Genomic DNA, 56,052 nt, shown 5'->3' on the forward strand with positions numbered 1-56,052 from the left:
CCAGCTTGGGCTGCTCGCCCGGCACGTAAGGCACCAGGTCCTTGACGAAGGGGCTCCAGAATCGACTCATGTTCAGTTCCCCTTCTGTTGGGTGCGGATGCGGTATTCAGCGCTTCGGGCGTGCGCGGTCAGCGATTCGCCACGGGCCAGCACGGAGGCAGTCTGGCCCAGTTCGGACGCGCCTTGCTCGGAGCAGAAGATGATCGACGACCGCTTCTGGAAGTCGTACACACCCAACGGCGACGAGAAGCGTGCAGTGCCGGAGGTTGGCAACACGTGGTTGGGGCCAGCGCAGTAATCACCCAGTGCCTCGCTGGTGTGGCGGCCCATGAAGATCGCCCCGGCGTGGCGAATGTGCGGCAGCCAGGTCTGCGGGTCGGCAACCGACAGCTCCAGGTGCTCGGGGGCAATGCGGTTGGCCACGTCCATGGCCTGCTGCATGTCTTTTACCTGGATCAGTGCACCACGGCCGTTGACCGACTTCTGGATGATTTGCGCACGCTCCATGGTCGGCAGCAGCTTGTCGATACTGGCAGCGACACGGTCGAGGAAGGCGGCATCCGGGCTGACCAGAATGGCCTGTGCGTCTTCGTCGTGTTCAGCCTGGGAGAACAGGTCCATGGCGATCCAGTCCGGGTCGGTTTGGCCATCGCATACCACCAGGATTTCCGAAGGCCCGGCGATCATGTCGATGCCCACCTGGCCAAATACATGGCGCTTGGCAGTGGCGACGTAGATGTTGCCCGGGCCGACGATCTTGTCGACCTGTGGCACGCTTTCGGTGCCATAGGCCAGTGCCGCGACCGCCTGGGCGCCACCGACGGTGAATACGCGGTCGACACCGGCGATGCAGGCAGCGGCCAGCACCAGCTCGTTGACCTCACCACGCGGGGTCGGCACCACCATCACCACTTCGGCCACGCCGGCCACCTTGGCCGGGATGGCGTTCATCAGCACCGACGACGGGTACGAGGCCTTGCCGCCGGGCACATACAGGCCGGCCCGATCCAGCGGGGTAACCTTCTGCCCCAGTACGGTGCCGTCGGCTTCGGTGTACTGCCAGGAATCCTGCTTCTGCCGCTCATGGTAGATGCGCACACGGTCGGCGGCCTTCTCCAGGGCCTGGCGCTGTACGGGGGTGATGCGGGTCAGCGCCAGCTCCAGGCGCTCGCGATTGAGGATCAGGTCATCGATCGATGTGGCCTCAACACCATCGAAACGCTGGGTGAACTCTACCAGCGCCGCGTCGCCACGCTCGCGCACGGCCTTGATGATGTCCAGCACGCGCTGGTTGACCGCGTCATCGGACACACTTTCCCAGCTCAGCAGATGATCCAGATGTCGAGCGAAATCCGGATCAGCAGCGTTGAGACGGGCAATTGCAGTGGACACGGTCATGGCGAGGGCCTCGATGATTAGCGAATGCTCAGGCGCCCTAGGCTACCAGTCCATCCGCGCGGGCACCCGAGAAAAGTGGCTATGACGCGGATAGATGGGCGCGGCAACAACGGCCGCGCGCAATCGGTAGGGAATTAACCGCGGTGTCGCGATTCGACCGCCGCGCGCAGCGTGTCGATAAGGCTCTGGATGCGGGCGTGCTGCATCTTCATGGAAGCCTTGTTGACCACCAGGCGCGAGCTGATCGTGGCGATCATTTCCTGGGGTTCCAGGCCATTGGCCCGCAGGGTGTTGCCGGTGTCTACCACGTCGATGATCTTGTCGGCGAGGTTGATCAGCGGTGCCAGCTCCATCGAGCCGTACAGCTTGATGATGTCGACCTGGCGGCCCTGTTCGGCGTAGTAACGCTTGGCGACGTTGACGAACTTGGTGGCCACGCGCAGGCGGCCCTTGGGCTCAGGGGCGCCGACCACGCCTGCGGTCATCAGTTTGCAGCGGGCAATCTGCAGGTCCAGTGGCTCGTACAGGCCCTGGCCGCCGTACTCCATCAGCACGTCCTTGCCGGCCACACCCAGGTCGGCAGCACCATGCTCGACATAGGTCGGCACGTCGGTAGCACGCACGATCAGCAGGCGTACGTCGTCCTGCGTGGTAGGGATGATCAGTTTGCGGCTCTTGTCCGGGTTCTCGGTCGGCACGATGCCGGCCTCGGCCAGCAACGGCAAGGTATCGTCGAGAATACGGCCTTTGGAAAGCGCGATGGTCAACATTGGAACGTCGGTCCTTAAGCGGCTACTGCTGGCCAGGTCATGGACCTGGCCGCTTTCAATTCGAATGGTGCGTCCTTGCACCAGAGGGCGATCAGCCCGGTACGCGGCGGATTTTCGCGCCGAGCATCTGCAGTTTTTCTTCGATGCACTCGTAGCCACGGTCAATGTGGTAGATGCGGTCGATCAGCGTGTCACCTTCGGCCACCAGCGCCGAGAGCACCAGGCTGGCCGAAGCGCGCAGGTCGGTGGCCATGACCGGGGCGCCTTTGAGGGCCGGTACACCGGTGACGATCGCGGTGTTGCCTTCGACCTGGATCTGCGCACCCATGCGGTGCATTTCGTACACGTGCATGAAGCGGTTTTCGAAGATGGTTTCGATGACGGCACCGGTGCCTTCGGCAATGGCGTTCAGCGAGATGAACTGCGCCTGCATGTCGGTCGGGAAGGCCGGGTACGGTGCAGTACGCAGGTTCACGGCTTTCGGCCGCTTGCCCTGCATGTCGAGCTCGATCCAGTCTTCACCGGTGGTGATCTCGGCGCCGGCTTCCTTGAGCTTTTCCAGCACGGCTTCAAGGATGGTCGGGTCGGTATCCTTGACCTTGACGCGGCCACCGGTCACGGCAGCGGCAACCAGGTAGGTACCGGTCTCGATCCGGTCCGGCATCACGCGGTAGCTGGCCGACGCCAGGCGCTCGACGCCATCGATGGTGATGGTGTCGGTACCGGCACCTTGCACCTTGCCGCCCATGGCGTTGATGAAGTTGGCCAGGTCGACCACCTCCGGCTCACGCGCAGCGTTCTGCAGCACGCTGCGGCCTTTGGCCAGCGCTGCGGCCATCATGATGTTTTCGGTACCGGTCACGCTGACGGTGTCGAAGAAGAAATGCGCACCGCGCAGGCCGCCCTCAGGCGCCTTGGCCTTGATGTAGCCGGCTTCGACCTCGATCTTCGCACCCATGGCCTCCAGGCCACGGATGTGCAGGTCGACCGGGCGCGAACCAATCGCGCAACCGCCAGGCAGCGCCACCTCGGCCTCGCCGAAGCGGGCGACCATCGGCCCCAGCACCAGGATCGAGGCGCGCATGGTCTTGACCAGCTCGTAAGGCGCGACCAGGGTCTTGATGGTGCGCGGGTCGATTTCCACCGCCAGCTTTTCGTCGATCACAGGCTCAATGCCCATGCGGCCGAACAGCTCGATCATGGTGGTGATGTCGTGCAGGTGCGGCAGGTTGCCTACGGTGACCGGGCCATCGGCCAGCAGGGTCGCCGCCAGAATCGGCAGGGCTGCGTTCTTCGCGCCCGAAATACGGATCTCGCCGTCAAGGCGAGCGCCGCCAGTAATAATCAGTTTGTCCATTGGAATCTCGCCGCCAAGTTGGCTCAGGTGCGCTCAGCCCAGGCTGCGCTGCTGAAAAATTTCATGGTTACCGCATGGATGCTGCCATTGGCGATCCACGGATTCAGATGAGCATAGATAGCCTGCTGGCGTTTGACTGGGCTCAGGCCAGCCAACTCGTCGCTGATCACGTTCAACTGGAAGTTGCAGCCTTCGCCTTCAACTTCGACCCGGGAACCCGGCAATTTCTCTTCAAGGAAGCTTTTAACTTCTACGGCCTGCATGCTCAACCTCAATCGGCGCCCGATGCGCACGGGTCGGCCATCATACAAAAAAGCCCCTCGCCTGCGAAGCCCAACGAAGGCTTCGCTGACCGAGGGGCCGTCATCCGTGCCGGGCCATCAGGTCGCCAGCACTTGATCGAGGTCGTAGACCTCGGCAATTTCCCGCATGTCGTCGGGCATGCCCCGCACCCGGCAGGCCTTGCCGGCTGCCTGGGCATCGCGCATGAACGACAGCAGCAACGACAGGCCGACACTGGTGGAGCGCAGCACGCCCGAGCAATCGAGCACCAACTGCGCATCCCGGCTGGCAGTGATCAGCGCCTTGCCTTGCTTGCGCAACTGCGGCCCACTGCGATAGTCCAGCACGCCGGACAGGCTCAGCACGCCCGGCTCAGCCATGCTTACCGCGGCCTCACTCATTTCACCGCCTTTTCTGGCGAGTTGTCGGCGGCCTGCTTGGCCTTGGCCACTTCGCCGGCCCAGCCGTCGATGGTCTTGTCCAGGTTGTTGCCGTTGCGCTGCATGGCGTCGGCGAACTGGTCACGGAACAGCTTGCCGATGTTGATGCCGTTGACGATGACGTTACGCACCTTCCACTCGCCACCCAGGTTTTCCAGGGTGTACTGCACCGGGTACACGGCGCCATTGTTACCGGTGACCTTCATACCGACCGAAGCGCGCTTGCCATCATCGGCCTTGGCCGGGTCGACGACGATGCCCTGGTTGTTGTACTCCAGCAACGCATTGCCGTAGAACTGGAACAGGCTGCGCTTGAAGTTTTCCTGGAAGCGCTGCATCTGCTCGGGGGTGGCCTTGCGCGAGTACTTGACGGTCATGATGCTGCGGGAGATACCGTCGGCATCGACCACCGGCGCGAGAATCCGGTCAAGGGTGTCGTAGAACGCTTGAGGGTTGGCCTTGTACTGCTCTTTGTTGGCCTTGAGTTCACCCAGCAGCTGCGTGGTGGTGCTTTGAACCACGTCATGCGGGGACTGCGCGGCCAAGGTCATCAGGGGGAAAGCCGCCAGCAACACCAGCAGGCCACGTCGCAAGATCGAAATCATGGAAACTCCTCAATTAGCCGGTTGCGCTTCTTTCGGTTCCTTGCCAACGGAGTTGAGCAGGAACTTGCCTATCAGGTCTTCCAGCACCAGGGCAGACTGGGTGTCGTGAATGGTCGAGCCATCCTTGAGCACGTCTTCCTCACCGCCCACGCTGATACCGATGTACTTCTCGCCAAGCAGACCGGCGGTCAAAATCGAGGCAGTGGAGTCGGTCGGCAGGTTGTCCACCGACTTGTCCAGCTGCAGGGTCACCCGACCGGTGTAGGAATCCCGGTCCAGATCGATGGCGGTGACCTTGCCGATGGTCACGCCCGCCATGGTCACCTTGGCTCTGACCGTCAAACCGGCGATATTGTCGAAATAGGCATAAACTTTATAGGTATCGCTGCTCGGGCTGGCCGACAGCCCGCTGACACGCAGGGCCAGCAGCAGCAGCGCCAGGATCCCGGCCAGCAGGAACAGGCCGACACCGATTTCCAGGGTGCGGTTTTGCATCAGAAATCTCCAAACATCAAGGCGGTCAGAATAAAGTCCAGACCCAGCACTGCCAACGAGGCATAGACCACGGTCTTGGTGGTTGCACGGCTGATCCCTTCTGAAGTGGGCTCACAGTCGTACCCCTGGAATACGGCGATCCAGGTCGCGACGAATGCGAACACTAGGCTCTTGATCAACCCGTTGAGCACGTCGTCGGTGAACGAAACACTGTTCTGCATGTTGGCCCAGAACGAGCCCTCGTATACGCCCAGCCAGTCCACGGCGACCCACGAGCCCCCCCAGATACCGACCACACTGAAGATCAGCGCCAGCAGCGGCAACGAGATGAAACCGGCCCACAAGCGTGGCGCCACGATGTACTTGAGCGGGTCGACGCCGATCATCTCCAGGCTGGACAACTGCTCGGTGGACTTCATGTTGCCGATTTCGGCAGTCAGTGCAGAACCGGCACGGCCTGCGAACAGCAAAGCCGTGACCACCGGCCCAAGCTCGCGCAACAGGGTCAGGGCCACCATCTGGCCCACGGCCTGCTCGGAGCCATACTTGGTGAGGATGCTGTAGCCCTGCAGTGCCAGCACCATGCCGATGAACACCCCGGACACGACGACGATCGCCAGCGACAGCACGCCGACCGAGTACAGTTGCCTGGTCAGCAGCTGGAAGCCACCGCCAATGCCGCCGCGCCCGACCAGGGCATGGAACAGGAACAGGCAGGAACGCCCGAGTACCGCCACCACATCGATGGCCGAGCGGCCCAGCAGCCGGACACGTTCGAGTAATGATTTTCTGCGCATCAACGCGCCCCCAGCAGATCGGCGCTGTAGTCAGGCGCAGGGAAATGGAACGGCACCGGGCCATCCGGGTCGCCCTTCATGAACTGGCGGATCCGCGGGTTGTCCGAGCCCATCAGCTCATCGGGGGTACCCTGCCCCAGCACCTGGCCATCGCCCACCACATAGATGTAGTCGGCGATGCTGGCGGTCTCTGCGAGGTCATGGGACACCACGATGCTGGTAATGCCCAAGGCATCGTTGAGCAGGCGGATCAAGCGCACCAGCACCCCCATGGCAATAGGGTCCTGCCCGACGAACGGCTCGTCGTACATGAGGATCTGCGGGTCCAGGGCGATCGCCCGGGCCAGCGCCACACGACGCTTCATGCCACCGGACAGCTCATCGGGCATCAGGTCGATGGCCCCACGAAGCCCCACGGCCTGCAGTTTCATCAAGACGATGTCACGAATCATGTCGTCGGCAAGCTGGGTATGCACGCGCAGCGGAAACGCGACGTTCTCGAACACATCGAGGTCGGTGAACAGCGCGCCGCTCTGAAACAGCACGCCCATCTGCTTGCGGGCGTCGAACAGGTCGCTGCGCGACAGCGTCGGCAGGTTCTGCCCGGCGACCCATACCTCACCACTGGCGGGGCGCAGCTGCGCGCCCATCAGGCGAAGCAACGTGGTCTTGCCGCAACCCGATGGCCCCATGATGCCGGTGACCTTGCCGCGCGGGATGCGAATGTCGACGTTGCTGAAAATGCTACGCGAACCGCGCTTGAAGGTAACACCCTTCAATTCCACCGCGTAGGCGCTATCCACACTCATCTAGACTCCTTGCTGATGCAGCCTCGTCCTTATGGACGCCAACTTCCATGCGGAAGGCACACGCGCCCTTGGCAGGCCGAATAGCGGCGAACTATAGCACCGCTGCGCACGCGCCCCCAAGGCCATGCACGCCCCGTTCAGCTCTGAGACAGGGTTTGGCGACCGTTGCAAGGCAAATGGAAAAGGTGAGGGTTTCTTGGATTGCGGCTATAATCGCCGCCTTTTCATCAGGCAGTGCTTAATTGACATGAGCCAATCCAGCGAGCTGATTCAATCCGCACAGCGCACCGTGCGCCTGGAACTCGAGGCCGTCGAGGGCCTGCTGGCGCGCATCGACAAGCATTTCGTCAAAGCCTGCGAACTGATCCTGGCCAGCCAGGGCCGCGTCGTGGTGCTCGGCATGGGCAAGTCGGGGCATATCGGCAACAAGATTGCCGCTACCCTCGCCAGCACCGGCACCCCCGCGTTTTTCGTGCACCCGGCTGAAGCCAGCCATGGCGACATGGGCATGATCACCGGCAACGATATCATCCTGGCGCTGTCCAACTCAGGCAGCACGGCCGAGATCGTCACGCTGCTGCCGCTGATCAAGCGCCTGGGCATCACGCTCATCAGCCTTACCGGCAACCCGGATTCCACCCTGGCCCAGGCAGCAGAGGTGAACCTCGATGCCCGGGTCGCACAGGAGGCCTGCCCGCTGAACCTTGCCCCTACCTCATCGACCACTGCGGCACTGGTGCTGGGTGACGCGTTGGCCATTGCCCTGCTCGAAGCGCGCGGGTTCACTGCCGAAGACTTCGCCTTCTCACACCCTGGCGGCGCCCTGGGGCGGCGGCTGTTGCTGAAGGTCGAGCATGTGATGCACAGCGGTGACCAGTTGCCCAAGGTGCTGCGCGGCACGCTACTCAAGGATGCCCTGCTGGAGATGTCGCACAAAGGGCTGGGCATGACCGCAGTGCTCGAGGCTGACGGCAAGCTGGCCGGGATCTTCACCGATGGCGACCTGCGCCGCAGCCTGGATCGCAATATCGACGTGCATACCACCTTGATCGACCAGGTCATGACCGTACATGGCAAAACTGCCCGGGCCGAAATGCTCGCCGCCGAGGCCCTTAAAATCATGGAAGACCACAAGATCAACGCACTGGTGGTCGTCGATCCGGACGACCGGCCGACAGGTGCCCTGAACATGCACGACCTGTTGCGTGCAGGAGTTATGTGATGAGCCAGAATCTCATGCAACGTGGCCAGGCCATCAAGCTGGCCGTGTTCGATGTCGACGGCGTGCTGACCGATGGCCGCCTGTACTTTCTCGAAGACGGCAGCGAATTCAAGACCTTCAACACCCTCGACGGCCAGGGCATCAAGATGCTAATGGCGTCGGGCGTGGCCACGGCCATCATCAGCGGGCGCAAGACCCCGGTGGTCGAGCGCCGTGCTGCGAACCTGGGTATCGCGCACCTGTTTCAGGGCCGCGAAGACAAATTGGTGGTACTTGACGGCCTGCTGGGCGAACTCGGCCTAAGCTATGAACAGGTCGCCTACCTCGGCGACGACCTGCCCGACCTGCCGGTGATTCGCCGCGTTGGCCTGGGCATGGCAGTGGCCAACGCTGCGCCCTTCGTTCGCCAGCATGCCCACGGCGTGACCCAGGCACGCGGCGGCGAAGGCGCTGCCCGCGAGTTCTGCGAACTGATCATGCAGGCCCAGGGCACCCTGGACGCTGCCAACGCCAACTACTTGTAAGGCCGCCCATGTTCAGCAAGAAAGTCCGCAATATTGCGCTGCTGGCAGTGATAGCTGCCGTGCTCGCTGCCATTGGCTACTGGAATGTCAGCCCTGAAAGCTTCCTCGACCAGCCTGTGGCCCAGGTCGATGAAAGCGCCATCGACTACTATGCGATCAACGCCCATAGTGTGCAGTTCTTGCCGGACGGCAAATTGCAGTACGAAATGACCGCCGACAAGGTCGAGCACGTCAAGGCGACTGAAGTTACCTTGGTGACCACGCCTGACCTGCGCCTTTACCGCGGCACCGAATACCCGTGGCATGTTCAGAGCGAGCGCGCCGAGGTCAGCCCGGACGGCAACGAGGTCGAACTGATCAACCAGGTCCGTGTTGCCCGCACCGACGAAAAACAGCGCGACACCATCATCACCAGCTCACGCATGACCGTATTCCCGCAGAAGCAATATGCGCAGACCGAGCAAGCCGTTAGAATCGACGGCGCCGGTGGCACAACCACGGGCAAGGGCATGAAAGCGTATTTGAAAGAAGGCAAGATGGACTTGCTCTCTAACGTAAGAGGACAGTATGAGGCTCGTTAAAACCCTCCCCCTTTTGCTCAGCCTGAGCGCAGCACTGGGAAGCGCGAGCGCCTTCGCCCTGCCGAATGACCGTGACCAGCCTATCCGCATCCAGGCCGACAACGCGCATCTGGACGACAAGCAGGGTGTCGCGACGTACACCGGTGACGTGATCATCACTCAAGGCTCGATGATGATCAAAGGCAATACCGTGACCATGACGCGCGCCGCCAACGGCGACATCGACGTGGTGACTTCGGTTGGCAACCTGGCCTACTTCGAGCAGCAGCAGAGCGCCGCCAAGCCCGACAAGATGAAGGGCTGGGCAGTGACCATCCAGTACCAGGCGCAAAAAGACACCGTGATCCTTACCGACCGCGCCAAGGTCGAGAACGAGGGCAACACCACCGAGGGCGAGAAGATCGTCTACAACACCAAGTCGCAGGTGGCTACCGCCGGCCGTGGCGGTAACGTGACCCAGCCACGTCAGCGCATCGACATGGTGATCCAGCCCAAGAAGAAGGCCGAGTAAATGGCAACCCTAAAAGCCCAGCACCTGGCCAAAAGCTACAAGGGGCGCCAGGTCGTACGTGATGTCAGCCTGTCGATCGACAGCGGCCAGATCGTCGGATTGCTCGGCCCGAACGGTGCCGGCAAGACCACCTGCTTCTACATGATCGTCGGCCTGGTCCAGGCCGAGCAGGGTCGTGTCCTGATCGACAACCTCGATGTCAGCCACCAGCCCATGCACGGCCGTGCGCGCGCCGGCATCGGCTACCTGCCGCAGGAAGCCTCGATCTTCCGCAAGCTTTCGGTGGCAGACAACATCATGGCCATCCTCGAAACCCGCAAGGACCTCGACCGCGATGGCCGGCGCAAGGAGCTGGAAAGCCTGCTGCAGGAGTTCCACATCAGCCACATCCGCGACAACCTCGGCATGAGCCTGTCCGGTGGCGAACGCCGCCGTGTCGAGATCGCCCGCGCCCTGGCGACCGCGCCCAAGTTCATCCTGCTGGACGAACCCTTCGCCGGCGTTGACCCGATCTCGGTCGGCGACATCAAGCAGATCATCCACCACCTCAAGGCCAAGGGTATCGGTGTGCTGATCACGGACCACAACGTGCGCGAAACCCTGGATATCTGCGAGACCGCCTACATCGTCAACGATGGCCGGCTGATCGCCGAAGGCGACGCCGAAACCATCCTGGCCAACGAACTGGTCAAAGAGGTTTACCTGGGCCACGAGTTCCGGCTCTGACCCACTCCTGCCTGGGGTACTGCAACCTGCCCTGCACTCAGGGTTAAAATTGTTACGTACTCTAGGCAAACGCTACAATTTAAGGCATAAAACTTGCTTGATCTGGCGCCCCGGCGCCCTCGTGTAGTGGATGGCGCATGCGCGCCGGCGAACAAGGTATTAAGCCCCAGCCATGAAACCATCGCTCGTCCTAAAAATGGGCCAGCAACTGACGATGACACCGCAGTTGCAACAGGCCATCCGCCTGCTCCAGCTCTCCACCCTGGACCTCCAACAGGAAATTCAGGAAGCGCTGGAGTCGAACCCGATGCTCGAACGTCAGGAAGACGGCGACGACTTCGACAACAGCGACCCGATGGCCGACAACGCCGAGAACAAGCCGGCCACCGAAGTTCAGGACAACAGCTTCCAGGAAAGCACGGTCAGTGCCGACAACCTCGAAGACGGTGAATGGAGCGAGCGCATCCCCAACGAGCTGCCGGTCGACACCGCCTGGGAAGACATCTACCAGACCAGCGCCAGCAGCCTGCCGAGCAACGATGACGACGAGTGGGACTTCACCACGCGGACATCGGCCGGCGAAAGCCTGCAAAGCCACCTGCTGTGGCAACTGAACCTGGCGCCGATGTCGGATACCGACCGCCTGATCGCCGTGACCCTGATCGACAGCATCAACGGCCAGGGCTACCTGGAAGACACCCTCGAAGAAATCTGCGCTGGCTTCGACCCGGAGCTGGATATCGAGCTGGACGAAGTCGAAGCGGTGCTGCACCGCATTCAGCAGTTCGAACCGGCAGGCGTCGCGGCACGCACCCTTGGCGAGTGCCTGTTGCTGCAACTGCGCCAACTGCCTGCCAGCACGCCGTGGCTGAACGAGGCGAAACGCCTGGTCAGCGATTTCATCGATTTGCTCGGCAGCCGCGACTACAGCCAGCTCATGCGGCGCATGAAAATCAAGGAAGACGAACTGCGTCAGGTGATCGAACTGGTGCAAAGCCTCAACCCGCGCCCGGGTTCGCAGATCGAGTCCAGCGAGCCCGAGTACGTGGTACCGGACGTGATCGTGCGCAAGGACAGCGACCGCTGGCTGGTGGAGCTGAACCAGGAGGCCATCCCGCGCCTGCGCGTGAACGCGCAATACGCCGGCTTCGTGCGCCGCGCCGATACCAGTGCCGACAACACCTTCATGCGCAACCAGCTTCAGGAGGCGCGCTGGTTCATCAAGAGCCTGCAAAGCCGCAACGAGACCCTGATGAAAGTCGCCACGCAGATCGTCGAGCACCAGCGCGGCTTCCTCGATCATGGCGACGAAGCGATGAAACCGCTGGTGCTGCATGACATTGCCGAAGCGGTGGGCATGCACGAGTCGACCATTTCCCGGGTGACCACGCAGAAATACATGCACACGCCCCGCGGCATCTACGAACTGAAATACTTTTTCTCCAGCCACGTCAGCACCTCCGAAGGCGGAGAATGCTCGTCTACAGCGATCCGCGCGATCATCAAGAAACTGGTTGCAGCGGAAAATCAGAAAAAGCCATTGAGTGACAGCAAGATCGCTGGTTTACTGGAGGCACAAGGCATCCAGGTGGCCCGCCGCACCGTCGCCAAGTACCGCGAGTCTCTCGGCATCGCACCGTCGAGTGAGCGCAAGCGACTGATGTAGCCCCTGAGCTCTGCCATAGCGTTTGCGGGGCAGGTGCAAGACCTGCCTCTTTATGCACGGGCAACAAAGGAGAAGCTGTATGCAAGTCAATATCAGTGGACAGCATGTAGAAGTCACCCAGCCACTGCGCGATTACGTGCTCGAAAAGCTCGCCCGCGTGGAAAGTCACTTCGACAAGATCACCAACGTGCAGGTCATCATGAAGGTCGAGAAACTGCAGCAGAAGGTCGAGGCGACCCTGCAGATTCCCGGCGGCGAAGTGGTAGCAAACGCCGAACACGAAGATATGTATGCAGCGATCGACGCCTTGGCCGACAAGCTCGACCGCCAACTGAAAAAACACAAGGAAAAACAGCAAAGCCTGCTGCAAGGTGCAGCTGCCCGCTGATCCCCCTCATCCATGATCCGACTTGAAACCATCCTGACCCCCGGCCGTTCCCTCGTGAACGTGCCGGGCGGCAGTAAGAAGCGCGCCCTGGAAAAGGTCGCCACCATCATCGCCGAACAAGTGCCGGAACTGGAGATGCAAGTTGTCTTCGAAAAGCTGGTCGCCCGGGAAAAACTCGGTTCAACCGGTTTCGGCAATGGCATCGCCATTCCGCACTGCCGGCTTGAAGGCTGCTCCGCGCCAGTCAGCGCCCTGCTGCACCTGGAAGCACCCATCGATTACGATGCCATCGATGGCGCGCCGGTAGACTTGCTGTTCGTCCTGCTGGTCCCTGAAGCCGCCACCGATGCCCACCTGGAACTGCTGCGCCAGATCGCCAGCATGCTCGACCGCAAGGACGTGCGTGATCGCCTGCGTTCGGCCCCCAGCAACGAGGCCTTGTACCAGGTTGTCCTGGACGTACAGAACGAGCACTGAACATGCGCCTGATCATCGTCAGCGGCCGGTCCGGCTCCGGCAAGAGCACCGCCCTCGATGTCCTGGAAGACAACGGTTTCTATTGCATTGACAACCTGCCCGCCGGGCTGCTGCCGCAGCTCGCGGAAAATGCACTGATCAACACCGAACTGCTGCAGCCGAAAGTGGCAGTGTCGATCGACGCCCGCAACCTGCCCAGCCACCTGTCGCGCTTCCCCGAGCTGCTAGCCGACGCCCGTGCCCGCCACATCCAGTGCGATGTGCTGTACCTGGATGCCGATGAAGATACCTTGCTCAAGCGGTTTTCAGAAACCCGCCGCCGCCACCCGCTGACCAACGCCGACCGCTCGCTGGCAGAGGCCATCCGCGTGGAGAGCGAGCTGCTGGGGCCGATTGCCGACCTGGCCGACCTGAAGATCGACACCACCAGCCTGAACCTCTACCAGTTGCGTGACACCATCAAGTTGCGCCTGCTCAACAAGCCCGAGCCTGGTACCGCATTCCTGGTCGAGTCATTCGGCTTCAAACGCGGCATGCCGGTCGATGCCGATTTGGTGTTCGACGTACGCTGCCTGCCCAACCCCTACTGGAAGCCCGAATTGCGTGAGCACTCCGGCCTGGAACAGCCAGTGATCGACTACCTGGCCGCGCAGCCGGACGTCGAAGACATGTTCAACGATATTTCCAGCTACCTGCTCAAGTGGCTCCCCCGCTTCGCAGCCAGTAACCGTGCCTACGTGACCATTGCCATTGGCTGCACCGGCGGCCACCATCGTTCGGTGTACATCACCGAACGTCTCGGCCAGTTGCTGCAACAGTCCCTGAAAAACGTCCAGGTCCGCCACCGCGACCTCTAGCCCAAGGATCCGCCCCACGATGCCCGCCCGCGAAATCACCATCATCAACAAGCTGGGCCTGCATGCCCGGGCGGCAGCGAAGTTCGTCGGCGTGGCCGGCCGCTTTCCCTGCCAGGTGCGGGTCGGCCGCGCGCCGGACAAGCTGGTAGACGGCAAAAGCATCATGGCCGTGATGATGCTGGCGGCTGGCAAGGGCACCCAAGTGCACCTGCATACCCAGGGTGAGCAGGAAAACGATGCCATGGACGCGCTGGTCGAGTTGATCAACAACTACTTCGACGAAGGCGAATAAGCTTCCCGCTGCAACTTGAGTGTTCAGCGCATGTGAAATCGAGCGCCGCCCGCGCAGCGCTCGATTTAACATGTGCAAAAATGTCTAGGTGAACAGCCAGGCAACACCGCGCGCCGCCAGCAGCGCGGTACCCGCCAGCAACAGCAAGGCCCCCAGCGCCTGGCGAAACAGGCGCACACTACTGACCGACATGATCTGCGAGCGCATACCGCTCCGACTCACTTCAGGGCGTCGAGATAACGGCGTTGGACTTGCGCCCAGTCGATGACGTTGTAGAAGGCACCAATGTATTCCGGCCGCCGGTTCTGGTATTTCAGGTAATACGCATGCTCCCACACGTCCAACCCGAGAATGGGCGTATTGCCATGCATCAGCGGGCTGTCCTGGTTGCCGCTGCTTTCCACGACCAGTTTTTTTTCCGGCGTTACACTGAGCCAGGCCCAGCCGCTGCCGAAGCGGGTCAGGGCGGCCTTGGTGAAGGCCTCCTTGAAGGCGTCGAAACCGCCCAGTTGCGTGGTGATGGCTAGTGCCAGCTCGCCCGTGGGCTCACCGCCGCCCTGCGGCGACATCACGGTCCAGAACAGGCTGTGGTTGGCGTGACCGCCACCGTGGTTGGTCACGGCGCCACGCAGCTGCGCCGGCAAGCGCGCAACCGCAGCAACCAGTTTTTCGACCGGCCACTCAGCCCACTCGGTGCCTTCGACGGCGGCATTCAGGCCGTTGACGTAGGTCTGATGGTGCCTGGTGTGGTGGATCTCCATGGTCTGCGCGTCGATGTGCGGCTCCAGCGCGTCGTAGGCGTAAGGCAAAGCAGGCAAGGTATGGGACATGTCAGTGAATTCCATAGGCTTGTAGGCATGTTCGAACAGGCGGTTGGCGGCTCCCGTGGTGCGGGTCCAGTGCGGCACGGTTGCCTTCTGAACGGTGACGCAGGGTCATATGCCGCCAGCGGTGAGTTTTTCCGGGTCTAGCAGCGTTTCCAGCTGGTCCCGCGACAGGTCGGTGTGCTCCAGGGCTACATCAATGATCGGGCGGCCTTGCTGGTAAGCGGTCTTGGCAATTTCAGCAGCCTTCAGGTAGCCGATGATCGGGTTCAGTGCAGTGACCAGGATCGGGTTGCGCGCCAGCGCCTCCTTCAGCTTGCCCTCGTTGACCTTGAAGCTGGCAATGGCTTTGTCGGCCAGCAGGCGGCTGACGTTGGCCATCAACTCGATGCTCTCCAGCAGGTTGCGTGCGATCAGCGGCAACATCACGTTCAGTTCGAAGTTGCCCGACTGCCCAGCCACGGCGATGGTGGTGTCGTTGCCGATGACCTGGGCGGCGACCATGGCCGTAGCCTCCGGGATCACCGGGTTGACCTTGCCTGGCATGATCGAAGAGCCTGGCTGCAGACCTTGCAGTTCGATTTCCCCAAGGCCGGCCAGAGGGCCCGAGTTCATCCAGCGCAGGTCGTTGGCAATCTTCATCAGTGCCACAGCTGTGGTCTTGAGCTGGCCGGACAGGGCTACGGCGGTATCCTGCGAACCGATCAAGGCAAACAGGTTGTGCCCCGGCGTGAACTGGACCTGGGTCAGGCCGCTGAGCTGGCGCGCGAAAGCGGCAGCGAACTGCGGGTGGGCATTGATGCCGGTGCCCACTGCGGTGCCGCCCTGGGCCAGCGCCTGCAGGCTTGGCAGGGTGGCTTCGAGGTGCGCCTTGGCCCCCTCGATCTGCGCTGCCCAACCGTCCAGCACCTGGCTCAGGCGCACGGGCATCGCATCCATCAGGTGGGTACGGCCGGTTTTCACGTACTGATGCACCTGCCTGGACTTGGCCTCGATCACCTTCACCAGGTGCGCCAGGGCAGGCAACAGCTGCTCATGTACGGCGAGGGCAGCGCTGACGTGAATGGTGGTGGGAATGATGTCATTGCTGCTCTGGCCGCAATTGACGTGGTCGTTGGCATTGACCGGCTCGCCGAGCACACGGCTGGCCAGGGTGGCGATCACCTCGTTCGCGTTCATGTTCGAGCTGGTGCCCGAGCCTGTCTGAAACACGTCGACCGGGAAGTGCTGGATGTAGTCTTGCGCCAGCAATTGTTCCACCGCCTTGACGATGGCCTGCCCCTGGGCGGCGGACAGCTGCTCCAGCTCTACGTTGGCCTTGGCCGCAGCCGCTTTGGCCAGCAGCAAGGCACGGATGAACTGTGCCGGCATGCGCTGGCCGCTGATCGGGAAGTTGTCGACCGCGCGCTGGGTCTGGGCGCCGTACAGGGCTTGGGCCGGCACCTGCAATTCACCCATGCTGTCGCGCTCGATACGGGTATCACTCATCATCAAATCCTTGCATCAGTTCATCGGGAGAAATCGACGGCAGCAGGCTGCAATTGGCCAACTGCATGGCGTAGGGCTGCCAACGCTGGTTCTGGGCCTGGCGGTCGAGGTTGCGCAGGTCCAGCAACGGCCGCCAGGCCTGGTCCAGGCACAGGCAGCGCCAGGGCAACATGCGGTCGCAGGCGGTGTCGAGCAGCAGGCGGAAGGAGGTCAACGCCACCGTCCATGGCGAGGTTTCGGTACAGCACACCAAGTAACGGCCTTCGGCCAGGTAGTGCTCGATCAGGCGCGGCTCGTCAGGTTCGAGCGCGCAGCGGATCCGGCGGCTGAGCCAGCGCCAGTTTTCCAGGTAGGGCAGTTCGCGGAGGACGGAATTCATGAACATCATCGCCGAGTTACTGGATAATGATATTCATTATTAATTGATAAATAGAATCACTTCAAGGGGAGCTGATGAAAGAAGAAACCCGGCGCGAGGGCCGGGTCTTGTATTCCACTGAAATTCTTTATTGCCTGTACCGGCCTCTTCGCGGGCTTGCCCGCTCCCACAGGGGATTGCATAGGCTTCAAGCTGTGGGAGCGGGCGAGCCCGCGAATGGGCCGGTACAGGCAATGAATCAGCTACCTGCCACAGTCATCCGCTCGATCAGCACCGACCCAGTGTGGATATTGCTGCGTGTTTCAAGATCGCTACCAATCGCGACAATCTGCTGGAACATATCCTTCATGTTGCCGGCAATCGTCACTTCCTGCACCGCATGCTGGATTTCACCATTCTCGACCCAGAAACCCGCTGCGCCTCGGGAGTAATCACCCGTCACCATGTTCAGGCCATGGCCCATCAGCTCGGTCACCAACAGCCCACGCCCCATACGCCGGATCAGGGCAGCCTGGTCCTCGACGCCGTGGCTGACGAACAGGTTGTGTACACCCCCCGCGTTGGCCGTGCTGGGCAAGCCCAGCTTGCGCCCCGAATAGGTACCCAGCAGATACGACACCAGCTCGCCTTTGTCGACGAACGGTTTGGCGTAGGTCGCCAGGCCGTCGGCGTCGAACGCTGCACTGGCCAGCGCGCGCGGAATGTGCGGGCGCTCGTCGAGGGTCAGCCAGGACGGGAACAGGCGCTGGCCGATGCTGCCTTCGAGGAACGACGACTTGCGGTACAGATTGCCGCCAGAGATCGCCGACAGGAAGCTGCCGAACAACCCCCCTGCCAGTTCTGCCGAAAACAGCACCGGCACTTCGCAGGTTGGCACCGGCCGCGCGCCGAGGCGGCTGGCGGCCCGCTGCGCGGCACGCACGCCAATGCTGCGCGGGTCGGCCAGCAGGTCGCCCTGGCGGTTGACGTCATACCAGTAATCGCGCTGCATCTGCCCGTCGCCTTCAGCGATCATCACGCAGCTCAGGCTGTGCCGGGTCGAGGCGTAAGCACCGATGAAACCGTGGCTGTTGCCATACACGCGGCAGCCCTGGTGGGTGTTGAGGGTGGTGCCATCGGCATTGAGGATGCGCGGGTCGGCATCGAACGCCGCCGCTTCGCACGCCAGCGCCATCTCGATGGCCTTCTCGGGCTCGAGAGCCCAGTCGTGATACAGGTCCAAGTCCGGAATTTCCCGGGCCATCAACGCTGCGTCCGCCAGGCCCGAACAATCGTCCTCGGAGGTGTGCCTGGCAATGGCCAGCGCTGCCGCGACGGTTTCCCGGATCGCCTCCGCGCCACTGGCCGAGGTACTGGCCGAGCCTTTGCGCTGGCCAACATAGAGGGTGATGCCAAAGCCCTGGTCGCGGTTGAATTCAACCGTTTCGACCTCGCGCTGACGTACCGTGGTGGACAGGCCCTGCTCCAGCGACACGGCCACTTCGCAGGCACTGGCCCCTTGGCGGCGCGCTTCGGCGATGATCGCCTCGACCTGCTCTTGCAATGCTGGCAGGTCTTTCGGACCTACGCTCTGGACTGCACTCATGGTTCTCTCCACTCAAATTCTGCGTTCGGCGAGGGTCATTCTACGACCGGGCCGGACAAGCGGCCCCCGACTGGTTATCATGGCGGCGATTTCTAGCGGACTGCCACCATGGTTGATTCAAACGACGACGCCTTCGACGGCGAAAAAAGCAAAACCCAGATCAAGCGCGAGCTGCATGCGCTGGTCGAACTCGGCGAGCGCCTGACTACGCTCAAGGCCGATACCCTGGCCCGCCTGCCGTTGACCGACGAGCTGCGCAAGGCCCTGGCCGAGGCCAGCAAGCACACTGCTCATGGTGCGCGTAAACGCCACATGTCGTTCGTCGGCAAGCTGATGCGCGTGCAGGACCTGGATGCCATCCATGCCCTGCTCGAGCAGATGGACAGCTCCACTCGCCAGTACAACGAACGCTTCCACGGCCTGGAGCGCTGGCGCGACCGGCTGATCGACGGTAACGACGAAGACCTTGAACGCTTCGTCAACGAATACCCCGACACCGATCGCCAGCAACTGCGTTCGCTGGTGCGCCATGCCCAGCACGAGAAGGCGCGGAACAAACCGCCGGCCGCCGCGCGCAAGGTGTTCAAGTACATCCGCGACCTCGACGAGTTGCAGCGCGGGTTGCGCTGACAGGCTGAGGCCCTGCGGGAGCGGGCGTGCCCGCGAAGCAGGCGACGCGGTGCCCGGCACCGGCTTCGCCGGTGCTGGCGGACAAGCCCGCTCCCACAACGGCCCCAAAGGCCATCACGCGCCGGTACCGCCCACGGTGATCGCATCCAGCTTCAGGGTCGGCTGCCCAACCCCGACCGGCACCGATTGCCCGTCCTTGCCGCACGTCCCTACCCCGCTGTCCAGCGCCAGGTCGTTGCCGACCATCGACACCCGGCTCATCGCCTCCGGACCATTGCCAATCAAGGTCGCGCCCTTCACCGGTGCGGTAATCTTGCCGTCTTCGATCAGGTAGGCCTCGCTGGTCGAAAACACGAACTTGCCGCTGGTGATGTCCACCTGGCCACCCCCGAGGTTGGCGCAGTAGATGCCCTTCTTCACCGAGGCGATAATTTCCTGCGGGTCGCTTTCGCCGGCACGCATGTAGGTGTTGGTCATGCGTGGCATCGGCAGGTGAGCGTAGGATTCGCGGCGACCATTGCCGGTCACTGCCATGCCCATCAGCCGCGCGTTCAGCTTGTCCTGCATGTAGCCCTTGAGCACACCGTTCTCGATCAGGGTGGTGCACTCGGTCGGCGTACCTTCGTCATCCACGCTCAGCGAACCGCGGCGGCCTTCCAGGGTGCCGTCATCGACGATGGTGCACAGGCTCGACGCCACTTTCTCGCCAATCCGGCCACTGAACGCCGAACTGCCCTTGCGGTTGAAGTCACCTTCCAGGCCGTGGCCGACCGCCTCGTGCAGCAGCACGCCCGACCATCCCGAGCCCAGCACCACTGGCAAGGTGCCGGCCGGCGCCGGGATCGCTTCGAGGTTCACCAGCGCCTGGCGCAGCGCCTCACGGGCATAGCCCATGACCCGCTCTTCGGTGAAGAAACGGTAGTCGGTACGCCCGCCACCACCCTGCCCGCCGCGTTCGCGACGACCGTTCTGCTCAACGATGACGCTTACATTGAAACGCACCAGCGGCCGCACATCTGCAGCCAGGCTGCCGTCCGCTGCAGCGATGAGGATGCGCTCCCAGACCCCGGCCATGCTCACGCTGACCTGCTGGATACGTGGGTCAAGCGCGCGGGTCGCGGCATCGACACGCTTGAGCAATTCGACCTTTTCGGCACGGCTGAGCACATCGAGCGGGTTGTCTGCCGCATACAGGGCGGTCACTGATGGGCTGTGGAAGGCCTGCACGGTGCCGTTCTGCCCGGCGCGGGAAATCGAACGGGCGGCGCGCGCGGCCGACGTCAGCGCTTCAAGGTTGATGGCATTGCTGTAGGCGAAGCCGGTCTTTTCACCGGACTGGGCACGCACGCCCACGCCCTGGTCGAGGTTGAAGCTGCCCTCTTTGACGATGCCGTCTTCCAGCGCCCAGGTTTCCGAAATCTGGCCCTGGAAATACAGGTCGGCAGCGTCGATGCCGGGGCCGGCCAATTCACCGAGCACGCTTTGCAGGCTGTCCAGGGTCAAGCCGCCTGGGGCCAGGAGCTGCTCACTGACGGTGGATAACATCTGGCTCATAGTCACTCCGAGGTGGGCGCAGGCCGCAATGCGTCCTGCGAAAAAAAGCGCCGGTGGGCTACCACCGGCATGCGCGCCCGGATGGACGCCTGTTCTTCAATGTCGCGCTCGGCAAGCAATACCGCTTCGCCTTGCGCCTGTTGTGCCACGATCCGCCCCCAAGGGTCGACGATCGCCGCATGGCCGTGGGTGTCCCGTGGGCCTGGGTGGGTGCCGCCCTGCGCTGCCGCCAACAGGTAGCACTGGTTTTCGATGGCCCGGGCGCGTACCAGCACCTCCCAGTGTGCGGCGCCGGTCACCGCAGTGAAGGCCGCCGGAGCGCTGATCAGTTCCGCGCCCGCGGCACGCAACGCGCCATATAACTCAGGGAAGCGCAAGTCGTAACATACGCTCAAACCCAGCCGCCCGACCGGCGTGTCCGCCACCACCACGTGTGCGCCATGGGCAAAATCATCCGATTCACGGTAGCGGCCGCGGTTATCGGCAACATCCACGTCGAACAAGTGCAGCTTGTCATAGCGCGCAGCCACTTCACCGTGCTCATCGATCAGCAGCGAGCAGGCGTGCGCCTTTGCGTCGGGTTGGCCGACCGGCGGCAAGGGCAAGGTACCGGCGACTATCCATAACCTGAGGTCGCGGGCGGTACGTTTCAACCATGGCAGGATAGGCCCGCTCCCCAAGGCCTCGGCTCGGCCGATGGCAGCGGCGTCCTTGCGGCCCATGGCAGCGAAGTTTTCCGGCAGCACCGCCAGCCGCGCACCACCCTGTGCAGCCTGCTCCAGCAAGGCACCGGCACGCTGCAGGTTGGCCAGCACATCGTCCTGGCTGACCATCTGGATCACCGCTGCCTTCATGGGCACTCCTGACACTATTTCTCGAAGGGTTTCACAAAGGTGATTCTAGGCTCTTTCCACGGTCCTTCGACACGGTAATGCACGCTGGCAAAACGCGATACACGGTCACCGATCAGCCGGTCGACCAGGAACAACGCCCCGCCCACGGCTGGCGCCCCCACGATCAACGCGGCCAGCGGCAGGTTGTTGGTCACCGGTAGGCTCACCTGCAGGTTGGCATTGACCTGGTCACGTACCAGGTCCAACGTGCCTTCCAGCTCGAAGCTGCTCGACGGGCCGGTCATGGTGATGGGTTCGCGGGTCACGTACACGCCATTGCTGGCCGCCAGCAGGCCTTTGACCCGGTCATAGGCCAGGCCTTTGTCGAACAGGTCGGAGAAGTCCAGCCGCAGGCGGCGACCAATCGAATTGAAGTTGAGCAGGCCAAAGACCCGCAACGCCTGGGCACTGCCGTCGACCTCGACGAACTGGCCGGATCGCAACGCCGCGTCCATGCTGCCCGAGAAGCGCGTCAGGCTGACGGCTGCCGGCGAGCCTGGCCAACGGCCGTCCACGTCCAGGCGGAAGTCGCGGCTGGTGACGGTGGGTGCAAAGCCCCAGGCCTTGAGCACGTCGCCCAGGTTCTTGCCTTGCAGGCGGCCTTTGTACCAGCTGCTGGTCTTGCCCGTTTCACCCTCCCAGCCACCGCCACCGCCAATGCTCAGGCCCTTGAAGTCAAGAGCGATATCACTGGCGGTAACCCCACGTGCGGTGGGCCGCAGCTTGATCGAGGCGCTGCCGAACAGGTCGTCACCGCGGTACAGCTTGTCGATGCTCAGGTCCAGCGCCGGGACTTTGCGTGGGTCGAAGGTGGCAAGCGGGTCCGGCCCATCTTCGGCGCGCTCCTGGGCTTGTTTTTCAGCAGCGCTGGGCGCTGGCAGCCGCAGCGTCTGCAGGCGCACGACCATCGGGGCACCCTTGGCATCCGGCACGCGGGCATTGCCGATGACTTCCTGGCTGTCGAGGCGCAGGTCCCAGGCGGGACCGCCTCGGCTCAACCGCACCAGGGCCTGGTTCAGCTCGGTGCCAAACGCCTTGAGCTGGCCAATGCTCAGGTCCACACTTTGCAGAATCTGCCGCGCACTGCCACTTGGGTCGTCTCCGCCCAGCCGTGAGGCCTGCTCTTGCCAAGGGGCCAGGTCCAGCGCGTCCAGGCGCCCACGCACGCGCAAGCCCTGCGCAGCGGGCAATTGGGCGTCGCCGGTGCCCAGCAACAACTCGCCGCGGCCTTGGCCAAGCTTGTCGGCCGGCGCGGCGTAGGCAGCACGCGCAAGGTCACCGTAGCCGGCGTCGAAACGCCGCTCCGGGCCCTGTAGCGTCATACTGAAACGGCTGTCGCGGGTTTCCGCCGCCGCCTTGCCGAATGGTGCTGGCAAGTCGACCGTCAGCCCCTTGAGGCTGGAATTGACGCTCAAACGATTGTCCCGGCTGCCCAGGCTCAGTTGCAACTGGTAAGGCAGGTCGCCAGAAGCCGGCAAGGCTTGCTTGAACTGCAGCCAGTCGGTCAACGCCTTGAGCGCTACCTGGCCATTGGCATCGATGCGGGTCTGCATCTGCCCGGGCTGGCCCTCAGCCGTTATCTGCGCCGTGACGGGCTTGCCGAACGCTTGCAGGCTGATGCCCTTGCCGCTTAGGCCTTTATCGAAATCGAAGCTGAAGTCACCTTTCAAGCGGCTCAGCTCAAGGGTCGGCGGCGCGACCTTCAGGCGCGCGTCATGGGTGGCGAAGTCGACCTGCACTTTGGGCCGCTGCCCGTGAGCCAGCGGGATATCGAGCTTGAGCTTACCCTTCAGCGGCCCTTCACCCTCCCAATCGGCGAAGATCTCACCGGTGCCGATAGGCGCTTGCTTGAGGATCTTCAGGCCATCACCCAGGCTGCCATCGAAATTGCCCGTCAGGAACAGGTGGCTCTGCTGGCCCTCGTCGACATGCGGGATATCGACGTCGACGTCACTGACCTTGGTGTCCAGCAGCACCCCGCGCCGGGCCTTGACCCGCACGCCGCTGTCCTCGATGAAGACGTCGCCATCCACATGCTGGACTTGCGGCCAGCCCGGCTGGAAGTCCAGTGCGGCGTCATGCACCTTGAAGAACAGGCTGATACTGCGTGCCTCTGGCGCCGCGCCATGGTTCAGCGAGCCCTGGTACTGGAAATAGCCTTCGTCCACCGCGCCCTTGACGATGGCGCTGCGCAGCCACTCGTCGAGGGCCGGGCTGAGCACTTCGGGCAGATACTTGGCGGTATACCGGCCATCGCCGTCGGTCAAGCCGACGCGCAGGTCCATGTAGTCCTCGCGGCCTTCCTCGAACAGCAGGCGAATCAGGAAATCGCCGGCAATCTTGCCTTCTTCGCCCAGCACCTTCAGGTAGGGCGCGACAAGGGTGAAGCCCTGCTTGTCCAGCACCCAGGTCAAGCGCGCGTTGGCCTTCTGGTAGTGCCAGGGTTTGGCGAAGATCGGGTACAAGTGCAGCATGAAGGCTTCAGTGTCCAGGCGCAGCTCGCCATGGCCCAGGTCGCCACTGATACTGCCGCTGACGTTACCCGCGGCCGGGGCACCGTGATAGGCATCGAAACCGACCTTGTCCAGGTTCGCCTCGAACTGCAGACGCTGGTCGCCTTCGGCCTTGGGCCGGGCCTGCAGCCGCACGTTGCGCAGACCACCGGTCACTTTGAGGCTAGTGACCGCCGCCATAGCTGCGTCGGGTAGCGGTGCCAGGGCCTCGATCAGCGGCGTCAGGGGCGTGAGGTCGAGCCGATCGGCCTGCACCTGCCAGCTTTCATCGGCCGCCTGCTCGCCGGGGCGCTGCTGCACCTGCAGGTGCGTCTCCCAACGGCTTTTACCGAGGTCCATGGCCAGCGAGTCGACCACAACGTCGAAGCCCTGGTCGCGGCGCTGGAACCAGGCGCCCATAGCCAGGTTACTCAACGTGGCGGCCTTGCGCCCGCTGTAGGCGCCTTTCAGCTCAGGGGCATTGAGACGCACCACGGCCTTCTGCAACTGCCCTTTGCCCCAATCGACCCAGAACTCGCCGCCTGCATGCAATGCGTCGGCATGCCATTGGCCCAGCAGGCTGGGCGGCAACCACTGCGACCAGTCGCTTTGCGGCAGGCTCAGGTAGGCCTCGACCTGGCCGTCACGCCAAGCCTCGGCAGAAACGCGACTGCGCAGGTTCATCGCCAGGGGCTGGCCATCGGGCAGCGTCGCCCGCAGGTCCAGGGCCTGGCGCGAGGGGCCGGCCTGCAAGCCGGCACTCACATACGTAAGGGTCAGCGGGTCACGCTGCCACGGGTGCACGGTGACCTGGCTGTCGAACACATCGACGCGGCCCAGCTGGCGCAGGCGCTGCAGCAACTCGGCAGGGTTCAGCGGCGCATCGTCCTGCCGCGGCAGGCCCTCGAGGTTCCAGGCGCCCTGCCCGTTCTCGCGCACGATCAATTGCAGGCCAACGAGCTGGATACGCGACAGGCGTACCTCACGCGCCAGCAGGCTGGCCCATACATCAGGCACGACCATGACCTCATCCAGGCGCAACGCCTTGGCGCCTTCACCCAGTTGCAGGTCGCGCACCCGCAGTACCGGCGCCAGGCCGCTCCAGCGCCCCTCAAGGGCGCCCACATGTACCGGCATGCCAAGCGCTTGCTCGGCCTGGCTCTGCACGTCGGCACGGTACTCGGCTACCAGGGGTATCAATTCACGGCCGAGGCTGACATACAGCGCCACCAATACTGCCAGCAAGGCGCATATGCCCAGCCCCCAACGGGTCAAGGCGACAAGAACGCGGGTCAGACGTCCCATGGCCGTGGCCCTCCAAGTCGTTTATCCATGATGGCCCGTCGCACGGGTTTCGCCAGCGCGACGAGGCAGCGACGTGTTGCTGAGGGCCTCAGAGCAGCACCACGTCGTATTGTTCCTGCGAATACATCGACTCGACCTGGAAGCGAATGGTTCTACCGATGAAGGCTTCCAGTTCGGCAACGTTGCCCGACTCCTCGTCCAGCAGGCGGTCAACCACCTTCTGGTTGGCCAGCACACGGTAGCCTTCGGCCTGGTAGGCACGGGCCTCACGCAGGATCTCGCGGAAAATTTCGTAACAGATGGTCTCGGGGGTTTTCAGCTTGCCACGGCCCTGGCAAGCCAGGCAGGGCTCACACAGCACCTGCTCCAGGCTTTCGCGCGTGCGCTTGCGGGTCATCTGCACCAGGCCCAGTTCGGTGATGCCGATGATGTTGGTTTTCGCATGGTCGCGCTCCAGCTGTTTTTCCAGGGTGCGCAGGACCTGGCGCTGGTGCTCTTCATCTTCCATGTCGATGAAGTCGATGATGATGATGCCGCCAATGTTGCGCAGGCGCAGCTGCCGGGCGATGGCGGTAGCGGCTTCGAGGTTGGTCTTGAAGATGGTTTCTTCAAGGTTGCGATGCCCAACGAAAGCCCCGGTGTTGACGTCGATGGTGGTCATCGCCTCGGCCGGGTCCACCACCAGATAGCCACCCGACTTGAGCGGGACCTTGCGCTCCAGCGCGCGCTGGATTTCGTCCTCGACGCCATACAGATCGAAGATCGGCCGCTCGCCAGGGTAGTGTTCGAGGCGGTCGGCGATTTCCGGCATCAGTTCGCTGACGAACTGCATGGTTTTCTGGAAGGTTTCCCGCGAGTCGATGCGGATCTTCTCGATCTTCGGGTTGACCAGGTCACGCAGGGTTCGCAGGGCCAGGCCCAGGTCTTCGTAGATGACCATCGGTGCACCGCAGGTCTTGATCTGGCTGCCGATCTGCTCCCACAGGCGGCGCAGGTAGCGGATGTCCTGCAGGATTTCCTCGGCCCGCGCGCCTTCGGCGGCAGTGCGCAGGATGAACCCGCCGGCATCCTTGATGTTCTCGCTCTCCATGCAGTTGCTGACCACCTGCTTGAGGCGCTCACGCTCGGCTTCATCTTCGATCTTCAGGGAAATGCCAACGTGGCTGCTGCGCGGCATGTACACCAGATAACGCGAAGGGATCGACAACTGCGTGGTCAGGCGCGCGCCTTTGGTGCCAATCGGGTCCTTGGTCACTTGTACCACCAGCGCCTGGCCCTCGTGCACCAGCGCCGTGATGTTCTCGACCGCCGAGCCTTCGCGCTGGGAAATTTCCGAAGCATGGATGAACGCCGCGCGCTCCAGGCCAATGTCGACGAAGGCTGCCTGCATGCCTGGCAGCACACGCACCACCTTGCCCTTGTAGATATTGCCGACGATGCCACGGCGCTGAGTGCGCTCGACGTGCACTTCCTGCAGCACCCCGTTTTCCACCACCGCCACGCGTGACTCCATCGGGGTGATGTTGATCAGGATCTCTTCACTCATGGCAGGCTCTCGTCAAATGTTTCTTGTAATGATGGATGGCGAAGGAAGAGCTGGCTACCGCGGGTTTGTTACCTCTGCTGCAGGCACGAGCGGCTGCCAGCAGGCAATGCCGAACTGGCCGAGCAATTCTGCGGTTTCACACAGCGGCAAACCCACCACTGCCGAATAGCTGCCGGCCAGGCCGGTGACGAACACCGCGCCCAGGCCCTGGATGGCATAACCGCCCGCCTTGTCCGCCGGTTCGCCGCTGGCCCAGTAACGTTGCGCTTCATCGGCACTGATCGGGCGAAAATGCACGCTGCTGGCCACGCACAGGCTGCGCACGCGCAAGCCATCGTTCAGGGCGACAGCGGTCAGCACCTGGTGCTCGCGGCCGCCCAGATCAGCCAGCATGGCCAAGGCATCCTCGCGATTTTGTGGTTTCCCCAGAATACGCCCCTCGAGCACCACTGCCGTGTCTGCGCCGAGCACCACAGCACGGCGCTCGGGGGCCGTGGCGTTGTCGGGTTGGGCGAGGCAGGCCAGGCCAGCGGCAGCCTTGGCCCGGGCCAGACGCTCGACGTAAGCCTGGGCGCTTTCATCGGCCAGCGGGGTTTCGTCGATGGGGGCGCTGATGACGCTGAACGGCACGCCGATCTGGGTCAGCAGTTCACGGCGGCGAGGCGAGCCGGAGGCCAGGTAAAGCGGGTTCATGCAGACATCTCCCTGTCAGCGGCGCATCGCCGTCAGTTGATACGCAAGCGGCGACGCAGGTCGCGCAGGGCGAAACTGATCCACGGCCAGAGCAAGGCGCTGATCACCGCCGACCAGACCAATGCCAGGGTGGGCAAACGGTTGCCGGTCAGCGCGCTAAGCCACAGCTGGATCAGCTGGGCAATGCCGAAGATCACCAGAATGACCAGGCTTTGCTGCCACATGGGGAACATGCGCAGGCGCTGCTGCAAGGACAGCACCAGGAAGGTGATCAGGGTAAGGATAAGCGCGTTCTGCCCGAGCAAGGTGCCGTACAGCACATCCTCGGCCAGGCCCAGCACGAACGCCGTGGTCATGCCCACCTTGTGCGGCATTGCCAGGGTCCAGAACGAAACCAGCAAGGCTAGCCACATAGGCCGGAACACTTCCATGAACTGCGGCATGGGCGAAACGCTGAGCAGCAGGCCGATGGCGAAAGTCAGCCAGATCACCCAGCCGTTGTTGCGGCGCGATGCAGCCATCATTGTCTCCGGGTGTGGGCGGGGGCAGCCGGCGCTGCCGCCGGGGCAGTACCAGGGGCCGCTGGCTGCGCGGCCGGGGCCGTTGGCGTGGCCGGGCTGGCCGGCGCTGCCGGGGTACCTGTGGCTGGTGCGGCCTGCTCGCCGGTTGTGGCTGGCTGGCTGGCGGGCGCGGCGCCCTTGCGGTCGGCTTCCTCCTGGGCCATGGCAGCATCGGTGGCACGCTGCTCTGGGGTGCGCCGGTCACTGAACACCAGCAGCATGTAGCGGCTGCGGTTGAGCGCGGCGGTGGGGATGGCACGCACGATAGCGAACGGCTGGCCGGAGTCGTGGATCACTTCATTGACGGTGGCCACCGGGTAGCCGGCCGGGAAGCGCTGGCCCATGCCCGAACTGACCAACAGGTCGCCTTCCTTGATGTCGGCAGTATCGGCCACATGGCGCAATTCGAGGCGCTCGGGGTTACCGGTACCGCTGGCGATCGCGCGCAAGCCATTGCGGTTGACCTGCACCGGAATGCTGTGGGTGGTGTCGGTCAGCAGCAGCACCCGCGAGGTATAAGGCATCAACTCGACCACCTGGCCCATCAGACCCCGGGCATCGAGCACCGGCTGGCCAAGGAACACCCCGTCACGCTCGCCCTTGTTGATCAGGATACGGTGCGTGAAGGGGTTGGGGTCGACCCCGATCAGCTCGGCCACTTCGACCTTTTCGTTGACCAGCGCCGAGGAGTTGAGCAATTCGCGCAGGCGCACGTTCTGTTCGGTCAGGGCCGCCAGCTTCTGCAGGCGCCCCTGCAACAGCAGGGCCTCGGTCTTGAGCTTCTCGTTTTCGGCAATCAGTTCGGTGCGGCTACCGAACTGGCCCGCCACGCCCTGCCAGGCACGCTGCGGCAAGTCGGTGATCCAGTACGACTCCATCAGCACCAGGCCCATCTGGCTGCGGACCGGTTTGAGCACGTCGAAGCGCGCGTCGACAACCATCAACGCGACTGACAGCACCACCAGAACGAGCAGGCGAACGCCCAGCGAAGGGCCCTTGGAGAAAAGCGGTTTAATGGGCCGTTCCTCGTGGACGACTCAGGAGGTCATTGGACATGGGACAACGCACCAGCCTGGTTGCGGGTTGACGGATACGGCGCCCGTGTGGGCGCCAGCCCAGCACATACAGGTAGCACTGTGCGTACTACCTGTAAACCGGGCGCTCATGAACCGCGAGCAGGATCACTCGCTGGAGAGCAGGTCCATCGCGTGCTTGTCCATCATCTCCAGGGCGCGACCACCGCCACGGGCGACACAGGTCAGCGGGTCTTCGGCGACGATCACCGGCAGGCCGGTTTCCTGGGCCAGCAGCTTGTCGAGGTCACGCAGCAGTGCACCACCACCGGTCAACACCAAGCCACGCTCGGCGATGTCGGAGGCCAGCTCGGGCGGGGATTGCTCGAGGGCGCTCTTGACCGCCTGGACGATTGTCGCCAGCGATTCCTGCAGCGCTTCGAGGACTTCGTTGGAGTTCAGGGTGAAGGCACGCGGCACGCCTTCGGCCAGGTTACGGCCACGCACGTCGACTTCGCGCACTTCGCCGCCCGGGTAGGCAGTACCGATTTCCTGCTTGATGCGCTCGGCGGTGGATTCGCCGATCAGGCTGCCGTAGTTGCGGCGTACGTAGGTCACGATGGCTTCATCGAAGCGGTCACCGCCAACACGCACGGACTCGGCGTAGACCACACCGTTGAGCGAGATCAGCGCGATTTCGGTGGTGCCACCACCAATATCGACGACCATCGAACCGCGGGCCTCTTCTACCGGCAGGCCGGCACCGATGGCGGCAGCCATTGGCTCTTCGATCAGGAACACTTCACGGGCACCGGCCCCCAGGGCCGACTCGCGAATGGCGCGGCGCTCTACCTGGGTCGATTTGCACGGTACGCAGATCAGCACGCGCGGGCTTGGCTGCAGGAAGCTGTTCTCGTGAACCTTGTTGATGAAATACTGCAACATCTTTTCGCAAACGCTGAAGTCGGCGATCACGCCGTCCTTCATCGGACGAATGGCTGCAATGTTGCCAGGCGTACGGCCCAGCATGCGTTTGGCTTCGGTACCGACGGCGACGACGCTTTTCTGGTTGCCATGGGTACGGATGGCAACAACCGAGGGCTCATTCAGGACGATACCGCGCTCACGCACGTAAATAAGGGTGTTGGCAGTACCCAGGTCGATGGAAAGATCGCTGGAAAACATGCCACGCAGTTTCTTGAACATGGGAAAGTGACCCTGGGGAAAGCGTGGGTAAAAAAGTGCGGCAAACTCTAACAATGGCAGGGATTTTGGGCAAGGAGCCAATATGTTAAATTGGCTGTTTTTCCGAGCACGCCAGCAGAAATTCGCGGCTGTTAGACCGCCAAAAAGCTGACATGTTCCTCACTGCGGACCCAAATTCCGTTCTTTGTTTCCCTTGGAGATCCCCATGGCGCTTGAACGCTGCGACGTGGAAAAGATCGCCCATCTGGCCCGCCTGGGCCTGAATGATGGCGAACTGCCACGCATTACCGACGCCCTGAACAGCATTCTTGGGCTGGTCGACCAGATGCAAGCTGTCGACACCACTGGCATCGAGCCCCTGGCTCACCCGCTGGAGGCCAGCCAGCGCCTGCGTCCCGACCAGGTCACCGAAAGCAATCAGCGCGACGCTTACCAGGCCATCGCGCCATCGACCGAAAGCGGTCTGTACCTGGTTCCCAAAGTCATCGAGTAAGGGATAGAGCCTGCCATGCACCAATTGACCCTGGCCGAGATCGCCCGCGGACTCGCCGACAAGTCGTTTTCTTCCGAAGAGCTGACCGGCGCGCTGCTGGCGCGCATCAAGCAGCTCGACCCACAGCTCAACAGTTTCATCAGCGTCACCGACGAGCTGGCCCTGGGCCAGGCACGTGCCGCCGACGCCCGTCGCGCCGCTGGCGAAACCGGCGCGCTGCTGGGTGCGCCCATCGCCCACAAAGACCTGTTCTGCACCAACGGCGTGCGCACCAGCTGCGGCTCGAAGATGCTCGACAACTTCAAGGCGCCGTATGACGCCACCGTGGTCGCCAAGCTGGCCGACGCCGGCATGGTCACCCTGGGCAAGACCAACATGGACGAGTTCGCCATGGGTTCGGCCAACGAATCCAGCCACTACGGCGCGGTGAAGAACCCGTGGAACCTGGAACACGTGCCAGGCGGCTCGTCCGGCGGCTCTGCCGCGGCCGTGGCGGCGCGCCTGCTGCCAGCCACCACCGGCACCGACACCGGCGGGTCGATCCGCCAGCCGGCGGCGCTGACCAACCTCACCGGCCTGAAACCGACGTACGGTCGTGTTTCTCGCTGGGGCATGATTGCCTACGCCTCCAGCCTCGACCAGGGTGGCCCATTGGCGCGCACCGCCGAAGACTGCGCCTTGCTGCTGCAAGGCATGGCCGGCTTCGACGCCAAGGACTCCACCAGCATCGAGGAGCCGGTGCCGGACTACAGCGCCAACCTCGGCGCCTCCTTGCAGGGCCTGCGCATCGGCCTGCCCAAGGAGTACTTCGGTGCAGGCCTGGACCCACGCATTGCCGACCTGGTGCAGGCCAGCGTCAAGGAGCTGGAAAAGCTCGGTGCCGTGGTCAAGGAAATCAGCCTGCCGAACATGCAGCACGCCATTGCGGCGTACTACGTGATCGCACCTGCCGAGGCCTCGTCCAACCTGTCGCGTTTCGACGGTGTGCGCTTCGGCTACCGCTGCGAGGCGCCCAAAGACCTGACCGACCTGTACAAGCGTTCGCGTGGCGAAGGTTTCGGCGTTGAAGTCCAGCGCCGCATCATGGTCGGCACCTACGCCCTGTCGGCCGGCTACTACGACGCGTACTACGTGAAGGCGCAACAGATCCGCCGCCTGATCAAGAACGACTTCATGGCCGCTTTCAACGAGGTCGATCTGATCCTTGGCCCGACCACGCCTAACCCGGCCTGGAAGCTGGGCGCCAAGAGCAGCGACCCGGTCGCCGCCTACCTCGAAGACATCTACACCATCACCGCCAACCTGGCGGGCCTGCCGGGCCTGTCGATGCCCGCGGGCTTCGTCGACGGCCTGCCGGTCGGCGTACAGCTGCTGGCGCCGTACTTCCAGGAAGGCCGGTTGCTCAACGTCGCGCACCGCTACCAGCAAGTGACCGACTGGCACACCCGTGCCCCCAACGGCTTCTGAGGAGTTCACACATGCAATGGGAAGTTGTGATCGGGCTGGAAATCCACACTCAGCTCGCCACCCAGTCGAAGATCTTCTCCGGCAGCGCTACCACCTTCGGCTCCGAGCCGAATACCCAGGCCAGCCTGGTTGACCTGGGCATGCCGGGCGTTCTGCCGGTGCTGAACCAGGAAGCCGTGCGCATGGCCTGCATGTTCGGCCTGGCCATCGATGCCGAGATCGGCAAGCGCAACGTGTTCGCGCGCAAGAACTACTTCTACCCCGACCTGCCCAAGGGCTACCAGATCAGCCAGATGGACCTGCCGATCGTCGGCAAGGGCCACTTGGACATCGCCCTGGAGGACGGCACCATCAAGCGTATCGGGGTCACCCGCGCGCACCTGGAAGAAGACGCAGGCAAAAGCCTGCACGAAGACTTCAGCGGCTCCACCGGCATCGACCTGAACCGCGCCGGCACACCGCTGCTGGAGATCGTGTCCGAGCCTGACATGCGCAGCGCCAAGGAGGCCGTGGCGTACGTCAAGGCGATCCACGCCCTGGTGCGCTACCTGGGCATCTGCGACGGCAACATGGCCGAGGGCTCGCTGCGCTGCGACTGCAACGTATCAATCCGCCCGAAGGGCCAGGCCGAATTCGGTACCCGCTGCGAGATCAAGAACGTCAACTCGTTCCGCTTCATCGAGCGCGCCATCAACAGCGAGATCCAGCGCCAGATCGACCTGATCGAGGATGGCGGAAAGGTGGTGCAGGAAACCCGCCTGTACGACCCGAACAAAGATGAAACCCGCTCCATGCGCAGCAAAGAGGAAGCCAACGACTACCGTTACTTCCCCGACCCGGACCTGCTGCCGGTCGTAATCGAGGACAGCTACCTCGACAGCATCCGCGCTGCCCTGCCCGAGCTACCGCCGCAGAAGGTCGAGCGCTTCCAGCGCCAGTACGGCCTGTCGGCCTACGATGCCAATGTGCTGGCCTCCAGCCGCGAACAGGCAGACTACTTCGAAGAAGTGGTGAAAATTGGCGGTGACGCCAAGCTGGCCGCCAACTGGGTCATGGTCGAACTGGGGAGCCTGCTGAACAAGCTGGGCGTGGAGATCGACCAGGCACCGGTCAGCGCCGCGCAACTGGGTGGCATGCTGCTGCGCATCCGCGATAACACCATCAGCGGCAAAATCGCCAAGACCGTGTTCGAAGCCATGGCTGGCGGTGAAGGCGATGCCGACAGCATCATCGAAAGCAAAGGCCTGAAGCAGGTCACCGACACCGGCGCAATCGAGAAGATGCTCGACGAAATGCTGGCCGCCAATGCCGAGCAGGTGGAACAGTACCGCGCGGCTGATGAAGCCAAGCGTGGCAAGATGTTCGGCTTCTTCGTCGGCCAGGCCATGAAAGCCTCCAAAGGCAAGGCCAACCCGGGGCAGGTGAACCAAATGCTCAAGGCCAAGCTCGAAGGGTGATTGTTTTATCCCTGTAGTCCTGCGAGGGCTTCGCCCTCGTTCGCGGACATGCCCGCTCCCACAGGTACAGCGCCGACCTGTGGGAGCGTCGCACTAGGAGAGCACCTGACTTGCTAAAACGATCCCTCGGCACCCTCGCCCTGTTTTCGTTCCTGGCCGGCTGCGCCAGCCATGACATCGACCCGCGCGGTTACGACCAGACCGGCACCGCTTCCTATTACGGCTCGCGCCACCACGGCAAACGCACCGCCAGCGGCGAACCGTTCAACCAGCACGGCTTTACCGCCGCCCACCGCAGCCTGCCGTTTGGCAGCCGCGTTCTGGTGACCAACATGGCCAACCAGCGCAGTGTGGTGGTACGCATCAACGACCGTGGCCCGCATACCCGCGGCCGGCTGATCGACCTGTCACGCGCCGCCGCCGAAAAAATCGGCATGCTGCGTAGCGGCACTGCGCGGGTGCGGGTACAAGGGCTTAGCGACTGACGCAACAGGAGCTCGACCATTTTCGACCTGGCCACCCTTCCCACCTTCAGCCTGCTGCAACTGGGCACAGCCCTGCTGTTGCTGGTAGGCGGCGCCGAACTGCTGGTGCGCGCAGCCCTGCGCCTGGCGCAGCGCCTGCATGTGCGCCCGCTGATCATCGGCTTGAGCCTGGTCGCCTTCGGCAGCACCGCACCCCAGCTGACCGTCAGCCTGCAGGCGGCCTACCAGGGCGCGCCGGATGTTGCAGTCGGCAGCGTGGTCGGCAGCAATATCTTCAATGTGCTGGTGGTGCTCGGCCTGGCCGCATTGATCATTCCGCTGCGGGTTTCGCGCCAGTTGGTACGCCTGGACATACCGCTGATGATCCTCGCCAGCGGCCTGGTCTACGCACTGTGCGCCAACGGCCAGCTGGGCCGGTTCGAAGGTGGGTTGCTGTTGCTGGGCCTGGCCGGCTACCTGGCCATGCTCTGGCACCAGTCGCGCCATTACGCACGCACCTACCCTGCCCCCGACGCCGCCCAGGCCAGCGCCGGGCGCTTCTGGTCAGCCACCGTGCTGCAGGTGCTGTTCGGCTTGGGCCTGTTGAGCCTGGCAGGCCACTGGCTGCTTGAAGCCGCCGTCGAGGTAGCCACCGACCTGGGCCTGTCCGAGCGCGTCATCGGGCTGACCGTGGTCGCTGTGTGCACCTCTCTGCCGGAATTGGCCGCCGCCTTGATTGCGGCCCTGCGGGGCGAGCGGGAGATCGCCGTGGGCACGGTCATCGGCAGCAACCTGTTCAACCTGCTGGCGGTGCTGGGCCTGACCGCACTGGTGACCCCGCAGCCGCTGTCGATTTCACCCAATGCACTGTCGTTCGACCTGCCCGTGATGCTCGGCGTTGCCGTACTGAGTATGCCGGTGTTCTATTCCGGCTACCGCATTACCCGCGCCGAAGGGCTGGTCTTCCTGTGCCTGTACCTGGCTTACGGCCTGCACGTCGCGGCCTTCACCATGGGGCTGCCGCTGGCCGGCCGCCTTGAGCGGCTGATGCTGTTCTACGTGCTGCCGCTACTGGCCCTGGTGTTGCTGTACACCACCGTGCGCGCCTGGCGGCGGCAGCATTGAGGGGCATGGATAGGCAGCGCGCCAGGGCCACCAGGCGGCGAAAGGCTGGTGGCCTGCCCCTCACGAACAAGCCCGACTCAGTACTTCGCCTGGCGAGCCTTCTTCAGCTTGAAGGCCACCCAGAGCGCGGCAATCCATGCCGGTATCAGCATCACTGAAATGCGAATCGGCGGGGTGAGGTACATCACCACCAGGATCAACACGATGAATGCCAGGCACAGGTAGTTGGTCAGCGGGTGCCCCAGGCTCTTGTAGAACGGGGTGATGCCCGCGGCCAGCTTGGCTTTGCGAAACTTCAGGTGGGTGATGCTGATGCTCGCCCAGTTGATCACCAGCGCCGATACGGCCAAGGCCATCAACAAGCCAAAGGCTTCACCCGGCATCAGGTAGTTGATCACTACGCACAAGCCGGTGGCGAACGCCGATACCCCCAGCGCTGTCAGGGGCACGCCGCTGCGGCTGACCTTCAGCAACTGGCGCGGCGCATCGCCCTGGCTGGCCAGGCCGAACAGCATGCGGCTGTTGGCATACACACAGCTGTTGTACACCGACAGCGCGGCGGTAAGCACCACAATGTTGAGGATGGTAGCCACCAGGTCGCTGTCCAGTTCGTGGAAGATCATCACGAACGGGCTACCGCCTTGCACCACCTTCTGCCACGGGTACAACGACAGCAGCACGGCCAGCGCGCCGATGTAGAAAATGAGGATACGGTACACCACCTGGTTGGTGGCCTTGGGAATGCTCTGGCGCGGGTTGTCGGCCTCGGCAGCGGTAATGCCCACCAACTCCAGGCCGCCGAACGAGAACATGATCACCGCCAACGCCATCACCAGGCCGCCGACGCCATTGGGGAAGAACCCGCCGTACTGCCACAGGTTGGCTACGCTGGCATCGGCGCCGCCCTGCCCGCTGCTCAGCAACCAGGCACCGAAGCCGATCATGCTGACGATGGCCACCACCTTGACCAGGGCGAACCAGAACTCCATTTCGCCATAGACCTTGACCTGGGTAAGGTTGATCAGGTTGATCACCACGAAAAAGATCGCCGCGGTGGCCCAGGTCGGAAATTCCGGCCACCAGTACTGCACGTAGATACCCACAGCCGTAAGCTCGGCCATGCCGACCAGCACGTACACCACCCAGTAGTTCCAGCCCGAGACGAACCCGGCAAACTCGCTCCAGTATTGGTGGGCGAAATGGCTGAAGCTGCCGGCGACCGGCTCTTCCACCACCATTTCACCCAGCTGGCGCATGATCAGGAAGGCCATCAGGCCGGCGATGGCATAACCCAGCAGTACCGAGGGGCCAGCCAGCTGGATGGTCTGGGCGATGCCCAGGAACAACCCGGTACCGATGGCCCCACCCAGCGCAATCAGCTGGATGTGGCGATTCTTCAGCCCGCGCTGTAACCGCTCGGGCGTGCTCTGGTCTTGCATGAAGTGTCCTTTAGCTCAGTGAGGCAGTGTTGTTGCTGTTGTTTGCAGTCAAGGATCTAGATCCATCCGCCCCACTGCAAGATGAAAATACCAATGTTGGTGGTGATTGCTGCCATCAACGTGGTGATCACGATGATCGACGCCGCCAATTGGTGGTTGCCGTTGGCGGCGCGCGCCATCACGTAGCTGGCGGCCGCCGTCGGGCTACCGATGTACAGGAACAGAATGCCCAGCTCGGCACCGCGAAAACCACACAGCCAGGCACCCAGGGTGCCGAGCAGCGGTAACCACACCATCTTCACCAGGCTGGCATCAATGGCCAGGCGGCCACTGTCGCGCAGTGCCGCCAGCGACAGGGTGCCGCCGATGCAGATAAGCGCCAGTGGCAGGGTCATCTGCGCCAGGTAGTCGCCTGAAGTGAGTAGCCAGTTGGGCAGCGGCACCTGACCGTAGGCCATCGGGGTCGCCACCAGTACGCTGATGATCAGCGGGTTGCTGAAAATGCTCTTGCAGATGCTCCAGGGGTCGGACTTGAGGTCCGGGCTGTACACCGCCAGCACCACCGCAGACAGCGAGTTGTACATGAGGATGACCACGCCGGCGAGTACCGCCCCCAGGGAAATACCATAGTCCCCGTACAGGCTGGCGGCCAAGGCCAGGCCAATGACGCCGTTATTGCCGCGAAAGGCGCCTTGGGCATAGATACCGCGATCGGCCATGGGGCTGCGCCAGACAGCCATGCCCCAGGCAAAGGCGAAGCCGATCAGGGTCGCAACGATGAAGTAGAGGATGACCCCGGGCTGGACCGCCGTAGCCAGGTCAGCGTGGTAGATGCCCAGGAACAGCAGGGCCGGCATGCACACGTTGAACACCAGCTGCGAAGCGACCTGGTTGAAGTTGTCGTCGATCAGGCGAATGCGTTTGAGCAGCACGCCCATGAACAGCATGGCGAAAACCGGTGCCGTGATATTCAGCGTCTGGATGAGAAGGGCGAGCATGCGCTAGCGATCCTGGAGGGGTTGCCGTCAGGTGGCAATGATACGCCAACAGCCGGGATTTGCGGGGATCGCGGGGTGTTACAGATAAATTTCTGTACACACCGGCCCTATCGCCGGCTTGCCAGCGATGAGGCCGGTACAGGCAATATGAATCAGCGCCGAACTGGACGCTTCTGCAGTTTGCGCTGCAAGGTCCGCCGGTGCATGCCCAGCGCCCGTGCGGTGGCCGAGATATTGCCATCGTGCTCGGTCAGTACACGCTGGATATGCTCCCACTGCAGGCGGTCGACCGACATCGGGTTTTCCGGCACCAACGCGTCCAGGTCGGTGTGCTCCGACAGCAACGCCGCCAGCACGTCGTCGGCATCAGCCGGTTTGCACAGGTAGTTGCAGGCGCCGCGCTTGACCGCCTCCACCGCTGTGGCAATGCTCGAATAACCGGTCAGGATCACCACGCGCATTTCCGGGTCCAGCTCCAGCAGCTTGGGCAGCAGCACCAGGCCGGAGTCGCCGTCCATCTTCAGGTCCAGCGTGGCGTAATCGGGCAGGTCCTGCTGGGCCAGGATCAAGCCCTCTTCAGCGGAACTGGCAGTGCTCACGCGGAACCCGCGACGGCTCATGGCACGCGCCATGACCCGGGTGAAGGTGGCATCGTCATCCACCAGCAGCAGGTGGGGCAGCTCTTCGCTCTCGACCTGGTTTTCTTCGCTCATCATTCATCTCCTCGCTTGCCATAGGGCAGGCGCAGTTCGGTCAGGGTGCCACCCTGCTCATGACTATAAAGTTTTACCGAACCGCCCGCACGGGTCACGCTGGCCTTGCTCAAGAACAGGCCCAGGCCGAAACCTTTGCCCTTGGTGGTAATGAAGGGTTTGCCGATGGCTTCGGCAATGGCTGGCGGCACGCCAGGGCCATGGTCGCGAATGCTGATCACGATATCCTGAGCGTCCCAGTCCAGGCGCACTTCGAGGTCATCGGGGCAGGCATCGGCCGCATTGTTCAACAGGTTCAGCAGCGCCTGGGTCAGATCCGGTGGCGGGGTCAGGCGCGGCACCTGGCCGTCACGCAGGCGCTGGAAGCGGTAGCTGCTTTCCGGGCGCATCAGGTGCCAGCGGTTCAGCGCTTCGTCCAGCCAGGCGGTGACATCCTGCTCGACTACCGCCAGGCGGCGGTTGGCTTCAGCGGCGCGTACCAGTTGTTGCAGAGTTTCCTTGCACAGCTTCACCTGGTCCTGAAGGATTTGCAGGTCTTCCTGCAACAGCGGGTCGGTGTGGTCCTGGCGCATTTCATTGATCAGCACACTCATCGTGGCCAGCGGCGTGCCCAGCTCATGAGCGGCGCCGGCGGCCTGGGTGGCTACGGCCAGCAACTGCTCGTCGCGCAGGCTTTCTTCACGCCGCTCGGAGCGTAGTTGCTCCTGGCGCCGCAGCTCTTCAGCCATGCGTGCCGCAAAGAAGGTAATCACCGCCGCCGCCAGGGCAATACTCAGCCACATGCCGTACACCTGCATCTTGTCCCGCGCCATGGGCAGGCCTTCGAGCGGGTAGAACTGCACCAGCAGCAAGCTGTAGGCGGTCAGGGCAATACCGGACAGGATCAGCGAATACAGCCACGGCAGGGTCACTGCGGCAATGGCCAACGGTACCAGGTAGTAGGACACGAACGGGTTGGTCGAGCCGCCGGAGTAATACAGCAAGGCACTGTGGATCAACAGGTCACAGGCCAGCTGCAGGGCGTATTCCATTTCGGTGACGGGCACCGACAAGCGCAGGCGCAGGGCGGTGAAGGCACACAGCAGCGACGACAAGGCCAAGGTGCCGGCCAGTGATAGCCAGGGTAAGGGCAGCAGTTCGGTCCAGTAGGCGACACCGACCGAGCCGGCCTGGGCAGCCAGGACCAGCACACGAATGACGGTCAGGCGCCAGAGGTTCTGGCGGGTAGCGGATAACGGTTGTACGGCGGCGAGCATGAGCTCTCCTGATGAGTGCTCCAGAAAATCGGCTGGAGTATACCGAAGCCGCGCCCTCTGCTGCAGCGCTGCGGCAAAGCGCCACACTTTGTCACACTGTCATGATGGCACTGTTGAACCCACTACACTGATGCCGGTCTGATAGGCCATGCGTGGCATGGATGACCAGCGCCCACGCCTTTTATTGCCAAGGAGTACCACATGCACATTCCACGTCACGGCGCCGCCCTGATCATGTCTTGCGGCCTGCTCGCCAGCCTGCCGGCACTGGCGGCCGATGAACCGCGCTACAACCAGGTATCGCTGCGCGCCGAGGTCAGCAAAGAAGTGGCGCGCGACCTGATGGTCGTGACCTTGTATAGCGAAGCGCAGAACAGCGACCCCGGCAAGCTCGCCAAGCAGATCACCGAAACCATGAACAAGGCCGTGCAGCAGTCGCGCCAGGTCAAGGATGTGAAGATCAGCCAGGGCAGCCGCAACAGCTACCCCGTTTACGACAGCAAAGGCCAGAAGATCACCGGCTGGCGTGAACGCGCCGAGCTGCGCCTGGAAAGCGCCGATTTCCCGGCCCTCTCGCAACTGACCGCCGACCTGCTGCAAGAGCTGAAAATGGGTGGCATGGACTTCTCCATCGCGCCGGCCACGCGCAAGTCCAGCGAAGACGAGCTGCTCAAGGATGCCGTCGATGCGTTCAAGGCACGTGCACAACTGGCCACGCAAGCCTTGGGCGGCACAGGCTACAAAGTGGTCAGCCTGAACCTGAACAGCAGCGGCTACCCACGGCCGTACCTGCGCAGCGCCCCCATGGCCATGAAGGCCATGAGCGCAGATGAAGCGGCGCCGGCGCCGGACATCGAAGCCGGTACCAGCGAGGTGAGCATGAATGCTGATGGGTTGATTGAAGTGCAGATGCCTTAAGCAACTAACAGCGGTATGCGCGGCCTGGGAGCGCGCCGGGCCGGGGGCGCCCCCTGGGGTAGCTGTGTGCTGCACGGGGGGCCGCTGCGCGCGGCCCATCGCGACGCAAGGCCGCTCCTACAGGGGCCGTGTGGGGGCTGAAAAAAGCGTTTCAGACCTTTCTTACGCACCGTTCAGGTGCATCCTACAAAATTCCTGCCTAGAAACACCTCGAAAAAAGCCATCATTTTGCCCACGCAAACGTTTAACTTCGCCGAAAGTTATAGCGATGCGACATCCATGTACGTTCGTGCCACATTCCCGGCGCCAACTATCCTTGTACCTGTTGCATTGGGAACATCCCCTGCATAAGTATCCGCAGGTCGGCTCACGAGGCCACCTCACTCGAAAAATGACAAAAATGAGGCCACCATGCTCAAACACGCAGTCATACCGTTCCTGCTCGGTGCAGGCTTGCTCACCGGTGCTCCGTCGGCACTTGCCGCGTCCAACCTGGTGTTCTGCTCCGAAGGCAGCCCGGCCGGCTTCGATCCAGGGCAGTACACCACCGGCACCGACTTCGACGCCTCGGCCGAAACCGTCTTCAACCGCCTGACGCAGTTCGAACGCGGCGGCACTGCAGTGATACCCGGCCTGGCCACCCGCTGGGACGTGTCCGACGATGGCAAGACCTACACCTTCCACCTGCGCGAGGGGGTGAAGTTCCACACCACCGACTACTTCAAGCCGACCCGCCCGTTCAACGCCGACGACGTGCTGTTCACCTTCAACCGCATGCTCGACAAGGACCACCCCTTCCGCAAGGCCTACCCGACCGAGTTCCCGTACTTCACCGACATGGGCATGGACAAGAACATCGCCAAGCTGGAGAAGCTTGACGAGCACACCGTCAAGTTCACCCTCAACGAGGTCGATGCAGCGTTCATCCAGAACCTGGCCATGAGCTTCGCCTCGATCCAGTCCGCAGAATACGCCGACCAGTTGCTCAAGAACGGCAAGGCCGCCGACATCAACCAGAAGCCGATCGGCACCGGCCCGTTTGTGTTCAGCAAGTACCAAAAGGACGCGCAGATCCGCTTCAAGGGCAACAAAGACTACTGGAAGCCCGAGGACGTGAAGATCGACAACCTGATCTTCGCCATCACCACCGACGCCTCGGTGCGCATGCAGAAGCTGAAAAAGAACGAATGCCAGGTCACCCTGTTCCCACGCCCGGCCGACATCGAGCCGCTGAAGGCCGACAAGAACCTGCAGATGCCCCAGCAGGCCGGCTTCAACCTGGGTTACATCGCCTATAACGTGATGGACCAGATCAAGGGCAGCAACCAGCCCAACCCCATGGCCCAGCTGAAAGTGCGCCAGGCGCTGGACATGGCCGTGGACAAGAAGCGCATCATCGAGTCGGTCTACCAGGGCGCCGGCCAGCTGGCGGTCAACGCCATGCCGCCCACCCAATGGTCGTATGACACCAGCATCAAGGACGCACCGTTCGACCCGGAAAAAGCCAAACAACTGCTCAAGGAAGCCGGCATCAAGGAAGGCACCGAAATCACCCTGTGGGCCATGCCCGTGCAGCGCCCGTACAACCCCAATGCCAAGCTGATGGCCGAAATGCTGCAGTCCGACTGGGCCAAGATCGGCATCAAGGCGAAAATTGTCAGCTATGAGTGGGGCGAGTACATCAAGCGCTCCAAAGCCGGCGAACAGGGCGCCATGCTGATTGGCTGGAGCGGCGACAACGGTGACCCGGACAACTGGTTAGGCACCCTCTACGGCTGCGATGCCATTGACGGCAACAACTTCTCCAAGTGGTGCTACAAGCCCTACGACAGCCTGATCAAACAGGCCAAGGCCACCTCCGACCAAGCCAAGCGCACCGAGCTGTACCAGCAGGCACAGCACATCCTCAAGGAGCAGGTGCCGATCACCCCGATCGCCCACTCCACCGTCTACCAGCCGATGAGCGTCAAGGTGAAGGACTTCAAGATCAGCCCGTTCGCGCTGAACGCCTTCTACGGCGTCAGCGTGGACAAATAGGGTAGCCCCGGCACCCGCCAGGCGGTGGGTGCCCTCCCCTCCAATCACTGATTTCTGTCGGCCTGCAGCTATCCGCTGCGGGGTCGGCACACTGTTGCCGCCATTCGTACCCGTAGGCGGTGCAAACAGAGGAAAAGGACTTGCCATGCGCCACGCCACCCGACTTGCTGCCCTGCTGGCCCTGGGCCTGATCAGCCAGGCCCCCCACCTGTACGCCAACAGCCTGGTGTTCTGCTCCGAAGGCAGCCCTGCCGGTTTCGACACCGCCCAGTACACCACCGCCACCGACAACGACGCCGCCGAACCGATCTACAACCGCCTGGTCGAGTTCGAACGTGGCGGCACCGCCGTGCACCCTGCCCTGGCTACCCGCTGGGAGGTGTCCGACGACGGCTTGAGCTATACCTTCCACCTGCGTGAAGGGGTCAGGTTCCACAGCAACAAGGCCTTCACGCCCAGCCGCGACTTCAATGCCGACGACGTGCTGTTCACCTTCAACCGCATGCTCGACAAAGCCCACCCGTTCCGCCAGGCCTACCCCACCGAGTTCCCCTATTTCATCAGCATGGGCCTGGACAAGAACATCGCCCGGGTCGAGAAACGCGACCCGCTGACCGTGGTGTTCACCCTGAACGCGGTGGATGCCGCATTCATTCAGAACCTGGCCATGAGCTTCGCCTCGATCCTCTCTGCCGAGTACGCCGAGCAATTGCTGGCCAGCGGGCGTGCCAGTGACATCAACCAGCAGCCGATCGGCACCGGCCCGTTCGTGTTCCAGCGCTACCAGAAGGACTCGCAGATACGCTACAAGGGCAACAAGGCTTACTGGGCCCCCGAGCAGGTCAAGCTCGACAACCTGGTGTTCTCGATCAACGTAGACCCCTCGGTGCGCATCCAGAAACTGCGCCGCAACGAATGCCAGGTCACCCTGCACCCGCGCCCCGCCGACCTGCCGGCCCTTCGCGCCGACAGCCAACTGCAGGTGCTGCAGCAGCCGGGCTTCAACCTCGGCTACATCGCCTACAACACCCGCCATGCACCGTTCGACCGCCTGGCAGTACGCCAGGCGCTGGACATGGCGGTGAACAAGCAAGCCATTATCCAGGCGGTGTACCAGGACGCCGGCCAGCTGGCAGTCAACGCCATGCCACCGACCCAATGGTCCTACGACAACAGCCTCAAGGATGCCCCTTACAACCCGGAAAAGGCCCGCCAACTGCTGCGCCAGGCCGGCGTAGCGCCAGGTACCGAGGTCACCCTGTGGGCCATGCCGGTGCAGCGCCCGTACAACCCCAACGCCAAGCTGATGGCCGAAATGCTGCAGGCCGACTGGAACAAACTCGGCCTCAAGGTGCGCATCGTCAGCTACGAGTGGGGCGAATACGTAAAGCGCATGAAAAACGGCGAGCACGACATCGCCCTGATCGGTTGGACCGGTGACAACGGCGACCCCGACAACTGGCTGGGCACCCTCTACAGCTGTGCCGCCATTGGCAGCAACAACTACTCGCAGTGGTGCGATCCGCAGTACGACAGCCTGGTCATGCAGGCCAAGCGCGTGAGCGACCCGGCGCAACGCAGCGCCCTGTACCAGCAGGCACAGCAGCGCCTCAAGCAGCAGGTGCCGATCACCCCGGTGGCCCATTCCACCGTCAACCAGCCGCTCAGCGTCAAGGTTTCCCAATTCAAGGTCAGCCCGTTTGGGCGCAATGATTTCTCCGGTGTGAGTGTTGACTGATTGCCAACCTGCACCGGCCGCTTCGCCGGTAAAAGCAACAGCGTTCGGATCAAGCCCGGCAACCCCGCGGCAACCCTGGCAACACCGCAGCAAGCACCCGGCCCACAAGGCCGGCCATAACTAGAAAAGAAAGGGAGCTTCAACTTGAAACTATTCACCTTGAGCGCACTGGCCTTATCCATCAGTGCAGTGACCACCGTGGCCCAGGCTGACCCGCAAAGCCAGGCGTTCATTCCCATCACCCTCAAGAGCACCAGCGAGCAAGCCCAGGCCAGCGGTTTCGTCGAGGGGCAGAACCTGTCCGGCAGCACCCGTAACTGGTACGCCCGCGAACGCGCGGCGCGCGCCCCCCTGTGGAAGTACTACAAGAATGACGGCACCCGCCACGACACGCACAGCCGTGAGAACTGGGTGCAGGGCACCATCCTCAACTACAGCTCCGGCTTTACCGAAGGCACCGTCGGCATCGCCGTCGAGGCCGCCGGCTACAATGCCATTGCGCTGCAGCAGAGCCGCCAGGCCGTAGCCGGCCCCAACAACCGCACCCTCACCCACAGCGACGGCGACCCCATTGGCCAGTGGAGCAAGCTGGGCCTGGGCAACATCAAGGCACGCGTGTCCAACACCACCCTCACCCTGGGGCGGCAGTCGGTGGACACGCCCATGATCGCCTACATCGGCAACCGTGCCCTGCCGTCGAGCTTCCAGGGCGTGTTCCTGCACAGCGCCGAGTTCGACAACCTCAACTTCGACCTGGGCACCTTCGACCGCGTTTCGCCGCGCACCGAGCAAAGCCTCAGCAAGTTCCGCAGCGAGTACAGCGCCACTGGCGTGGAAACCGACCGTGCCAGCACTGCCGGCATCAACTACCAGCCGTTCAAGAGCCTGAGCACCAGCCTGTACGCCACCAAAGTCGATGACTTCTGGAACCAGTACTACTTCGGCGCCAACCATGTGCTTGGCGACAGTGCGGTGCTCAGCCTGACCACTGGCCTGAACTACTACAAGACAGTCGACGCCGGCAGCCAGAAGATGGGCAAGATCGATAACGACACCTACAGCCTGTCGTTCGGCCTGACCCACCAGGCGCACACCCTCAGCGCTTCGTGGCAGCAGGTCAACGGCAACGAATACTTCGACTACCTGCACGAAACCAACGGCATCTACCTGGCCAACTCGTTGCTGTCGGACTTCAACGGCCCGAACGAGAAGTCCTTGCAGATTTCCTACGTGCTGAACATGGCGCCCTACGGCGTGCCAGGCTTGAAGTTCAACCTGTACAACGCCCGTGGCTGGGGCATCGATGGCACCCACTACCGTGGCACGGCCTATGACGTAAGGGGCCTGGATGGCGAAACCCATTACGAGTGGGGCATCGGCACCAGCTACGCGGTGCAGAGCGGGCCGCTGAAGGACACCAGTATCCGCGCCACCTACACCACGCACCGCGCCAGTAAAGCGCAGGCCGATGGCAGCCTGGACGAGTTCCGCCTGGTCACCACCATTCCATTCAACATTCTCTGACCGTTTGCGCCACGGCCCGCTGCACGGCGGGCCTTGGCGGCTACGCTGGAATCAATGCACGCAGGGAGTCTTCAACCCATGCACAGAGTTTTCATCAAGTCGCGACCGCTACGCCTGGCGCTGGCTGCGCTGGTGCTCGGCAGTGCCACGCAACTGGCGGCCAAGCCGCTGGTGGTCTGCACCGAAGCCAGCCCGGAGGGCTTCGACGTGGTCCAGTACACCACCGGCGTCACCTTCGATGCGTCCTCTGAAACACTGTTCAACCGCCTGGTGGACTTCAAACCCGGAACCACCGACATCGAGCCGGCCCTGGCCGAGCGCTGGGACATTTCAGCAGACGGCCTGACCTATACCTTTCACCTGCGCAAGGGCGTGAAGTTCCACAGCACCGACTACTTCACACCCACCCGCGAATTCAACGCCGACGATGTGCTGTGGAGCCTGCGGCGCCAGCTGGACCCGGCGCACCCGTGGCACGACAAGACCAGCGTCGGCTACCCGTACTTCGAGAGCATGGCCTTCAGCCAGTTGCTCAAGGCGGTGGACAAGACCGACGAGCATACCGTGGTGATCACCCTCACCCGCCCCGAAGCACCGTTCCTGCATGACATGGCCATGGGCTTCACCTCTATCTATTCGGCAGAATACGGCGACCAGTTGCTCAAAGCCGGCAAGGCCGCCGAGCTGAACAGCAAACCCATCGGCACCGGGCCGTTCATCTTTCAGCGCTACAACAAGGACGCCCAGGTCCGCTTCAAACCCAACCCCGACTACTTCCGCGGCAAACCGCCGGCCGACGCCCTGATCTTCGCCATTGCCACCGACAGCAATGTGCGCCTGCAGAAATTGCGCGCCAACGAGTGCCAGGTGGCGCTGTACCCCAAGCCGGACGACGTGCCGTCGATCAAGGCCGACCGCACCCTCAGGGTGGCCGAGACCGAAGCGCTGGTGACCGGCTACGTTGCCATGAACACCCAGCACAAGTACCTCAGCGACGTGCGCGTGCGTAAAGCCATCAACATGGCGTTCGACCGCCAGACCCACGTCGACCAGTTGTTCGGCAAAGGTAATGCCTTGGTCGGGGTGAACCCCTACCCGCCCAGCATGATGGGCTTCAACCCGGCCAACCAGAACCCGCCGCGTGACCTTGCCAAGGCGCGGGCCCTGCTCAAGGAGGCGGGTGTGCCGGAGGGCACCGTCATCACCCTGTTCACCCGCAACGGCGGTGGCATGACCAACCCCAACCCGCGCCTATCGGCCGAGATGCTGCAGGCCGACCTCGGCCAGATCGGCCTGAAGCTGGATATCCGTGTGATGGAGTGGGCCGAGATGCTGCGCCGCGCCAAGCGCGGTGAAGCCGACCTGGTGTCCACCGGCTGGGCGGGCGACAACGGCGACCCGGACAACTTCCTCACCCCCCTGCTCAGTTGCGAGGCGGCCAAGACCGGCGAGAACTATGCGCGCTGGTGCAACCCTAAGTTCCAGGAGCTGATCAGCCGAGCCCGCGAGGTGGTCGACAACGACGAACGGGCAAGGCTCTATAGCGAGGCATTGAAGGTGTACGATGACGACCAACCGTGGATCAGCATGGCCCACCCGAAGATGTTCACCGCCATGCGTGACAATGTAGAGGGCTACGTGATCAGCCCTCTGGCCAAAAACAACTTCGCCACCACCCGGGTGAAGTAGAACAACGACGACCGCCGGCGCCCAGCAGGGAACCGGCGGCACTGCCGTAGCGTGCTGCTGGCCGTACGGTCTGATGAGGTAACCCCGACAATGTTGAGTTTTATTGCCCGGCGCCTTGGCCTGCTGATACCGACCTTTTTCGGCATCACGTTGCTGACTTTCGCGCTCATACGCCTGATCCCCGGCGACCCGGTGGAAGTGATGATGGGCGAGCGCAGGGTCGACCCCGAAATGCATGCCCAGGCCATGGAGCGCCTGGGCTTGAACAAACCCCTGCCGGTCCAGTACCTGGACTATGTCGGCAAGCTGGCCCAGGGCGACCTGGGTGAATCGCTGCGCACCCGCGAAAGCGTGTGGCGCGAGTTCCTGACCCTGTTCCCGGCCACCCTGGAACTGGCCTTTGCCGCACTGTTGTTCGCTGGCGTGGTCGGCCTGCTGGCCGGGGTGATCGCGGCGCTCAAACGCGGCTCGCTGTTCGACCACGGGGTAATGGGCATATCCCTGGCGGGCTATTCGATGCCGATCTTCTGGTGGGGCCTGATCCTGATCATGTTCTTCTCCGTGAGCCTGGGCTGGACCCCGGTGTCCGGGCGCATCGACCTGCTCTACGACATCGAGCCGAAAACCGGCTTCATGCTGATCGATACCCTGCTCAGCGATGAGGAAGGCTCATTCAAGGACGCGGTGATGCACCTGATTCTGCCTGCCATCGTGCTCGGCACCATCCCGCTGGCGGTAATCGCGCGCATGACCCGCTCATCGATGCTTGAAGTGCTGCGCGAAGACTACATCCGCACAGCCCGTGCCAAAGGCCTGTCGCCGGCCCGGGTGGTGTTCGTGCATGGCCTGCGCAACGCATTGATCCCGGTGCTCACCGTGTTCGGCCTGCAGGTCGGCACGCTGTTGGCCGGTGCGGTGCTGACCGAAACCATCTTCTCCTGGCCGGGCATCGGCAAATGGCTGATCGAAGCCATCGGCGCCCGTGACTACCCCGTGGTCCAGAACGGCATCCTGCTGATCGCCTGCCTGGTAATCCTGGTCAACTTCGTCGTGGACATTCTCTACGGCCTGGCCAACCCACGTATCCGTCATCAGCGCTGAGGCCCTTGCCATGACTAGCCCGATTCCGAAATCCGTGTCGCCGGCCAGCCCGGTGGACCAGAGCCTGCTCTACCCTTCGCCGTACAAAGAATTCTGGCAAGCCTTCGCGCGCAACAAGGGCGCGGTAATGGGCCTGGCGTTCATGTGCCTGGTGGTGTTCTGCGCGCTGTTCGCGCCTTGGGTCGCCCCCCATGACCCCAGCGAGCAGTACCGCGACTTCCTGCTGACCCCACCGGTGTGGCTGGAAGGCGGCACCTGGCAGTTCATCCTTGGCACCGACGAACTTGGCCGCGACCTGCTTTCACGCCTGATCCAGGGCGCGCGGCTGTCGCTGCTGATCGGCCTGTCCTCGGTGGTGATGTCGCTGATCCCGGGCATCCTGCTGGGCCTGCTGGCCGGGTTCTTCCCGCAACTGCTGGGCCCGTCGATCATGCGCCTGATGGACGTGATGCTGGCCCTGCCGTCGCTGCTGCTGGCGGTGGCGATCGTCGCCATTCTTGGCCCAGGCCTGATCAACACGGTGATCGCCATCGCCATCGTGTCGCTGCCCTCTTACGTGCGCCTGACCCGCGCCGCCGTGATGGGCGAGCTGAACCGCGACTACGTCACGGCCGCACGCCTGGCCGGCGCCGGCTTGCCACGCCTGATGTTCGTCACGGTGCTGCCCAACTGCATGGCACCGTTGATCGTGCAGGCCACCTTGAGTTTTTCCTCGGCGATCCTCGACGCCGCCGCCCTGGGCTTCCTTGGCCTGGGCGTGCAGCCGCCCACCCCCGAGTGGGGCACCATGCTGGCTTCGGCGCGTGACTACATCGAGCGTGCCTGGTGGGTGGTGAGCCTGCCCGGCCTGACCATTCTGCTCAGTGTGTTGGCAATCAACCTGATGGGCGACGGCCTGCGCGATGCGCTGGACCCGAAACTCAAGAACGCCGCCTGAGGAGAACGCCATGTCACTGTTACAGATCAACAACCTGAACGTGCGCTTCGGCGACGCCACTGCCGTACCGGTGGTCGATGGCCTGGACCTGGCGGTGGACGCCGGCGAGATCCTGGCGATCGTCGGCGAGTCCGGCTCGGGTAAATCGGTCACCATGATGGCCCTGATGGGCCTGATCGATGCGCCTGGGCGCATTACCGCCGACGCCCTCACCTTCGACGGCACCGACATGCTCAAGCTCAGCGGCCGGCAACGGCGCAAGGTGGTGGGCAAGGACATCGCCATGGTCTTCCAGGACCCGATGACCGCACTGAACCCCAGTTACACGGTAGGTTTCCAGATCGAGGAGGTGCTGCGCCAACACTTGGGCCTGAAGGGCAAGGCGGCGCGCCAACGTGCCCTTGAGCTATTGAAAAAGGTCGAGATCCCGGCGGCGGAAAGCCGCCTGGATGCCTACCCGCACCAGTTGTCCGGCGGCATGAGCCAACGTGTGGCGATTGCCATGGCGATTGCCGGCGAACCCAAGCTGCTGATCGCCGACGAGCCCACCACCGCGCTGGACGTGACGATCCAGGCGCAGATCATGGAGCTGCTGGTGAACCTGCAGAAAGAGCGCAACATGGCGCTGATCCTCATCACCCACGACCTTGCCGTGGTCGCCGAAACGGCCAGGCGGGTGTGCGTGATGTATGCCGGCCAGGCGGTGGAAGTTGGCCAGGTTCCAGAGCTGTTCGACCTGCCGGCCCACCCTTACAGCGAAGCCCTGCTGGCGGCCATCCCCGAACACAGCCTTGGCGCCGAACGCCTGGCCACCCTGCCGGGCATCGTGCCTGGCCGCTACGACCGCCCCGTGGGCTGCCTGCTATCGCCGCGCTGCCCTTATGTACAGGACGACTGCCGGCGCCAGCGCCCGCCCCTCGACCCTCAGGCGCACAGCCTGGTGCGTTGCTTCTACCCGCTGAACCAGGAGGTGGCGTAATGGCCGTGGTTCTGACTGCCCGGGAATTGACCCGGCATTACGAAGTATCCCGCGGGCTGTTCAAAGGCCACGCACTGGTCCGCGCGCTCAACGGCGTGTCGTTCGAGCTGGAGGCCGGCAAGACCCTGGCGGTGGTGGGTGAGTCTGGCTGCGGCAAGTCGACCCTGGCCCGCGCCCTGACATTGATCGAAGAGCCGTCTTCCGGCTCCCTGCAAATTGCCGGCACCGAAGTCACTGGCGCCAGCAAGGCCCAGCGCAAGCAACTGCGCCGCGACGTGCAGATGGTATTCCAGAGCCCCTACGCTTCGCTCAACCCGCGGCAGAAGATTGGCGACCAGTTGGCCGAACCTTTGCTGATCAACACCTCGCTGAGCAAGGCCGAACGGCGAGACAAGGTGCAGAAGATGATGGAGCAGGTCGGCCTGCGCCCCGAGCATTATCAGCGCTACCCGCACATGTTCTCTGGCGGCCAGCGCCAGCGCATCGCCCTGGCCCGGGCGATGATGCTGCAGCCCAAGGTACTGGTGGCAGACGAACCGACCTCGGCGCTGGACGTGTCGATCCAGGCACAGGTACTGAACCTGTTCATGGACTTGCAGAAGGAGTTCAACACCGCCTACGTGTTCATCTCGCACAACCTGGCGGTGGTGCGGCACGTGGCCGACCAGGTGCTGGTGATGTACCTGGGAAGGCCTGCGGAAATGGGGCCCAAGGAGGACATCTACGAGAAGCCGCTGCACCCGTACACCCAAGCACTGCTGTCAGCGACACCGGCGATTCATCCCGACCCGTTGAAGCCGAAAATCAGAATTGCCGGGGAGTTGCCCAACCCGCTGAACCCACCGAACGGCTGCGCCTTCCACAAGCGCTGCCCACATGCCACTGAGCGCTGCGCCAAGGACGTGCCGGCGTTCAGGCAAGTCGGTACGCGGCAAGTGGCCTGTCATTACGCGGAGCAGTTTCTTTAATCAGTTGCCAGAGCGGCCTGCGCTGGCGTGAGGTTCACGCGACCTCTGCAGAAGCGGCCTCGCGCCGCGATGGGCCGCACCGCGGCCCCAGCCGCTCAATGCATGAAAATCCAAATCAGGATAATCACCGGTATCGGCACGCCGATCATCCACAGCAATATCGAGCGCATGTTCAACCTCCGTCAATGGTGGCAATAGCAAAGGGCGGCCTGGGCCGCCCTTTGCTGTCAGTGCATGAACAGTGCAATCAGGATGATCACGGGAATCGGTACTCCAAGCATCCACAGCAATATCGAGCGCATGGTAATTCTCCTTGCTTAACGTTGAACGGTGCGGGTAGTGACGTAGTCGCCTTCCAGCCACTGCACGCGGTCGCGCAGGCGACCGCCATACAGGGCCGCGACGCTGGCGATGAAGGCGCCGCACAGCAACGCGACGAAGGTCCACAGGGCAGTCCAGGCAGCTACCTTGGCGGCAGTATCGGCGGCTTGCTTGGCATCGGTTTTCAGCTGTTGCACCTGAGCCATTACCTGGTCCACACGGGCTTCGGCTTCGGCCTGGGTCAGTCGGGTACGCTGCGCCACCAACTGGGCCAGGTAGGTACGGTCCTCAGGAGGCAGTGCGCCGTCCCCGGCAATGCCCTTGGCCAGAATGCGCGCGGCAACCCCATTGGCAGCGTCTTCGCTGACTGGCGCCGGGCCGTCACCGCGGAACAGGCTGTCGACGAAGTACCCCATCGAATCATTGTTGCTGCCGGTAGCCGCCGATGCACCTGCGGCAGCAGACACCGTGGCCGCTTGCGACGCAGCGCTGGCCCCGGCACCTACCAGGTTGCCCGCCGCGCCCAGCACCAGCATGGCGGCGACCAGGGTGGCAACTGCCCACGACAGGAAGCCATGCGCGGTATCGCGGAAGTACACCTCGTCACCGTGCAGGTTCGCCCACTTCACCCGCAGCCGGCCGGCAATGTAGCCGCCCATGCCCGATGCGATGATCTGCGTGAGCAGCAGCCAGACAATGGTAGAAACGCCCAGGGCTTTGGCACTCGCCCCTTCGTCAGCCCAAGGCGAGGTGGCGGCGAAGCCCAACCCCGCGCCCAGTACCACAAGGATGAGGGAAACGGATGCGGCAGCAGCCGCGCCAGCGAAGATCGCCGCCCAGGAAACACCTGAACGGCTTTGCGTATCGACAGCGGGGTAGTCGGCAGAGGTGATCATGATGTGTGCGCCTTATGTTGTTAGCGAGAATTCCATTCGCGCAGTAACCTTTGCAGTAGCTGTGCCAGCTGTGACAAAAAATGACGCCCATATAAATCAGTGGCTTAGCTCGCTAGCCGCCAGCTGGACCGTGCAAAATGCGCGAAACCGCCCTGTCCATCAGGTGTTCTGCATTCTTGTGATGGCCTGGCCGGCAAGGCATGATCCAGCCATGACGCTCCCCGATGACCCCGCCCAGACTCCACTCACCGCCGAGACCGTGCTGCGCTACCACCTGTGCTGGAAGCACCGTGACCTCGACGGCGTGATGGCGCTTTATCACCCCGATGTCCACTATCACGACTTCTTCCAGAACCGCGTGCTGGGCTATCGCGAACTGCGCGACTACGTGCGCGCCTGCCTACCCCACGAAGCCGGCGAGGACATCGTCCACAGCGACCGTATCCGCGTCGATGGCTGCACCGCGTTCATCCAGTACCAGGTTACGGTGCAGGGCGGCGATGGCCTGGTGGCGTTTCAGTCCAGCGAAGCAATTACCGTGAGGGACGGCCTGATCTGGCGGGTCAACGAATACGCCACCCTGGTGCGCCAGCACGGCAACACCGCGGGCACCGGCGGCGCGCGGCCAGCCACCAGCCGCCTGGGCCTGTCACCGCGGCAGCTGTCGACCATGGCCCAGGACCTGGAACACTATTTTCAGCGCCAGCGCCCCTACCTGGACCCTGAACTGGATCTGCAGCAGGTTGCCGATGCCAGTGGCTACAGCCGTAACCAGATTTCCTACCTGCTGAACCAGGTGCTTGGGCAAAGCTTCTACCGCTACGTCAACCAGGCCCGCCTGCAGCACCTGATGGCCAGCCTTGATGACAACAGCGCCGGAACACCCATCGATGACCTGGCGTTCAACGCTGGCTTCAATTCGCTGTCGGCGTTCTACAAGTGCTTCCGTGAACACACCGGGCTCACACCCAAGGCCTACCTGAAGCAAATTTCCCTGCGTGCACGCACGTAAGACAGCCGCCCACTCGCCCGACTAGGATCGGCCACAGACCTTGACGGACGTGGAGCCGAACCCGATGCAACCCCTGCGCACGCTCAGCCTGTGGATGGACCAGCTCGACGAGCCGCTGTGCGCCCGCCCGGCCCTGCGCGACGACCTGGACGCGGATGTGTGCATCATCGGCGCGGGCTACACCGGGCTATGGACCGCCTACTACCTCAAGCGCCAGGCACCCCAGCTGAACATTGCGCTGATCGATGCCAACATCGCCGGCTTCGGCGCCTCTGGGCGCAACGGTGGCTGGCTGATGGGCAACCTGCTCGGCGAGGACCGCCTGCTCGCCAGCCTGTCACCGCAGCAGCGCCGCGACAGCATCGACCTGCTGCACGGAATTCCGGACGAGGTGCACAGCGTGCTGCAGCGCGAAAGCATCGACTGCCACTACCGCAAAGGCGGCGTACTGTATTGCGCCGCGCGCTACCCGGAACAGGAGCGCAGCCTGCGCGCCTACCTCGACGACCTGTACCGCCAGGGCATGACCGAAGACGACTACCGTTGGTTGCGCCCCGAACAGCTGGACGCGCAGCTACGGGTCAGCAACGCCTATGGCGCGATCTACAGCCCGCACACGGCGACCATCCAGCCGGCCATGCTCGCCCGTGGCCTGGCCCGGGCACTGGAAGCGCTGGGCGTGCCGATCTACGAAAACACCCCAGCCATCGACTGGCAACCGGGTGAGGTGCGTACACCGCTGGCGCGCATTCGCTGCCAATGGGTGGTGCCCGCCGTGGAAGGCTACGCCGCCAGCCTGCCACCGCTGGGCAAACACCAACTGCCGGTGCAGAGCCTGCTGGTGGCCACCGAACCACTCCCCGAGGCGACCTGGGAACAGATCGGCCTGAGCCAGGGCCAAGCCTTCAGCGAAAGCAGCCGCCAGGTCACCTATGGCCAGCGCACGGCCGACAACCGGCTGGTATTCGGCGCCCGGGGCGGGTACCGCTTCGGCGGCCGCCTGCGTGAAAACTTCAACCTCGACGAACATGAAATCGAGCTGCGCCGCTACCTGTTCAGCGAACTCTTCCCACAGCTAAAGCATGCGCGTATCACCCATTCGTGGGGTGGCAACCTTGGCATGGCGCGGCGCTTCCGCCCACACATGCTCTGCGACCGCCAGCGCGGCATCGCCCTGGCCGGCGGTTACGGCGGCGAAGGCGTTGGCGCCACCAACCTGGGCGGGCGGACCCTGGCGGCACTGATCCTCAACCAGCACAACGCGCTGACGGCGCAACCGTGGGTGCTCGACAACCGCCCGGTTTCAAGCCTGGCCAGCTGGCCCCCCGAGCCCTGCCGCTGGCTGGGCTACAACGCAATCATCCAGAGCTTCGTCCACGAGGACCGGACCCTCGCCAACCCCGCCAGCGCGCCTTGGAGGCGGCGCCTGGCCAGCTCGCTCGCGGACTTCATGGAAGGCTTCATGCACTGATTCCCTTTCCCCAACACAGGATCCACCGGTCATGCGCATCACCCAGTTCAAGAATACCGACAGCGTCGCACTGGCTAGCGCCAGCCCGGTAGCGGTGCCGCTCGGCGAACCCGTGGCGGTGGCTTCGGTCACCAGCGTGGAACGCGACGACGGCGTCGAAACCGGTATCTGGGAGTGCACCCCCGGGCGTTGGCGGCGGCAGATCGTGCAACAGGAGTTCTGCCATTTCATCAAGGGCCGCTGCACCTTCACCCCCGACGGTGGCGAGCCCCTGCTTATAGAAGCCGGAGACGCATTGATGCTACCGGCCAATAGCACCGGCACCTGGGACATCCAGGAGACCGTACGCAAGACCTACGTACTGATTTTCTGATCCGCTGATCGCCTGCCTTCGATAACAACAGACAAAGCAAGGTAACCCCGACATGCGCACACGCCTTCTTGCACCCTTGATGCTGGCCGCCAGTGTGGCCAGTGCCGCCGAAACGGTGAAAATCTACAACTGGTCCAGCTACGTGGCACCCGACACGCTGAAAAATTTCCAGCAAGCCACTGGCATCGTGCCCACCTACGACGTGTATGACAGCAACGAAACCCTCGACGGCAAGCTGATGACCGGCAACTCCGGCTACGACGTGGTGTTCCCCTCCAACCACTTCATGGCCCGGCAGATCCAGGGCAAGG

Annotated in this window: 57 protein-coding genes (2 of these 57 running past the window's edge); 29 read left to right on the top strand and 28 right to left on the bottom strand. The window is 63.2% G+C overall.

What is annotated here, in order from left to right; all coding sequences use genetic code 11:
- The 10 genes from hisC to ACF8SD_RS05935 all read right to left on the bottom strand — a co-directional run.
- Positions 1-70: the start of a histidinol-phosphate transaminase gene (gene hisC / locus ACF8SD_RS05890; protein ID WP_392484080.1), read on the bottom strand. The gene continues 977 nt to the left of window position 1, outside the view; only the first 70 of its 1,047 coding nucleotides appear in the window; its start codon is at positions 68-70; the stop codon falls past the left edge of the window.
- Positions 71-72: 2 nt separating this feature from the next.
- The gene (gene hisD, locus ACF8SD_RS05895) at positions 73-1,398 is read right to left on the bottom strand and encodes a histidinol dehydrogenase (protein ID WP_173887690.1); all 1,326 of its coding nucleotides are present in this window, start codon (positions 1,396-1,398) and stop codon (positions 73-75) included.
- Positions 1,399-1,532: 134 nt separating this feature from the next.
- Positions 1,533-2,168 carry an ATP phosphoribosyltransferase gene (gene hisG / locus ACF8SD_RS05900; RefSeq protein WP_009683026.1) on the bottom strand — a complete coding sequence of 212 codons (636 nt, stop codon included), beginning with the start codon at positions 2,166-2,168 and terminating at the stop codon, positions 1,533-1,535.
- 91 nt (positions 2,169-2,259) lie between these two features.
- Positions 2,260-3,525: a UDP-N-acetylglucosamine 1-carboxyvinyltransferase gene (gene murA / locus ACF8SD_RS05905; protein WP_009683027.1), complete on the bottom strand. Its 1,266-nt coding sequence runs from the start codon at positions 3,523-3,525 to the stop codon at positions 2,260-2,262.
- A gap of 23 nt (positions 3,526-3,548) precedes the next feature.
- On the bottom strand, positions 3,549-3,788 hold the full coding sequence (locus ACF8SD_RS05910; protein ID WP_003255121.1) for a BolA family protein: 240 nt from the start codon (positions 3,786-3,788) through the stop codon (positions 3,549-3,551).
- A gap of 117 nt (positions 3,789-3,905) precedes the next feature.
- The gene (locus tag ACF8SD_RS05915) at positions 3,906-4,208 is read right to left on the bottom strand and encodes a lipid asymmetry maintenance protein MlaB (RefSeq protein ID WP_009683028.1); all 303 of its coding nucleotides are present in this window, start codon (positions 4,206-4,208) and stop codon (positions 3,906-3,908) included.
- A complete protein-coding gene (locus ACF8SD_RS05920; protein ID WP_392484081.1) occupies positions 4,205-4,852 on the bottom strand; it encodes a phospholipid-binding protein MlaC in 648 nt (215 codons plus the stop codon). Before ACF8SD_RS05920 ends, ACF8SD_RS05915 begins: the two co-directional genes overlap by 4 nt.
- 9 nt (positions 4,853-4,861) lie before the next feature.
- On the bottom strand, positions 4,862-5,347 hold the full coding sequence (gene mlaD, locus ACF8SD_RS05925) for an outer membrane lipid asymmetry maintenance protein MlaD (RefSeq protein ID WP_009683030.1): 486 nt from the start codon (positions 5,345-5,347) through the stop codon (positions 4,862-4,864).
- Positions 5,347-6,144 carry a lipid asymmetry maintenance ABC transporter permease subunit MlaE gene (mlaE, locus tag ACF8SD_RS05930; protein WP_173887688.1) on the bottom strand — a complete coding sequence of 266 codons (798 nt, stop codon included), beginning with the start codon at positions 6,142-6,144 and terminating at the stop codon, positions 5,347-5,349. Before mlaE ends, mlaD begins: the two co-directional genes overlap by 1 nt.
- The gene (locus ACF8SD_RS05935; protein WP_009683032.1) at positions 6,144-6,953 is read right to left on the bottom strand and encodes an ATP-binding cassette domain-containing protein; all 810 of its coding nucleotides are present in this window, start codon (positions 6,951-6,953) and stop codon (positions 6,144-6,146) included. The genes mlaE and ACF8SD_RS05935 overlap by 1 nt, the downstream gene beginning before the upstream one ends.
- Positions 6,954-7,194: 241 nt before the next feature.
- Between ACF8SD_RS05935 and ACF8SD_RS05940 the strand changes: the two genes are divergently transcribed.
- From ACF8SD_RS05940 to ACF8SD_RS05985, 10 genes are all read left to right on the top strand, one after another.
- The gene (locus ACF8SD_RS05940; RefSeq protein WP_173891650.1) at positions 7,195-8,175 is read left to right on the top strand and encodes an SIS domain-containing protein; all 981 of its coding nucleotides are present in this window, start codon (positions 7,195-7,197) and stop codon (positions 8,173-8,175) included.
- The gene (locus ACF8SD_RS05945; RefSeq protein ID WP_173887687.1) at positions 8,175-8,699 is read left to right on the top strand and encodes an HAD family hydrolase; all 525 of its coding nucleotides are present in this window, start codon (positions 8,175-8,177) and stop codon (positions 8,697-8,699) included. Before ACF8SD_RS05940 ends, ACF8SD_RS05945 begins: the two co-directional genes overlap by 1 nt.
- An 8-nt stretch (positions 8,700-8,707) precedes the next feature.
- Positions 8,708-9,280: an LPS export ABC transporter periplasmic protein LptC gene (gene lptC, locus ACF8SD_RS05950; protein ID WP_173887686.1), complete on the top strand. Its 573-nt coding sequence runs from the start codon at positions 8,708-8,710 to the stop codon at positions 9,278-9,280.
- A complete protein-coding gene (lptA, locus tag ACF8SD_RS05955; RefSeq protein ID WP_029887549.1) occupies positions 9,267-9,791 on the top strand; it encodes a lipopolysaccharide transport periplasmic protein LptA in 525 nt (174 codons plus the stop codon). The genes lptC and lptA overlap by 14 nt, the downstream gene beginning before the upstream one ends.
- A complete protein-coding gene (lptB, locus tag ACF8SD_RS05960) occupies positions 9,792-10,517 on the top strand; it encodes an LPS export ABC transporter ATP-binding protein (RefSeq protein ID WP_010952146.1) in 726 nt (241 codons plus the stop codon).
- A 172-nt stretch (positions 10,518-10,689) separates the two neighbouring features.
- Positions 10,690-12,183 (top strand): RNA polymerase factor sigma-54, encoded by a 1,494-nt coding sequence (locus tag ACF8SD_RS05965; RefSeq protein ID WP_173887685.1) that lies wholly within the window; start codon positions 10,690-10,692, stop codon positions 12,181-12,183.
- A 79-nt stretch (positions 12,184-12,262) separates the two neighbouring features.
- Entirely contained in the window at positions 12,263-12,571 is a 309-nt protein-coding gene (gene hpf, locus ACF8SD_RS05970) for a ribosome hibernation-promoting factor, HPF/YfiA family (protein ID WP_003255135.1), read from the top strand.
- A 12-nt stretch (positions 12,572-12,583) separates the two neighbouring features.
- The gene (gene ptsN / locus ACF8SD_RS05975; protein WP_173887684.1) at positions 12,584-13,048 is read left to right on the top strand and encodes a PTS IIA-like nitrogen regulatory protein PtsN; all 465 of its coding nucleotides are present in this window, start codon (positions 12,584-12,586) and stop codon (positions 13,046-13,048) included.
- A gap of 2 nt (positions 13,049-13,050) precedes the next feature.
- A complete protein-coding gene (rapZ, locus tag ACF8SD_RS05980) occupies positions 13,051-13,905 on the top strand; it encodes an RNase adapter RapZ (protein WP_009683042.1) in 855 nt (284 codons plus the stop codon).
- Between the two features lie 19 nt (positions 13,906-13,924).
- Positions 13,925-14,197 (top strand): HPr family phosphocarrier protein, encoded by a 273-nt coding sequence (locus tag ACF8SD_RS05985; RefSeq protein ID WP_173887683.1) that lies wholly within the window; start codon positions 13,925-13,927, stop codon positions 14,195-14,197.
- Positions 14,198-14,281: 84 nt separating this feature from the next.
- On the opposite strand, the gene ACF8SD_RS05990 is transcribed toward ACF8SD_RS05985, so the two are convergent.
- The 5 genes from ACF8SD_RS05990 to pmbA all read right to left on the bottom strand — a co-directional run bounded on the left by ACF8SD_RS05990 (position 14,282) and on the right by pmbA (position 18,473).
- Positions 14,282-14,404, bottom strand: a complete 123-nt coding sequence (locus tag ACF8SD_RS05990) for a hypothetical protein (RefSeq protein ID WP_283246104.1) — start codon at positions 14,402-14,404, stop codon at positions 14,282-14,284.
- Positions 14,405-14,415: 11 nt separating this feature from the next.
- Complete coding sequence (locus ACF8SD_RS05995) at positions 14,416-15,027, bottom strand: superoxide dismutase (RefSeq protein WP_173891649.1); 612 nt, start codon at positions 15,025-15,027, stop codon at positions 14,416-14,418.
- 105 nt (positions 15,028-15,132) lie between these two features.
- Positions 15,133-16,509, bottom strand: coding sequence for a class II fumarate hydratase (locus tag ACF8SD_RS06000; RefSeq protein ID WP_392484082.1), 1,377 nt, complete (start codon positions 16,507-16,509; stop codon positions 15,133-15,135).
- Entirely contained in the window at positions 16,502-16,897 is a 396-nt protein-coding gene (locus tag ACF8SD_RS06005) for a FagA protein (RefSeq protein WP_392484083.1), read from the bottom strand. Before ACF8SD_RS06005 ends, ACF8SD_RS06000 begins: the two co-directional genes overlap by 8 nt.
- A gap of 229 nt (positions 16,898-17,126) precedes the next feature.
- On the bottom strand, positions 17,127-18,473 hold the full coding sequence (gene pmbA / locus ACF8SD_RS06010; protein WP_392484084.1) for a metalloprotease PmbA: 1,347 nt from the start codon (positions 18,471-18,473) through the stop codon (positions 17,127-17,129).
- A 108-nt stretch (positions 18,474-18,581) separates the two neighbouring features.
- Between pmbA and yjgA the strand changes: the two genes are divergently transcribed.
- Positions 18,582-19,103 (top strand): ribosome biogenesis factor YjgA, encoded by a 522-nt coding sequence (yjgA, locus tag ACF8SD_RS06015; RefSeq protein WP_009683052.1) that lies wholly within the window; start codon positions 18,582-18,584, stop codon positions 19,101-19,103.
- A 114-nt stretch (positions 19,104-19,217) separates the two neighbouring features.
- Here yjgA and tldD read toward each other — a convergent pair whose 3' ends face one another.
- From tldD to mreB, 8 genes are all read right to left on the bottom strand, one after another.
- Positions 19,218-20,657 (bottom strand): metalloprotease TldD, encoded by a 1,440-nt coding sequence (tldD, locus tag ACF8SD_RS06020; RefSeq protein ID WP_173887679.1) that lies wholly within the window; start codon positions 20,655-20,657, stop codon positions 19,218-19,220.
- Between the two features lie 2 nt (positions 20,658-20,659).
- Complete coding sequence (locus tag ACF8SD_RS06025) at positions 20,660-21,511, bottom strand: carbon-nitrogen hydrolase family protein (RefSeq protein WP_173887678.1); 852 nt, start codon at positions 21,509-21,511, stop codon at positions 20,660-20,662.
- A gap of 14 nt (positions 21,512-21,525) precedes the next feature.
- Entirely contained in the window at positions 21,526-25,347 is a 3,822-nt protein-coding gene (locus ACF8SD_RS06030) for a YhdP family protein (RefSeq protein ID WP_392484085.1), read from the bottom strand.
- 88 nt (positions 25,348-25,435) lie between these two features.
- On the bottom strand, positions 25,436-26,893 hold the full coding sequence (gene rng / locus ACF8SD_RS06035; RefSeq protein WP_173887676.1) for a ribonuclease G: 1,458 nt from the start codon (positions 26,891-26,893) through the stop codon (positions 25,436-25,438).
- A gap of 54 nt (positions 26,894-26,947) precedes the next feature.
- Positions 26,948-27,586: a Maf family protein gene (locus ACF8SD_RS06040; protein WP_392484086.1), complete on the bottom strand. Its 639-nt coding sequence runs from the start codon at positions 27,584-27,586 to the stop codon at positions 26,948-26,950.
- A gap of 32 nt (positions 27,587-27,618) precedes the next feature.
- The gene (gene mreD / locus ACF8SD_RS06045; protein WP_029885529.1) at positions 27,619-28,107 is read right to left on the bottom strand and encodes a rod shape-determining protein MreD; all 489 of its coding nucleotides are present in this window, start codon (positions 28,105-28,107) and stop codon (positions 27,619-27,621) included.
- The gene (gene mreC, locus ACF8SD_RS06050) at positions 28,107-29,132 is read right to left on the bottom strand and encodes a rod shape-determining protein MreC (RefSeq protein WP_392484099.1); all 1,026 of its coding nucleotides are present in this window, start codon (positions 29,130-29,132) and stop codon (positions 28,107-28,109) included. The genes mreD and mreC overlap by 1 nt, the downstream gene beginning before the upstream one ends.
- Before the next feature lie 195 nt (positions 29,133-29,327).
- Positions 29,328-30,365 carry a rod shape-determining protein MreB gene (mreB, locus tag ACF8SD_RS06055; RefSeq protein ID WP_003255163.1) on the bottom strand — a complete coding sequence of 346 codons (1,038 nt, stop codon included), beginning with the start codon at positions 30,363-30,365 and terminating at the stop codon, positions 29,328-29,330.
- 205 nt (positions 30,366-30,570) lie between these two features.
- On the opposite strand from mreB, the gene gatC reads away from it, so the two are divergent.
- The 5 genes from gatC (at position 30,571) to ACF8SD_RS06080 (ending at position 35,371) form a co-directional block, all read left to right on the top strand.
- Entirely contained in the window at positions 30,571-30,858 is a 288-nt protein-coding gene (gene gatC / locus ACF8SD_RS06060; protein WP_003255165.1) for an Asp-tRNA(Asn)/Glu-tRNA(Gln) amidotransferase subunit GatC, read from the top strand.
- A gap of 15 nt (positions 30,859-30,873) precedes the next feature.
- The gene (gene gatA, locus ACF8SD_RS06065) at positions 30,874-32,325 is read left to right on the top strand and encodes an Asp-tRNA(Asn)/Glu-tRNA(Gln) amidotransferase subunit GatA (RefSeq protein ID WP_173887674.1); all 1,452 of its coding nucleotides are present in this window, start codon (positions 30,874-30,876) and stop codon (positions 32,323-32,325) included.
- An 11-nt stretch (positions 32,326-32,336) separates the two neighbouring features.
- Complete coding sequence (gene gatB / locus ACF8SD_RS06070; protein ID WP_009685165.1) at positions 32,337-33,782, top strand: Asp-tRNA(Asn)/Glu-tRNA(Gln) amidotransferase subunit GatB; 1,446 nt, start codon at positions 32,337-32,339, stop codon at positions 33,780-33,782.
- 110 nt (positions 33,783-33,892) lie between these two features.
- Positions 33,893-34,267 carry a septal ring lytic transglycosylase RlpA family protein gene (locus tag ACF8SD_RS06075; RefSeq protein WP_009685164.1) on the top strand — a complete coding sequence of 125 codons (375 nt, stop codon included), beginning with the start codon at positions 33,893-33,895 and terminating at the stop codon, positions 34,265-34,267.
- Between the two features lie 60 nt (positions 34,268-34,327).
- Positions 34,328-35,371 carry a calcium/sodium antiporter gene (locus ACF8SD_RS06080; RefSeq protein ID WP_173891647.1) on the top strand — a complete coding sequence of 348 codons (1,044 nt, stop codon included), beginning with the start codon at positions 34,328-34,330 and terminating at the stop codon, positions 35,369-35,371.
- 77 nt (positions 35,372-35,448) lie between these two features.
- On the opposite strand, the gene ACF8SD_RS06085 is transcribed toward ACF8SD_RS06080, so the two are convergent.
- The 4 genes from ACF8SD_RS06085 to ACF8SD_RS06100 form a co-directional block, all read right to left on the bottom strand.
- Complete coding sequence (locus ACF8SD_RS06085) at positions 35,449-36,810, bottom strand: amino acid permease (RefSeq protein WP_392484087.1); 1,362 nt, start codon at positions 36,808-36,810, stop codon at positions 35,449-35,451.
- A gap of 56 nt (positions 36,811-36,866) precedes the next feature.
- Complete coding sequence (locus tag ACF8SD_RS06090; protein WP_173887672.1) at positions 36,867-37,808, bottom strand: AEC family transporter; 942 nt, start codon at positions 37,806-37,808, stop codon at positions 36,867-36,869.
- A gap of 152 nt (positions 37,809-37,960) precedes the next feature.
- On the bottom strand, positions 37,961-38,521 hold the full coding sequence (locus ACF8SD_RS06095) for a response regulator transcription factor (protein WP_173887671.1): 561 nt from the start codon (positions 38,519-38,521) through the stop codon (positions 37,961-37,963).
- The gene (locus tag ACF8SD_RS06100; protein ID WP_009685158.1) at positions 38,521-39,777 is read right to left on the bottom strand and encodes an ATP-binding protein; all 1,257 of its coding nucleotides are present in this window, start codon (positions 39,775-39,777) and stop codon (positions 38,521-38,523) included. The genes ACF8SD_RS06095 and ACF8SD_RS06100 overlap by 1 nt, the downstream gene beginning before the upstream one ends.
- A gap of 201 nt (positions 39,778-39,978) precedes the next feature.
- Here ACF8SD_RS06100 and ACF8SD_RS06105 point away from each other — a divergent pair, with 201 nt between their 5' ends.
- From ACF8SD_RS06105 to ACF8SD_RS06145, 9 genes are all read left to right on the top strand, one after another.
- Complete coding sequence (locus tag ACF8SD_RS06105) at positions 39,979-40,695, top strand: SIMPL domain-containing protein (protein ID WP_009685157.1); 717 nt, start codon at positions 39,979-39,981, stop codon at positions 40,693-40,695.
- Between the two features lie 411 nt (positions 40,696-41,106).
- The gene (locus ACF8SD_RS06110; protein ID WP_173887670.1) at positions 41,107-42,732 is read left to right on the top strand and encodes an ABC transporter substrate-binding protein; all 1,626 of its coding nucleotides are present in this window, start codon (positions 41,107-41,109) and stop codon (positions 42,730-42,732) included.
- Between the two features lie 145 nt (positions 42,733-42,877).
- A complete protein-coding gene (locus ACF8SD_RS06115) occupies positions 42,878-44,470 on the top strand; it encodes an ABC transporter substrate-binding protein (protein WP_392484088.1) in 1,593 nt (530 codons plus the stop codon).
- A 144-nt stretch (positions 44,471-44,614) separates the two neighbouring features.
- Positions 44,615-45,994 (top strand): OprD family porin, encoded by a 1,380-nt coding sequence (locus ACF8SD_RS06120; protein ID WP_173887668.1) that lies wholly within the window; start codon positions 44,615-44,617, stop codon positions 45,992-45,994.
- Between the two features lie 78 nt (positions 45,995-46,072).
- The gene (locus ACF8SD_RS06125; RefSeq protein WP_173887667.1) at positions 46,073-47,683 is read left to right on the top strand and encodes an ABC transporter substrate-binding protein; all 1,611 of its coding nucleotides are present in this window, start codon (positions 46,073-46,075) and stop codon (positions 47,681-47,683) included.
- A gap of 90 nt (positions 47,684-47,773) precedes the next feature.
- Positions 47,774-48,784 carry an ABC transporter permease subunit gene (locus ACF8SD_RS06130; protein WP_009685151.1) on the top strand — a complete coding sequence of 337 codons (1,011 nt, stop codon included), beginning with the start codon at positions 47,774-47,776 and terminating at the stop codon, positions 48,782-48,784.
- Positions 48,785-48,794: 10 nt separating this feature from the next.
- A complete protein-coding gene (locus tag ACF8SD_RS06135; protein WP_009685150.1) occupies positions 48,795-49,721 on the top strand; it encodes an ABC transporter permease subunit in 927 nt (308 codons plus the stop codon).
- Positions 49,722-49,731: 10 nt separating this feature from the next.
- Positions 49,732-50,700: an ABC transporter ATP-binding protein gene (locus ACF8SD_RS06140; RefSeq protein ID WP_182388821.1), complete on the top strand. Its 969-nt coding sequence runs from the start codon at positions 49,732-49,734 to the stop codon at positions 50,698-50,700.
- Positions 50,700-51,668, top strand: coding sequence for a peptide ABC transporter ATP-binding protein (locus ACF8SD_RS06145; protein WP_054881444.1), 969 nt, complete (start codon positions 50,700-50,702; stop codon positions 51,666-51,668). The genes ACF8SD_RS06140 and ACF8SD_RS06145 overlap by 1 nt, the downstream gene beginning before the upstream one ends.
- A gap of 317 nt (positions 51,669-51,985) precedes the next feature.
- On the opposite strand, the gene ACF8SD_RS06150 is transcribed toward ACF8SD_RS06145, so the two are convergent.
- Entirely contained in the window at positions 51,986-52,885 is a 900-nt protein-coding gene (locus ACF8SD_RS06150) for a hypothetical protein (protein ID WP_047150133.1), read from the bottom strand.
- Positions 52,886-53,096: 211 nt separating this feature from the next.
- Between ACF8SD_RS06150 and ACF8SD_RS06155 the strand changes: the two genes are divergently transcribed.
- From ACF8SD_RS06155 to ACF8SD_RS06170, 4 genes are all read left to right on the top strand, one after another.
- On the top strand, positions 53,097-53,897 hold the full coding sequence (locus ACF8SD_RS06155; protein WP_173887663.1) for a nuclear transport factor 2 family protein: 801 nt from the start codon (positions 53,097-53,099) through the stop codon (positions 53,895-53,897).
- A 64-nt stretch (positions 53,898-53,961) separates the two neighbouring features.
- A complete protein-coding gene (locus ACF8SD_RS06160; protein ID WP_392484089.1) occupies positions 53,962-55,368 on the top strand; it encodes an NAD(P)/FAD-dependent oxidoreductase in 1,407 nt (468 codons plus the stop codon).
- Between the two features lie 31 nt (positions 55,369-55,399).
- A complete protein-coding gene (locus ACF8SD_RS06165) occupies positions 55,400-55,741 on the top strand; it encodes a cupin domain-containing protein (protein ID WP_009685143.1) in 342 nt (113 codons plus the stop codon).
- 52 nt (positions 55,742-55,793) lie between these two features.
- A protein-coding gene (locus tag ACF8SD_RS06170) for a polyamine ABC transporter substrate-binding protein (protein ID WP_054890027.1) crosses the window boundary here: on the top strand, positions 55,794-56,052 show its start. It continues 821 nt past the right edge of the window; the window shows 259 of its 1,080 coding nt (coding positions 1-259); it begins with the start codon at positions 55,794-55,796; its stop codon lies beyond the right edge, outside the window.

The organism is Pseudomonas sp. CJQ_9, assembly GCF_043106615.1.
Lineage (GTDB): Bacteria > Pseudomonadota > Gammaproteobacteria > Pseudomonadales > Pseudomonadaceae > Aquipseudomonas > Aquipseudomonas juntendi.

Coding starts and splice junctions, on each gene's coding strand:
- hisD (WP_173887690.1), bottom strand. CDS start 1,398: ATGACCGTGTCCACTGCAATTGCCCGTCTCAACGCTGCTGATCCGGAT.
- hisG (WP_009683026.1), bottom strand. CDS start 2,168: ATGTTGACCATCGCGCTTTCCAAAGGCCGTATTCTCGACGATACCTTG.
- murA (WP_009683027.1), bottom strand. CDS start 3,525: ATGGACAAACTGATTATTACTGGCGGCGCTCGCCTTGACGGCGAGATC.
- ACF8SD_RS05910 (WP_003255121.1), bottom strand. CDS start 3,788: ATGCAGGCCGTAGAAGTTAAAAGCTTCCTTGAAGAGAAATTGCCGGGT.
- ACF8SD_RS05915 (WP_009683028.1), bottom strand. CDS start 4,208: ATGAGTGAGGCCGCGGTAAGCATGGCTGAGCCGGGCGTGCTGAGCCTG.
- ACF8SD_RS05920 (WP_392484081.1), bottom strand. CDS start 4,852: ATGATTTCGATCTTGCGACGTGGCCTGCTGGTGTTGCTGGCGGCTTTC.
- mlaD (WP_009683030.1), bottom strand. CDS start 5,347: ATGCAAAACCGCACCCTGGAAATCGGTGTCGGCCTGTTCCTGCTGGCC.
- mlaE (WP_173887688.1), bottom strand. CDS start 6,144: ATGCGCAGAAAATCATTACTCGAACGTGTCCGGCTGCTGGGCCGCTCG.
- ACF8SD_RS05935 (WP_009683032.1), bottom strand. CDS start 6,953: ATGAGTGTGGATAGCGCCTACGCGGTGGAATTGAAGGGTGTTACCTTC.
- ACF8SD_RS05945 (WP_173887687.1), top strand. CDS start 8,175: ATGAGCCAGAATCTCATGCAACGTGGCCAGGCCATCAAGCTGGCCGTG.
- lptC (WP_173887686.1), top strand. CDS start 8,708: ATGTTCAGCAAGAAAGTCCGCAATATTGCGCTGCTGGCAGTGATAGCT.
- lptA (WP_029887549.1), top strand. CDS start 9,267: ATGAGGCTCGTTAAAACCCTCCCCCTTTTGCTCAGCCTGAGCGCAGCA.
- lptB (WP_010952146.1), top strand. CDS start 9,792: ATGGCAACCCTAAAAGCCCAGCACCTGGCCAAAAGCTACAAGGGGCGC.
- ACF8SD_RS05965 (WP_173887685.1), top strand. CDS start 10,690: ATGAAACCATCGCTCGTCCTAAAAATGGGCCAGCAACTGACGATGACA.
- hpf (WP_003255135.1), top strand. CDS start 12,263: ATGCAAGTCAATATCAGTGGACAGCATGTAGAAGTCACCCAGCCACTG.
- ptsN (WP_173887684.1), top strand. CDS start 12,584: ATGATCCGACTTGAAACCATCCTGACCCCCGGCCGTTCCCTCGTGAAC.
- rapZ (WP_009683042.1), top strand. CDS start 13,051: ATGCGCCTGATCATCGTCAGCGGCCGGTCCGGCTCCGGCAAGAGCACC.
- ACF8SD_RS05985 (WP_173887683.1), top strand. CDS start 13,925: ATGCCCGCCCGCGAAATCACCATCATCAACAAGCTGGGCCTGCATGCC.
- ACF8SD_RS05990 (WP_283246104.1), bottom strand. CDS start 14,404: ATGCGCTCGCAGATCATGTCGGTCAGTAGTGTGCGCCTGTTTCGCCAG.
- ACF8SD_RS05995 (WP_173891649.1), bottom strand. CDS start 15,027: ATGTCCCATACCTTGCCTGCTTTGCCTTACGCCTACGACGCGCTGGAG.
- ACF8SD_RS06000 (WP_392484082.1), bottom strand. CDS start 16,509: ATGAGTGATACCCGTATCGAGCGCGACAGCATGGGTGAATTGCAGGTG.
- ACF8SD_RS06005 (WP_392484083.1), bottom strand. CDS start 16,897: ATGATGTTCATGAATTCCGTCCTCCGCGAACTGCCCTACCTGGAAAAC.
- pmbA (WP_392484084.1), bottom strand. CDS start 18,473: ATGAGTGCAGTCCAGAGCGTAGGTCCGAAAGACCTGCCAGCATTGCAA.
- yjgA (WP_009683052.1), top strand. CDS start 18,582: ATGGTTGATTCAAACGACGACGCCTTCGACGGCGAAAAAAGCAAAACC.
- tldD (WP_173887679.1), bottom strand. CDS start 20,657: ATGAGCCAGATGTTATCCACCGTCAGTGAGCAGCTCCTGGCCCCAGGC.
- ACF8SD_RS06025 (WP_173887678.1), bottom strand. CDS start 21,511: ATGAAGGCAGCGGTGATCCAGATGGTCAGCCAGGACGATGTGCTGGCC.
- ACF8SD_RS06030 (WP_392484085.1), bottom strand. CDS start 25,347: ATGGGACGTCTGACCCGCGTTCTTGTCGCCTTGACCCGTTGGGGGCTG.
- rng (WP_173887676.1), bottom strand. CDS start 26,893: ATGAGTGAAGAGATCCTGATCAACATCACCCCGATGGAGTCACGCGTG.
- ACF8SD_RS06040 (WP_392484086.1), bottom strand. CDS start 27,586: ATGAACCCGCTTTACCTGGCCTCCGGCTCGCCTCGCCGCCGTGAACTG.
- mreD (WP_029885529.1), bottom strand. CDS start 28,107: ATGGCTGCATCGCGCCGCAACAACGGCTGGGTGATCTGGCTGACTTTC.
- mreB (WP_003255163.1), bottom strand. CDS start 30,365: ATGTTCAAGAAACTGCGTGGCATGTTTTCCAGCGATCTTTCCATCGAC.
- gatC (WP_003255165.1), top strand. CDS start 30,571: ATGGCGCTTGAACGCTGCGACGTGGAAAAGATCGCCCATCTGGCCCGC.
- gatA (WP_173887674.1), top strand. CDS start 30,874: ATGCACCAATTGACCCTGGCCGAGATCGCCCGCGGACTCGCCGACAAG.
- gatB (WP_009685165.1), top strand. CDS start 32,337: ATGCAATGGGAAGTTGTGATCGGGCTGGAAATCCACACTCAGCTCGCC.
- ACF8SD_RS06085 (WP_392484087.1), bottom strand. CDS start 36,810: ATGCAAGACCAGAGCACGCCCGAGCGGTTACAGCGCGGGCTGAAGAAT.
- ACF8SD_RS06090 (WP_173887672.1), bottom strand. CDS start 37,808: ATGCTCGCCCTTCTCATCCAGACGCTGAATATCACGGCACCGGTTTTC.
- ACF8SD_RS06095 (WP_173887671.1), bottom strand. CDS start 38,521: ATGAGCGAAGAAAACCAGGTCGAGAGCGAAGAGCTGCCCCACCTGCTG.
- ACF8SD_RS06100 (WP_009685158.1), bottom strand. CDS start 39,777: ATGCTCGCCGCCGTACAACCGTTATCCGCTACCCGCCAGAACCTCTGG.
- ACF8SD_RS06105 (WP_009685157.1), top strand. CDS start 39,979: ATGCACATTCCACGTCACGGCGCCGCCCTGATCATGTCTTGCGGCCTG.
- ACF8SD_RS06110 (WP_173887670.1), top strand. CDS start 41,107: ATGCTCAAACACGCAGTCATACCGTTCCTGCTCGGTGCAGGCTTGCTC.
- ACF8SD_RS06115 (WP_392484088.1), top strand. CDS start 42,878: ATGCGCCACGCCACCCGACTTGCTGCCCTGCTGGCCCTGGGCCTGATC.
- ACF8SD_RS06125 (WP_173887667.1), top strand. CDS start 46,073: ATGCACAGAGTTTTCATCAAGTCGCGACCGCTACGCCTGGCGCTGGCT.
- ACF8SD_RS06130 (WP_009685151.1), top strand. CDS start 47,774: ATGTTGAGTTTTATTGCCCGGCGCCTTGGCCTGCTGATACCGACCTTT.
- ACF8SD_RS06135 (WP_009685150.1), top strand. CDS start 48,795: ATGACTAGCCCGATTCCGAAATCCGTGTCGCCGGCCAGCCCGGTGGAC.
- ACF8SD_RS06140 (WP_182388821.1), top strand. CDS start 49,732: ATGTCACTGTTACAGATCAACAACCTGAACGTGCGCTTCGGCGACGCC.
- ACF8SD_RS06145 (WP_054881444.1), top strand. CDS start 50,700: ATGGCCGTGGTTCTGACTGCCCGGGAATTGACCCGGCATTACGAAGTA.
- ACF8SD_RS06150 (WP_047150133.1), bottom strand. CDS start 52,885: ATGATCACCTCTGCCGACTACCCCGCTGTCGATACGCAAAGCCGTTCA.
- ACF8SD_RS06155 (WP_173887663.1), top strand. CDS start 53,097: ATGACGCTCCCCGATGACCCCGCCCAGACTCCACTCACCGCCGAGACC.
- ACF8SD_RS06160 (WP_392484089.1), top strand. CDS start 53,962: ATGCAACCCCTGCGCACGCTCAGCCTGTGGATGGACCAGCTCGACGAG.
- ACF8SD_RS06165 (WP_009685143.1), top strand. CDS start 55,400: ATGCGCATCACCCAGTTCAAGAATACCGACAGCGTCGCACTGGCTAGC.